Raw genomic sequence first — 57,671 nt, forward strand, 5'->3', positions numbered from 1 at the left:
AACAACCGTCCACAACTCATCTGGAATCACATCCGAACGAACCATCCATCCAGCTTCCAACATCACAAGCCGGATATTTAGCAGACACGCCCTAGCCCGCCCTGGCTGCTTCGAAGCGCTCCGAGAACAGCGGCACGAGGGAACGGATATAGCTGCGGGCCACGTGGTCGGTATCGAAGAACACATGAAGTCCCCCGATTGCCGCATAGCACTTGTCGTCCGGGCAGAACCGGTCCGACAGGTCAATGACCTTTGCTCCCGGTTCATCCATGTCGTACACCGCCTCGGCAAGCGGGTCGAGGGGTAGCGCCTTGGTCTTGTCGTTTGCGCACGCCAGGGAATTGTTGCTGTTGAGCGAGAGGCACTCCGGGGTGGAGCGGTTCAGGGTCAGCGGCGTGTCCCGAATGACATAGACCTGTGTGCCGTTCGCGGTCCATTGACCAACCATTCCGCGGAAGGCTTCGCCGTACTGCTCGAGCTGCGAGCGGCCGCTGCCGTCGTCAATGGTCTCACCTGCTGCGAAGGTTGCGAGGAAGACGGTGTCCGGCCGTTCGGCAAGGATCCGGTCGGAGACCTCGGCGCTCCATTCAAGGCAGCGCTTCTGGAACGCGGCGTCGGTAGTCCGTACTCCCAGGAAAGCGACCCGCTTCACGTTGACAAGCGGGCATCCACCCATCAGGCTCGCGTTCACCTGCCACTTGTGCTGGCGGGCCAATTCGAAGACGCCGGCCTGCCATTGCTCCGCATGTGAATCTCCCACGAGCCAGACCGTCTCCGACACGTCCTCGCCCCCCGAGAAATCGCAGGCGCTGAGCAGTTCCTGCTCCTGGACCCGGATGGGGTCCTCGTGGGGCAGGCAGTCTCCGGAGGCGAACCAGGGCGCTTCGTCCTCTCCGACGTTCTCCACGTCGGGGGGGCCGAACGGATCAACGCAGTCATGTGCCGGATCAAGGCTTTTCGCACCGAAACAGTCCCCACCTGAAAGAGCGTCGAGCTTGCCCAGCTCGGCTTCCTGGGCAGCGGCTCCGCCTGCCATTATCGCCGCGCTGGCCACGCACACGGTGGCCATGGCGATCGCTGTCCAGCCGAGAACCCTTCGGGGAGTGCCTCCGACAAGAAGCCTTGTTCGGCCCGGATCCTCGATATATTTCTTGCTGAGCGCAGCGAGGAGGAGCGCGACGACGGCAACACCGACCTTGTCGACGTCGGTCAGGTTGCGGTTGATCACGCTCGGCAGAAGGATAATCAACGGCCAGTGCCAAAGGTAGAGGGAGTACGACACGTTACCGACGAACTGAATCGGTGACGTTGCGAGAAGATAGTTGGGTGACCACAGCGGGAACCGAGGGCCCGAGCAGATGACGAGCACCGTGCCGAGAACCGGAACAACGGCCGCGTAGCCGGGGAAGTACGTTTCCTCGTTGTAGGAGAAGGCACCCAGCATGATCAGGGCGAAGCCTGCCCACTGCATCAGGCCCGCCAGAATGCCGGCCCGTCCCAGTTTCGCCTGCAGCGACGCTGCGGCTGCTGCAACGAGGGCGCCGGCAGCGAATTCCCAGACACGCGCGGGCGTCACGAAATAGGCTTCGCTTCGGCTCGCGTAGGTGAAATAGGTCGAGAAGGCCAGCGACGCCGCGCCGACGGCGGCAAGGCCCAGGACGAGGACCCGACGCCGGCCGAGGGAAAAGCGCCGAGCAAGGAGGAAAAGTACCAGCAGGAAGACGGGCCACACGAGATAGAACTGTTCCTCGACAGAGAGTGACCAGTAGTGCTGGACCGTCGACGCAGCAGTGTTCTGTGCCGAGTAGTCGACCGACTGGGACGCCAGCCACCAGTTCTCGACGTACAGGGTTGCTGCGATCGTTTCGCTGGCGATGGTCGGCCAGCGGGAGAACGGCAAGAATACACAGGCGCCGATCAGGGAAATGACTGACACCACCAGGGCGGCCGGCAGGAGCCTCTTGGCACGGCGGGCATAGAACTTGCCGAGCTAGATACCCCCGGTCCTCTCGGATTCGCCCATCAGGTGCTTGGTAATGAGGTAGCCCGAGATGACGAAGAACACGTCGACGCCGACATAGCCCCCAGGCAGCATCTGGGGCCACAGGTGGTTGAGTACCACGAGGAGTACAGCTATCGCCCGCAGAGCCTGGATGTCCCGCCGCGGGGTCGTTCCGGTCGTTGCCCGCCGTCCACCGTCCTGGATGGACGGGAGTTGATCGATCACGCAGTCTCCTAGCGACTTCTGCTGCACCGCGAGGAAACGGAGCCGGGTCGGGGATCCCGCGGTATCAAGGATACCGCGGGATCCTGGGCAGGAGCGGCACTCGACACCGGTCCCTCGCCGGCTGCCAGCGCTCCTACCGCGCTCTTCCGGCTCTTATCGTCGAACGATCCGGACGCCGTTGGTGGGGGTCCAGGTGAGGGTTCCGTTTTGGAAGGGTTGGGTGCATTGGGTGTTGGTGGTGCAGGTTTGGGTTTTGGTGGGGTAGCCCAGGGCACCGTTTTCGGCTCCTTGGGCCCGGTAGGTGGTGCGGATAGGTCCGGTGATGGTGGAGTGGGCTTCGGTTCTGGGGGACCAGAGGATTTCGCCGTTCTGGAAGGACTGGTAGCAGCCGCCGTCCCTGATGCCGCAGATTTCGGTGTTGGTGGGGTAGCCCAGGGCACCGTTTTCGGCTCCGGCGGCCCGGTAGGCCAGGCGGATGCCGCCGTTGCGGCTGAGGTGCGCTCCGCTGGCGGCTGACCAGAAGATCTCACCGTTCTGGAAGGACTGGTAGCAGCCGCCGTCCCTGATGCCGCAGATCTCTCCGTGGGTGGGGTAGCCCAGGATCCCGTTTTCGGCTCCTTGGGCCCGGTAGGCCAGGCGGATGCCGCCGCCGCGGCTGAGGTGCGCTCCGCTGGCGGCTGACCAGAAGATCTCACCGTTCTGGAAGGACTGGTAGCAGCCGCCGTCCTTGATGCCGCAGATTTCGGTGTTGGTGGGGTAGCCCAGGATGCTGCTTTCGGCTCCTGCGGCCCGGTAGGCGGTGCGAATGGCTCCGTGATGGGTGATCTGGGTGCTGGTGGTGGGTGACCAGAGGATCTCGCCTCTTTGGTAGGCCTGGTAGCAGCCGCCGTTCTTGAGGCCGCAGGTCTCGGCGCCGGTGGGGTAGCCCAGGATGCTGTTTTCGGCTCCTGCTGCCCGGTAGGCCAGGCGGATGCCGCCTTGCCGGGTGAGATGCGCTCCGCTGGCGGCGGACCATAGGACCTCGCCGCCCTGGTATGCCTGGTAGCAGCCGCCGTCCCTGATGCCGCAGATTTCCCCGCTGATGGGGTAGCCCAGGATCCCGTTTTCGGCTCCTGCGGCCCGGTAGGCGGTTCGGATGGCGCTGTTGTAGGAGATCCTGGCTCCGCTGGCGGGGGACCAGAGGATCTCGCCGCGTTGGAAGGTCTGGTAGCAGCCGCCGTCCCTGATGCCGCAGATCTCTCCGTTGGTGGGGTAGCCCAGGATGCTGCTCTCAGCTCCCGCGGCCCGGTAGGCGGAGCGGATCTCGCCGCTGCGGCTGAGGTGCGCTCCGCTGGCAGCGGACCAGAGGATCTCCCCGCCCTGGAACGCCTGGTAGCAGCCACCGTCCCTGATGCCGCAGCCCTGGGCGCTCACGGGGTAACCCATGGGCCCGTTCTGCGCACCGGAGTCAAGCCAGGCCTTGCGCAGGGGACCGTTCAACGTGGCCGCCGCGCCGGAGCCGGCTGACCATAACACTGCACCATTGACATAGCCCCGGTAGCAGCCGTTGTCCTTCAAACCACAGATGACATCCGATACCGGCGCACCCAACGCCGGCACCGCCGCGGCAGCACCATCAATGAACGGCTCCGCCACCGCCTCCCTCGACGACTGGCTATTGATGGTCACGGTTGCGTTCGTGCCGAGGGAGTCGATGCGGACCGTGGTTCCCCTGGCGGTGCGGAAGGTCGATCCCTGCTGCCAGGCATGGTTCTGGTTGTAGTAGCCGCTGAACCGGTAGCTCGACGGGGTCAGGGCCAGGGACGCGGCCTCCGGCCAGTCTCCGCGAGCGTCCTTCTTGTGGATCATCACACCGCGGTTGTTGCCTGTTGCACCAGCGTCATTGGCACCGGCGGGGTTGCGGTAGGAAAGGTAGTAGGTCTCCCTGCTCGCGGGATCGACGAACTTCACGGCACGCCGCGCCGCGGTTCCGCCCCAGGGCTGGAGGGTGAAAGCTTTGCTTCCCTCGATCACTCCCGCGTCGAGGATCTCATCCCCGCGGCCGAATCCGCCGTACTCCCAGAGGTAGGCGTTGATAGGCGGCGTGGTGTACTGCGCCAGGCCCATCAGGTCCATGGTGTCTCCGTAGTCCCGGGAGTCACATGCGGAGTCGCCCCAGGTGTTGTTCGGAGAAGCGATATCGCTGCTTCCAGTGGAGCACTCCAGGCTGTTGGCGTGGTTCAGTCCGAGGACGTGCCCGAATTCGTGGGTGACCACGTTGTTGGTGAATCCGGACGGCACCGGCATGATGACCCTGCCGCTGTTGGAGCCGTCGGTGAATCCGCCACCGAGCACTCCGCCGGCGAACTGCGCCACCGGAACATAGACGACGAGCGCGTCATTCGGGCTGGCCGTCCATTGCAGCTTCGCGGTGATCTTGGCCATGAGGTCGTAGTACTGGTCGGTGCTGTTCGCCGTGATGACCACGTCCCGGTATTCGGGTCCGAACTGCATCCCGAGCCGGTTGGCCGAAGCGGCCCGCCAGTAGTCGTTCGAGGCGAGGATCGACTGCTTGGCCTGACTGAACTGGAAATCCGAGATTCGGTTGTTGGGTGAGCCCGAGAGCACTACCGTGACGAGTGTGACGGTGAAGGTGCCGCTTCGCTGGCCGAATGCGGCCCCCGATCCTGCAGGGGCGCCGGATGAACTTCCTGCGGAGTCCGACGGCGCCGCCAGGTGCTCTCCCAGGATCGGGTTGAAACCGGGCTGACTCATGGGATCCGCCAGGGGCTCCACGGTGACCGCGCTGTCCTTGGTGCCCGGCTCCGCGGAGGGCGAAGCCGTCGCAGGGATGCTCGGGGCTTCGCTCGAAACTGCTGCCGGCTCGCTCGGTGAGATGGCCGCGGGCTTGCTCGGTGGGACGGCCGCCGGCTCGCCTGGTGGAGCGGTTGGTGGAAGGAGCGGTTCGATCGCAGGGCCGGGTGCAGGTGCCGATGGAGATGCGGTCGGAGCCGGTGCCTCGAGGGATGCAGCGACTGCGGGCATTGCGCTACTCAGGAGTGCGAGGGATAAGACAGCCGAAAGAACAAGTCGTGACGGGGAAGCAAGGAACAAGAGTTTCTCCAGCGGGACATGGGCGTTGGCCCAGGCGAGTGAAATCCCGAGAAGACTACAGTCCTGTTACAGATGTGAAAGGGGTTCCTGGAGTGAATCAGCAATCCTAGGTCTTTCTTGCGGGTTTCTTTCGTATCCCCCCGGCGTGTCAGGCTTTGGAGCCGAGTTTGATTATGGGTATTGGTACTCCCTGATCTTTGGATACGGCCGTACAGTGCCGGCGGGAAGATCCGGAGTACTTATCTCCCAACAGGCCCGGGTGCGGTAATCGGCGCGGCTGACGTCCGGCGGATTCTCAACGTCTGCGCTGACCGCAACGCAGACGAAGACACCACTGCGGACGGTGGATCGGCTCAATTCTCGACGTCCCAACATCTTCTAGTGTTTATCCATCGGGTGTTCCGGTCCCGGTCAGCAGTTCGGCGTTGAAAAACAGGTAGTTCGCTTATCCACACGTGCTTACTTACTCTGTCCCGGTGCTCATCCCGCGCCTAGTGTGAGGGGGTCGGCTGGAGCCGGCGCGCAGGACCACCATGCAGGCCTGCGAGCTACCGGATGGGGGTGCGCCATGGACGGTGTCCGCATTGTCGAGGATGAAGTGCGCGAACTCATTCGACGGCGAGGTCTGGACCCCGCCCGCCAGGTGCAGGAAATCCTCTCCCTTGTCGATGCGGCCGTCAATGACTACGACGAACGGTCGATCCTCGGGGTGCTTCCGCCCCTGGGTCATCTGGAGCACGCACGAAAGTATGTATTCGATGCGGTGGCCGGGTTCGGGGCGTTGCAGCCGTACCTCGATGATCCGACGATCGAGGAGATTTGGATCAACGCCCCTTCGGAGATATACGTGGCGCATGCGGGAGAATCCGAGTTGGCGGCGTTGACGTTGACTGAGCAACAGGTGCGCGACCTCGTGGAGCGGATGCTGAAGTCGTCCGGAAGGAGACTTGACCTCTCGTCGCCCTTCGTGGATGCCTCGTTGCCCGACGGTTCGCGACTCCACGTGGTCATTCCGGATGTCACCCGTCGGCATTGGGCCGTGAACATCCGGAAGTTCATTGCCAAGGCCACCAGGCTGGAACACCTCGTGGATCTCGGGACGCTTTCTCCCCAGGCTGCGCTCTTCCTGAAGGCAGCGGTGGCCAGCGGCCTCAATATCCTTGTTTCGGGAGCTACCCAGGCCGGGAAAACGACGCTCCTTAATTGCCTGGGCTCGGCAATCGGTCCGCGGGAGCGAGTGGTCACGGTCGAGGAAATCTTCGAGCTCCAACTGCCGCTGCGCGACGTCGTGGGACTGCAGTGCAGGCAACCGAACCTTGAGGGCCATGGCGAGATCCCGTTGCGGAGACTCGTCAAGGAGGCTCTGCGGATGCGGCCCGACCGGCTGATCGTCGGGGAAGTCCGGGAAGCGGAGAGTCTTGACATGCTGATCGCGCTCAACAGCGGTCTGCCCGGAATGTGCAGCGTCCATGCAAATAGCGCGCACGACGCCATCACGAAAATCTGCACCCTCCCGCTGCTCGCCGGCCAGAACATCTCAAGCGCCTTCGTGGTCCCCACTGTCGCTTCCTGCATCGACCTTGTAGTGCATTGCGCCAGGGTGAGCGGCGGCGCACGCCAGGTCATGGAAATAATGGCCCTCGGCAGACGTGTGGAGAACGGGATCATCGAGTCATCTCCGGTCTTCCGGCGTGTCAACGGCCGATTAATGGTCAGCGCAACGTCGATGCCCGCCGAGGAGAAGTTCGCCGAGGCGGGAGTAGACGTCGCAGCCCTCCTCGGGGACCGCTCGTGAGAGCCGCCCTCGGACTTTCCCTTGGGACAGGACTGTTTCTCATCTGGTGGTCCTGCTGGGTCACTGGTGCCGGCCCTGCAGGAAGAGGGAAACGAAGGCGCCGCTTCGATGAGCTCCTGGTCCGCGCGGGAGTGGAACGGGTTTCATCCGGAGGCCTCCTGGCAAGTTGTGCCGCGCTCGGGGTATTCGTTCTCCTGCTGATCCTCGTTCTGACGCGATCCCTGCCCATTGCCCTGTGTTTCGCGATTTTCGGCGGGTTCATCCCTCTCGCTATCGTGCGGTGGAGAGCTGCCAGGAGGACTGCTTCGCTGCGGGAACTCTGGCCGGATGTGGTGGATCACCTACGGTCGGCTATCCGGGCAGGTCTGTCCCTGCCTGAGGCACTCATCCAGTTAGGGGACAAGGGTCCGGTGGAGCTGCGGCTGGCGTTCCTGGCGTTCGGGTCGGACTACCGTGCGGGCGGCCGGTTCGATGACTCGCTGAGCCGCCTCAAGGACCGACTGGCCGATCCCGTCGCGGACCGCATCATCGAGGCACTCCGGATGACGCGGGAAGTAGGCGGCTCGGACCTGGGAAGGCTGCTGGGCACTCTTTCGGAGTTCTTGCGGGACAGCGCCCGGACTCGAAGCGAACTCGAGGCACGGCAATCCTGGACCGTCAACGCAGCACGCCTTGCGGTCGCAGCGCCTTGGTTCGTCCTGATGCTCCTTGCTACCCGGCCCGAAGCAGTGCGGGCCTACAACACTGCCACCGGTTCGCTGGTGCTCCTCGGAGGGCTGGTGGTCTCGGTGGTGTGCTACCGGGTCATGTTGAAAATCGGCGCACTGCCTCGGGACGAGCGAGTCCTCCGGTGAGCACTCCGCTGGCGCTTTCGCTGCTGCTCGGTGGAGCGCTGGGAGCCGGCTTATGGCTGATTATGGTGAGGGTACCGATGATGCGCCGCGTGCGTTTCGAGGACCGCATTGCTCCTTCATTGAGGGCGGTGGAGGTCCAGTCCCGTCTGCTTTTGCCTCAGGCCGGTCCACTTACGCCGTTCGTGCCGCTCGAGCGGATCATTCGCCCCCTCCTTGCGGATGCTGTCGGTTGGCTCAACAAGTTCAACCCGGCATCAACTGTCCTTGCCAAACGCCTGGTGCAGGCCGGGAGCGGGCAGTCGGTCCTGGATTTTCGGGCACAGCAGATTCTCTGGTCCGCTGCCGGACTGGCCGGCGCCACGATCGTCATGGTGTTGTCTTCGGCAGCGGGGCGGGCAAGCGTCCTGTTCGGCGTCGTCGTTATCCTTTCGTGCGGTGCGGGCGGATTCCTGTTGCGGGATTTCCTGCTGTCCAGCCAGATTCGGAAGCGTGAAGCGCGGATGGTCGCGGAATTTCCCAGCCTTGCGGAGCTGATGGCGTTGGCCGTCAGCGCGGGGGAAAGCGCCACCGGGGCGCTGGAAAGGATATGTCGCACTGCCAACGGTGATCTTGCCGGCGAGTTCTCCCGGGTGCTGGCGGAAACGAGGGCCGGAATGCCGCTCATCGAGGCCCTACAGGAATTCTCCAGGCGCACGCAGTTGGCGCCCCTGGCCCGATTCGTTGATGGGCTCAGCGTCGCAGTGCAGCGCGGAACCCCGCTTGCCGATGTGCTGCGTGCGCAGGCCCAGGACGTCCGGGACATGGCCAAACGGGAGCTGATGGAGTCGGCCGGCAGGAAGGAAATCGCCATGATGGTTCCCCTGGTTTTCGGCGTGCTCCCGTTGACCGTCCTCTTCGCCGTCTACCCCGGCCTCGCACTCATCAACCTAGGTTTCTAGCATCGACCCGAATTCCCGACCGATCGGCAAAGGATGAAAATGCGCAGGTTCAGCAGCTCCTTCCACAGACTCTTTCTCCTGCTCTTGGGCACCCTGCTCCATGGAAGACCCAGAGGTGACAGCGAGCGAGGGGACGTCCCCGGCTGGGTCATGATCACGCTGATGTCGGCGGTGCTTGTGGCCGGTCTACTGGCGCTCGCCGGGCCGGCCCTCCAGGGACTCTTCGAATCGGCAATCAGCCAGGTGTCGCCCTAGGTGCTTCTTCAACCCGGAATCGAGCGAAGGCGTGCCGAAGACGGGACAGCCGTGGTGGACTTCGCTTTGATCGGAGGTCTGCTGACCGTCATCTTCATCGCGATCGTGCAATTGGCACTTGTGCTTCACGTGCGCAATACCCTGATCGATGCGGCGTCCTCGGGTGCGCGGTTCGGAACACTCGCAGACCGTACAGCCGGAGACGCGGAGCAGCGAACGGCGTCGCTCATTTCACTCGCCCTCGGCGATCGCTTCAGCGAGGAGATCGCCGTGGAACAGTCCGACGTCGGCGGCGTGCAGACCCTGGAGGTCGTTGTCCGTGCGCCGCTCCCGGTCATCGGATTGATCGGGCCCACTGATGTCCTGGAGGTGAGGGGCCGTGCGGCCTTCCCGCCCTGAGTCATCTTGCCGCTTCACCCGGGTCCGCCTCCTCAAGGGAGTGGCAGCACGGGAGACCGGCAGTGCAGTTGTCGAATTCACCTTCCTCGGTCTTCTCCTTCTCGTTCCCGTTGTCTACCTGGTATTGACGGTCGGGCAGCTCCAGGGCGGGTCCTTCGCCGTCGTGGGCGCAGCCGACCAGGCGGCGAAGGTGTACGCCGACGCCGGAACCGCAGAGCAAGCGGACGTGCGGGCACGCCAGGCGGTGATGCTGGCCGTATCTGATTTCGGCTTCTCCGGCGAGCAGGTCCTGATCGATATCACCTGCGAGGGTGTATGCCTGTCTCCTGCCTCGAGTGTCACGGTCGTCGTCGAACTGCAGGTGCCACTGCCCCTCATCCCCACCATGCCCGGCATCAACACGTCGGTTGCGAGCCTCACGTCCACCGCTACCCAGATCGTCGAGCGGTACGGATGACGCCTTCGGGGAAACTGCTGCGGATCCGGGGTGACGAGGCCGGCCAGGTGAGCGTTCTGATCATCGGCTATCTCCTGGTCTCACTGCTGGTGGTCACTGTGGTGATGGCGGTATCCGCCGTGTACATAGAACATAAGAAGCTGTTGTCCGTAGCTGACGGAGCAGCCCTGGCGGCGGCAGACTCGTTCGGTATCGACGAAACCTCCGGCAGGTCCGCCGTGCCCCTGCCTTCCTTGAGCGGATCGGCAGTGCAGGCGGCAACGGGGGCGTACGTGGAGCGCACGGGCGCGGGTGGACGGTTCAGCGCGCTGGCGATCGACGCCGCGACGGGTGCACCGGACGGCAGGACGGCGCGCGTAGTTCTGACCGCCGTCGTCCATCCTCCGATGGTCAGTATCCTGGTGCCCGCGGGAATTCCCATCACTGCGGTGGCGGACGCGCGTTCTGAGCTGACACGCTGAGCCGGCGCGCCCCCAAGTCCCATGACGTAGGCTGGAAGCACCATGGCAGCCACTGATTTCCCAGCAGAAATACGCGCCCTGCGCGCCAAATACATATCCATCGAGCAGGTATCCGATGTTGAGGGCATCCGCAAGGACATCGCCGAACTCAGCGAGGAAGCCGGTGCTCCGGATCTCTGGGACGACCCCTCCGCCGGGCAGAAGGTCACCTCGAAGCTTTCCCACCGACAGTCCGCACTCGAACGTCTCGAAACCCTCGAATCGCGCATCGAGGACCTCGAGGTCCTTGTGGAGCTTGCCCAGGATGAAGCCGATGCGGACTCTTTGGCCGAGGCGGAACGGGAACTGGTTTCCCTCAGCAAGGCGCTGGACGACCTTGAGATCGTCACGTTGCTCGCAGGGGAGTGGGACGAGCGGGAAGCAGTGGTGAGCATCCGATCAGGCGCCGGAGGAGTGGACGCGGCGGACTTCGCCGAAATGCTGCTGCGGATGTATCTCCGCTGGGCGGAACGCCACGGGTACCCTACCCAGGTCCTCGACACCTCCTATGCGGAGGAAGCCGGGCTCAAGTCGGCAACCTTCGAGGTGAAGGCTCCCTACGCCTTCGGCACCCTGTCGGTCGAAGCGGGCACCCACCGCCTGGTCCGCATCAGCCCCTTCGACAACCAGGGCCGACGACAGACCTCGTTCGCCGCCGTCGAAGTCATCCCGCTGATCGAACAGACCGACGTGATTGAAGTGCCGGACAACGACATCCGCGTGGATGTGTTCCGGTCCTCCGGGCCGGGCGGGCAGTCGGTCAACACCACCGATTCCGCTGTGCGGTTGACGCACCTTCCCACCGGGCTGGTGGTGTCGATGCAGAACGAGAAGTCCCAGATCCAGAACCGTGCCGCCGCCATGCGGGTGCTGCAGTCGCGTCTTCTCCTGCTCAAGAAGGAACAGGAGGATGCCGAGAAGAAGGCATTCGCCGGTGACGTCAAAGCCTCCTGGGGAGACCAGATGCGTTCCTACGTCCTCAACCCCTATCAGATGGTCAAGGACCTGCGGACCGAGCACGAGGTGGGCAACACTTCGGCGGTCTTCGACGGTGAGATTGACGACTTCATCGATGCCGGTATCCGGTGGCGCACCAATAACCGGAATGCCGAGCAGTAAAGACGCACCGGCGTAGGCCACCCAACCTCAGAGAAACACCTGCCCCAGCGGTCACAATAGTAACTTCGCGGTTATAGTCGAATAGCTGGTGGACCTTTCCTCGCCACATGCCCGGGCCCTTTCGCGCAGTTCCGGGCAAAGCCGCCACTCCTCAGGCGCAAAGCAGCCATGATCAGATTCGACAACTTCACCAAGATCTACGACCAGAAGTCGCGCCCTGCGCTGCAGTCGGTCTCCCTCGAGGTCAACCGCAGCGAATTCGTGTTCCTGGTCGGCGCCTCCGGATCAGGCAAGTCCACCTTCATCCGACTTGTCCTGAAGGAGGAAAGTGCCTCGCTCGGCGCCGTCCACGTGGCAGGCCGTAATGTGGCCGATATCGCCGGCTGGCGCGTGCCGCGCCTCCGGCGGGGCATCGGCGTCGTCTTCCAGGATTTCCGCCTGCTTCCCAACAAGACCGCCTTCGCGAATGTGGCCTTCGCCATGCAGGTCACAGGAAAGAGCCGCGCCGTGATCCGGGAGACCGTGCCGGATGTGCTTCGGATCGTGGGCCTCGAAGGAAAGGGCAACCGCATGCCCCATGAACTGTCCGGCGGAGAGCAGCAGCGCGTGGGCATTGCCCGTGCCATCGTCAACAAACCGGCGATCCTCCTCGCAGACGAACCGACCGGAAACCTTGATCCCACCACGTCCATGGGAATCATGAATATCCTTGAGCACATCAATCGGAACGGCACCACGGTAGTGATGGCCACCCACGACAACACCATCGTCAACTCACTCCGCAAGCGTGTGGTGGAGCTGCGGCACGGCCGGGTGGTACGCGATGAAGCGCAGGGCATCTATGGAGGCGACATCCGGGCAGCGGCCGGATGAAGGTCGCTTTCATCCTCTCCGAAGTTGCCTCGGGGCTGCGGCGGAACCTTTCGATGGTGATCTCCGTGGTGCTCGTCACCTTCATTTCCCTGACCTTCGTAGGTGCCGCCGGGCTCCTCCAGCTCCAGATCAGCCAGATGAAGGGGTACTGGTACGACCGCGTGCAGGTTGCTGTTTTTCTGTGCGTGGAGAATTCGACGTCGCCGACCTGCGCGGCTGGACCTGTCACCGCGGAGCAGCGGGACGCCATTCGAACCCTCCTCGGAGGTGAGAATCTCAGCCAGTACGTCGCTTCGGTCGAGTACGAATCACAGGACGACGCCCTCGGACACTTCCAGAATCAGTTTGCAAACTCACCCATCGTCGAATCCGTGACGGCGAATCAGCTGCCGGAATCGTTCCGGGTGAGCCTCGTGGACGCGGAGAAGTACGAAATCATCGATGAGGCCTTCTCCTCGCTGCCAGGAGTCGACGTCGTCAGCGACCAGCGCGAACTGCTGGAAAAAGTCTTTTCCGTCATGAACCGGGCGTCACTCGGTGCCTTGCTCATCGCCGGTGTCATGACCCTGTGCGCGGTACTGCTGATCGCCACCACCATCCGTCTCTCGGCGTTCAGCCGCCGCAGGGAAACGGGAATCATGGCCCTTGTTGGGGCGTCGAGAACGATCATCCAGCTTCCTTTCGTCCTGGAGGGCGTGATCGCCGCCGTGGCCGGTGCCCTTCTGGCCTCCGGCACCCTGTGGCTTTCAAGCGACTTCCTGATTGCGTGGCTCGCCCGCCTATATCCGGAGACCGCTTTCATCTCGGCCCAGCAGGTCCTTCTGCTCTTGCCGGTGCTCATCCTCCTGGCTGCTTTCCTGGCGGGGGCATCCTCCCTGCTGGCTCTCCGGCGTTACGTGAAGGTCTAGGTCATGAATCGGCGTCCGTTCCCCGTTCGAAGCACGGCGGCACTTCTCGTCGCGCTTACCCTGGCCGTCAGTACGCCGGCGTCCGCCGACGATCTCGAGGACCGCAAAGGCGTCCTGGAAAGCGAGATTGCCGAAGTCCAGCAATCGATCGAGTACCTGGACTCGGACATCTCGGCGAGCATTGCTCAGTTGCAGGTGTACCAGAGTGAACTACCTGCCGCCCAGGAGGCCCTCGCGTCCGCGCAGGGACGGGTTGAAGCCTCGACGAACGAGGTCACCGTACTCGCTGGACGAGTGGAGCTGGCTCAGGAAACAAAGGACAAGCTCATCGGCGAGTTGTCCAGGGACAAAGCCGAGATGGAGAAGACGCGCGAGGTGATAGGCCAGATCGCCACCCAGGCCTACAAGAACGGCGGCGTACCCTCCAATGTGTCCCTGATGTTCGGATCGGAAGGCACCGGGAGCCTGACCTCCTCCATGGACCTGGTAAGCCTCGCGCTCCGCTCGCAGAACGCGGCGATGGACCGCTTGTCGCAGCAGGACGCCACCAATGCCAACAGCAAGGCGCGGCTTGTGGCGGTCGAGGATGAAATCAGGAGCCTGAAGGCCAAGGCTGACGCCGCGCTGCAGGCCGAGCAGGCCGAGCAGGCCGAGCGCGACGCCGCCGCATCGGAGAAAGCCAAGGTCGACAAGCTCGTTGAGGACACCGCGGCGCTATCCGCACGGCTGCAGGAGCAGAAACCCGCGATCGAGGCGAAGCTCGCCAGCGTGGAGTAAGCCCACGAGCAGGTCAATGCCGATATCGCGGAACGCCAGCGGCGCTTGCTCGAAGAAGCGCGGCTTGCCGAGGAAGCACGCCTTCGGGCTGAAGCCGAGGCTCGGGCCGTCGCCGAGGCAACGGCCGTCGCCGCCGAAACGGCGAGACTCCAGGCTGAAGCAAGTGCGCGCCGGGAAACCGGAGCCGCGGCGCAGCAGTCCGTTCCGGCTCCCGTTGCGCCGCAGGCAGCGATTCCCGCGCCGCCGGCGGATGGGGGTGCCTTCGGGCTCAGAATGCCGGTCAACGCGCCGATCTCCTCCGGCTTCGGCTGGCGTGCCACGCCGCCGGACACCTTCGACTTCAACGGCACCGGCGGTTACCTGCACACCGGCGTTGATTTCGCCGCGGCGTGCGGAACCCCACTACATGCACCAGCAGCCGGTGAGGTCTGGTATGCGGACTCGGATGCATTGCTGGGGGCAGGAAAGCGAATTGTCCTGAACCACGGGGTAGTGGGAGGGAACGTGCTTGCGACCAACTTCTACCACCTGTCCCGGTTCAACGTGGCCCCTGGCCAGCGGGTCACCGCGGGCCAGGTGATCGGCTACGTCGGGGATACCGGCAACTCGGCCGGCTGCCACCTGCACTTCGAGACCATGCTCAATGGAAACCTGGTGGACCCCAGGGGGCTGCTGTAGCAGTAGAATGGAACGCACTGTTCCGGGTCCGCCGGTTCCGCGTCGCCAGAGTGGTGAAAGGAGTTCCCCAGTGCCCAAGGAAAGCGGCCGCAAGATCGTGGCCACCAATCGGAAGGCCCACCACGACTATGCCGTCCTGGATACCTACGAAGCAGGCATCGCCCTCATGGGTACCGAGGTCAAGTCGCTGCGTGCCGGGCGGGCCTCGCTTGTCGACGGCTACGCCGTCTTCTACAACGACGAACTGTGGCTCGAGGGCATTCACATTTCCGAGTATTCGCAGGGCAGTTGGACCAATCACGCGGCACGACGACGGCGCAAACTCCTCCTCCACCGTGAGGAACTGACGAAGATCTCCCAGAAGGTGCGCGAGTCCGGCTTCACCCTCGTGCCGCTCCAGCTCTATTTCCTGGATGGGCGCGCCAAGGTGGAGATCGCCGTCGCCCGTGGTAAGCGGGACTACGACAAGCGGCAGACCCTGCGTGAGAAGCAGGACAACCGGGAAGCACTTCGTGCAATGCGCGAGAAGAACCTGGGAGCCTGATACAGGAATAATACGGCGGGTCGCGTGGGTTACACTGAACACCTGGAAAGCGGCGGATGTGCGCGCCAGGTTCGAGAAGGAACAGTTTGACAAGTACATATGGGGATGACAGGTTTCGACGATGTTAGTCGCGACAGGGGAAGCGGGCCGAGGATACAGGGTTATCTCGTAAACGCTCCTTGTAAAACAATAAGTGCCGAACAAAAGCGCACTGACTTCGCTCTCGCTGCCTAGGCAGCCTAGCTAGTCCGTCAGCCCGGGTTTGCTCTCGCCCCGGATACTGGCGTCATTTAGAGGGCCACTGCTCCCGGTTCTCGTTGTAGGAACCGGGGGGACTCTTATACAACTGGGCTTGGCAGCCACTTGTTCGCACGATGGCTGGAGCCGAGAAAAACCGACGCGAACTGCGCCCGGAGAAGCCCTGACTACACTGCATCGGACGCGGGTTCAATTCCCGCCATCTCCACAGATCGAAAAAGCCGGCGGAAGGAACTCCGTCGGCTTTTTCGTGCCCTGCCCGCGCTGCGGGCGAGTGCATGCTCCCCACTACACTTGACGCATGAGCTGGACTGACAGGCCGCCGTCGTGGCTCCCGCCACTGCCGCCGCCGAATCGGGGCCGCGCTCTCCTCATACTCGGCTGGCTTCTGGTCGGCAGCACGTTTATCTACATCATCGTCATGAGCTACATCGGCGGTACCCACTCGCTCCTGACCCTGGTTCCCCTCCTGATCGGCCTCCTCTGCCTCAGCTTCGGAGTGATCCGGCGGAACGGGAGCCGGTGAAACTGGTTGAACGCTTATATCCGCGATAAGAATAACGAACGACCGAAAACAGGACTCCTTGTGCCGCCCGAGCTTCTGGGCATGCACCTCGGCGGCCCGGTCTCGCACGCCACGGGACTGGCACGGGCTCGAACTCCGCGCGTCCACCGCGATCTTCGGTCACTACGGAATTGAATGGGACATTTCGGGACCCGCTCCGGAGGAGCTGTCACAGCTCGGCAAGTGGGTCGCGCTGCACAAGGCCTGGCGGGGTCGGATCCACCGTGGACGCATGGTCCGTGCGGACCTGCCCGATCTCGCCGCGGACCTCCGTGGCGTCGTCTCCGGCGACCGCTCATCAGCCCTGTTCGGGTACTCCCTGACCGCGTCCGGTGCAAGCTATCCGCCCGGAATGCCCCGGTTTCCGGGGTCGATCCGCAGAAGCTGTACCGCATCGTGCCGACCCGGACCTACCTCGTGCAGCCGGGCAACGGTCAGTCACCGCGGGGCCGGCTGCAGGCCGCCCTCGAAGGGGAACCCCTGTGCACGACGGGCCGATTGCTCGAGGCGGCCGGGATCCAGGCACCGGCCGCCTTCCCGAACATTTCCTGCTGGTCGAACTGCACGCCGTCTAGCAAGTCTTTCTCCGAGAGGATCATCAGTATGAGCATCGAACAACCGGCCTGGTGGACCAGCGCCGTCGTCTATCAGATCTACCCGCGCAGCTTCGCCGACTCGAACGGCGACGGCATGGGTGACCTCGGCGGCATTCTCGGCAAGCTCGACTACCTCGCCGAGCTCGGTGTCGACGTGCTTTGGCTCTCACCCATCTACGAATCGCCGCAGCACGACAACGGCTACGACATCAGCAACTACCAGGACATCGACCCCGTCTTCGGGACGCTCGAGGAATTCGACACCCTCCTGGCCGGTGTCCACGAGCACGGCATGAAGCTGGTCATGGACCTCGTGGTGAACCACACGTCCAACAGGCACCCGTGGTTCATCGAGTCGGCGTCGTCGCCGGAAAACCCCAAACGCGACTGGTACTGGTGGCGCGACGCCCGCGAAGGGTTCGCCCCGGGGGAGCGCGGTGCCGAACCGGCCAACTGGGGATCCGCCTTCAGCGGCCCAGCGTGGACCCTCGATCCGGCCAGCGGCCAGTACTACCTGCACTTGTTCGCACCGGAACAGCCGGACCTCAACTGGGAAAATCCGGAGGTCCGCGGAGCCGTTCATTCGATGATGAACTGGTGGCTCGACCGCGGCGTCGACGGCTTCCGCATGGACGTCGTCAATTTCCTCTCGAAGAATCCTGCGCTGCCCGACGGACGGGTGCCGGCCGGCCAGCTGTGGGGCGACGGGAGCCCGCACTTTATGTCCGGCCCACGCATCCACGAGTTCCTCCACGAGATGGCGCTCGCCGTCTTCGACGGGCGGGACGCCGACCTGATCACGGTCGGCGAGATGCCAGGGGTGACGATCGACGATGCGAAACTGTTCACCGACCCCGCGCGTCGCGAACTGGACATGGTGTTCCAGTTCGAACACGTGAGCCTCGATCAGGGCCCCGGCGGGAAATGGGACTACCGCGGCCTGGACCTGCTGGACCTCAAGACGTCCTGGAACCGCTGGCAGAAGGGCCTGGCCGAGACCGGCTGGAACAGCCTTTACCTCAACAACCACGACCAGCCGCGGCTCGTTTCACGATTCGGCGACGACGCCGACTTCCGCTACGAATCGGCCACCCTGTGGGCGGCGCTGCTGCACCTGCACCGCGGAACGCCGTACATCTACCAGGGTGAGGAACTGGGCATGACCAACGTGCCCTTCACCTCGGTTGATGATTTCCAGGACCTCGAGTCGGTGAACTGGTTCCGCGAAGCCACCACCGAACTAGGTGTGACCGAATCCGCCGCCCTCGCCGCCCTGCGCATCATGAGCAGGGACAACGCCCGAACCCCAGTGCAGTGGTCCGACGCGCCGCACGCCGGGTTCACTTCCGGAACACCCTGGCTCACCGTGAACCCCAACTACACCACGGTCAACGCCGACGCCGACCGCGCTTCGGAGAAGTCCGTGTACCGGTTCTACCAGCAGCTCATCGCGCTCCGCCACGACAACGAGGTGGTCCGCCTCGGGCGCTTCGAGATGCAGCAGGAGGACCATCCGACCCTCTACGCCTTCACGCGGACGCTCGGCGCACGGGTGATCCGGGTTCTGGGCAACGTCTCAGGCAACGAATTGGCACTGCCGGACCTGCAGGAAACCGGGGGATCGTCCGGGCTGCTGCTGGGACATTACGACGCCGGATCGCCGGATCGGCTGCGGCCGTGGGAAGTGTGCATTCTCGAGTCGAACTGACGCGCCCCTGCCGTCCGACAGTCCGAGGGCGGCAGCGTGCTCAGTTCTCGTGAATCAGGCTCTCCCGGTAGAGCGCCAGCAGGCCCGGCATCCCGGCGTCGTGCATGGCCTTGCGCTGGCGCTCGGCCCCGGTTCCCCGTGCCTCGAGGTGGAGAAGCGCCGCTTCCACCCAGTCGGTGTCACCCTCGGCGTCGAGAGCCGGGCCGATGAATTCGACCAGTTCGCTGAGGCGCTGGCGGGCAGGCATGCGGACCCCCGTCTCAGGGTCGACGGCGTGGGCGGTCATGCCGTCGCGCGCTGACTGCCAGAGGGCGGCGTCGAGCAGTTCGGGATCCGGGTCGGGGAGGCGCGTGCCCGCGCGGGCCGCGGAGACCGCCGTCGTGACGAGTCCGCGGATGAGGGCGGCGAGCAGCACCGAATCCTGGGCTTCGAGCTGGGCATCACCCGTGCGCACTTCGAGGGTGGGGTAAGCATCCGACAGCCGGGCGACCCACGTCAGCACCCCGCGGTCGATGATGGCTCCTGTCTCCTCGAGCTGTTCGATGCGCCGCTCGTAGTCGGCGGCGTCGGCAAACAGGGGAGGGATGCCCTGCACCGCCCAGCGCCGGTAGTGGATGACACGCCAGCTTCCGAAACCGCTGTCGCGGTCCAGCCAGTAGGGCGAATTGGTGCTGAGCGCGGTGATGATCGGCAGCCAGGGTCGAATCCGGTTGAGGGCCTGGATGCCGGTCTCCTGATCCGGGATTCCTACGTGCACGTGCAGGCCGTTGACGAACTGGTCACCCACAATGCCCGGGGCGCTGGCCCGAAGGTCGCGGTAGCGCTGCTTGTCCGTCAGCTCGGGGTAGTGCTGGCCGATCCGCGGTGCGGTGGCGGTGGGCGCAGCAAGTGCTCCGCTCTGGACCGCGGCTGCCGCCAGTTGCCGGCGGAAATTGAGGAGGGATTCCTCGGCCTGGGTGAGCGTATCGCATACCGGGGTCGCGGTCTCGATCTGGCAACTCAACAGCTCGCGCTGGATGTCGTCGTCATTCAGGCCGGGCGCGTTCACCAGCAGTTGCTGCACGTCAGCGGCGCAATGCATGGGGAGCGCCGAGATTGGATCCAGGAGCAGGTATTCCTCTTCGATGCCGAGGGTCGTCACGCGGGCCTCCAGGTCGGCGGGCAGGGTCCTTCCCAGTGTAGGGAGCCAGCAGCGCGTACCCGGCACTGTGTCGCGGCTGCAGCTTCCGGCCGGTGCTCCATCCGCGGTCCCGTGACGTCCTTCAGTTATAGTGCCACCATGACCCAGTACGGCCCGGGCGATCCGGTGCACCCTCCAGGCGCGCCGGTACCGCCGCACTCCAAGCTGCTTCTGGTGGCACTCGTGCTGGCAGGGGGCGTCCTCGGTACGCTTGCCCGGTATGGTATCTCTCTCGGAGTGCCGGAGGCGGGTGGCTGGCCGCTGCCGACGCTGCTCGTCAACCTCGGAGGATCCTTCCTCCTCGGCGTCCTGTTGGAGTCGCTGGCCTTTCCCCGGAACGCCGGCCGGGCCCAGCTGCTGCGGCTCGGAGCGGGCACCGGCTTCCTTGGCGCTTTCACCACCTACAGTGCGTTCGCCTTCGACGCGGTGAGCATGCTCGACGCCGGGCGGATCGGCACGGCAGCGACCTACGTGTCGCTGAGTGTGCTCGGCGGCATCGCCTGCGCAGCGGTGGGAGTGGTCACGGCGTCCCGTTGGCGTGGCGACCGGCCAGAGGCCGTTACAGACGCAGCCGGTACGACTCCGTCCGGTGCGACCGCAGCCGGCACCACCGCAACTGGCACCAACGCAACCGGCATCACCGCAACTGGCACCACTCCGATCGACAACACTCCAACCGACCGACGGCAGGCACCGTGAGCGCGCTCGTCGTACTGCTGGCCGCGCTGGCCGGGGGAGTCGGCGCGGCCGCGCGCTTCACGGTCGACAACGCGGTGCGGGCGCGGGTCGGAGGATCCTTCCCCCTCGGGATCCTGCTGATCAACGTCACGGGCTCCCTTGCGCTTGGAGTCGTCGCCGGGCTGGTGCTTCGCGGAGGGCTCGCACCTGCTGCCGAGGTGGTGGTCGGCACCGGTTTCCTCGGGGGCTTCACCACCTTCAGTACGGCGAGTGTGGACACCGTGCGGCTGATCGGCGCCGGGCGCTACCTCGCCGCCTCCGGCTATGCGCTGGGAACGGCGGGGGCGTCGTTGGCCGCGGCCGCCGTCGGGCTCGGGGTAGTTCTCGCGCTGTAGGCCGCCAGCGTGCAGCCCTCGTGCGTGCCGAGGGTCTCCACCCAGATTGCGGCCACTAGTTCCTCTCCCAGCTGCAGCAGAGGCGCGCGGGGACTCTCGCCGACAGCGACGGCCAGCAGCCCGCCGAACGGGGCGCGCCCCGAAACCAGCAGGGGAGTATCAAGGCCCACGCCGTGGTCGGTGAGGAACTTGAGCAGCGCCGGATTGTCATCACTGATCCGCGCCACGCGGGCGCGGTGGCCGTCGTCGAGACGAGCAAGGGGCACGGCGTCGGGCCGCGGCACGACGCCGTCCGGTGCCGGGATCGGATCGCCGTGGGGATCACGCGCGGGGTGGCCGAGTTTTCGGTCCAGCCGTTCGATGAAGGTGTCGGACACCGAGTGCTCCAGCAGCTCCGCCTCGTCGTGGACCTCGTCCCAGCTGTACCCGAGCTGGTCCACCAGGAAGGTTTCGATCAGCCGATGCCGGCGCACCATCGCCAGTGCGAGCGCCAGGCCGGCGGGGGTGAGGCTGATTGGCCCGTACTTCTCATGACGTGCGAGCCCCAGCTCGACGAGTTTGGCCACCATCCCCGTCACGGAGGAATTGGCGACGGACATGCGCCCGGCAAGCTGCGACGCCGTAATGGGAGTCTCCTGCCACTCCGTGAACCCGTAGATGGCCTTGACGTAATCCTGCACGCTCGAGGAGTCGATGCTGTGCACCGTCCCCTTCCTGCCGGCCACGTCAGCCCTTCCCCGGTGCTACGGTTGCCGTCGCGGTCGACGGCGGTGCTGCCGTTGCGCGGCGGCGATGTGCTCGGCGCCGCTGCTGCTGCTGGCGGCGCTGCCACACCAGTCCGTTCGGCCGGGAGAAAAGGTAGACCGCGGTGAAGACCAGCGATTGCGACAGGACCACGGCGGCACCGGTGGAGATGTCGAGGTAGTAGCTCGCATAGATGCCGGCGACGGCGGCTCCCGCAGTGAGAACGACGGCGACCACCAGCATCCGGTCGAAGCTCCGGGTGAGGAGGAAGGCTGTGGCGCCGGGGGTGATCAGCATGGCGACCACCAGGATGATGCCCACGGCCTGGAGCCCCACGACCACGCTGAGGGCCAGCAGCCCGAGCAGCAGTGCCGAGAGGAATCGCGTGTTGAGCCCGATCACGTGGGCGTGGGTGCTGTCGAAGGCCAGCAGCGTGAGGTCCCGCCGTTTGAACAGCACGACGGCGAGGGTCACTGCTCCGAGAATGAGCACCTGCCACAGCTCGCCGTCCGTGACGCCCAGGACATTGCCGAAGAGGATATGCATCAGGTCGATCTGCGAGGGAGTGCTCGACACGATTGCCAGGCCCGCCGCGAAGAGGGCGGTGAACACCACGCCGATCACGGTATCCGGCTTGAGTTTGGTGGTGGACCGTACCGCACCGATCAGGGCCACGGCACCAGCTCCGAACAGAAACGCTCCGATGGAGAATGGAATGCCCACGATGTATGCCAAGGCAACTCCGGGGAGCACTGCGTGGGAGACGGCGTCACCCATCAGGGACCAGCCCATGAGGATCAGCCAGCAGGACAGCACTGCGGAGACAACGGCGGCAGCAAGAGTCACCAGCAGGGCCCGGGTCAGGAAGCCGTACTGCAGCGGTTCGGTCAGCCAGGAGAGGATGTCCATGTCAGTTGTCCGTTCCAGGAGTGCCGAAGGCCATGGCGAGATTGCCGGAGGTCAGTACTTCCTCAGGGGTGCCGTGCGCCAGGACGCGCTGATGGAGCAGTACTGCCGTGTCGCAGAACTCCGGGATGCCCGCGAGGTTGTGCGTGGAGACCAGTACGGAGCGGCCCTCGTCGCGCAGTTCCCGAAGGAGGACGGTCATGGTTGCCTCACTCGATCGGTCCACGCCGGCGAAGGGTTCGTCGAGCAGCAGGAGTTGCGCCTCCTGGGCGATGCTCCGGGCCACGAAGACACGTTTGCGCTGGCCACCCGAGAGTTCCCCGATCTGCCGTTTGCGGAGGTGCTCGAGGCCCACCCTTTCGAGGGCTGCGCCCACCGCGGAGTGGTCCGCCGGACGAAGGCGCCGCATGGATTCCAGATGCCCGTACCGGCCCATTCCGACGACGTCGTTCACCGACACCGGGAAGTTCCAGTCGACGTCCTCGGCCTGGGGCATGTAGGCCACAAGGCCGCTGCGCCGTGCCTCCCGGTGCGCCATGCCGAAGAGCTCCACCGTGCCGGCCTGTGGTTCGAGAAGCCCCAGAAGTGCCTTGAAGAGTGTCGACTTGCCGGATCCATTGACGCCGATGAGGCCGCAGATGAGCCCGGTGTCCAGCGTCAGGTTCACGGCGTCGAGGGCAAGTACCTCGTTGTAGGCGACGGTCAGGCCAGAGACTCGCAACGCGGAATCCCGTGCAGACCCTTGTACAGGTGCATGCTGGTTCACTGGTTCAACCCCTCGGAGATAGTGCGGATGTCGTAGCGCAGCAGGTCGACGAAGGTGGGGACGGGGCCATCCGGTCCTGATAGTGAATCGACGTACAGGGGACCTTCCAGACGCGCTCCCGTCGCGAGCGACACCTGCTGCTGGGCTCCCGGGTTGACCGTGGATTCGCAGAATACTGCCGGGACGTCGTTGTCCTCCACGAATCGGATGACCTCGCGGATCTGGCGCGGGGTGCCCTCGGTGTCCGAGTTGACCGGCCAGATGAACCCCTCCTTGAGTCCGGCGTCGCGGGCCAGGTAGGAGAACGCACCCTCGCAGGTCACGAGTGCTGCGGCCGGGTCCGCCGCGACACTGGCGCGGAGCTCGGTCAGAAGGGCATCGAGCTCGACCTTGATGCCTGCTCCATTGGTGTGGAAGTCGGCCGCGTGGGCGGGCTCGAGCTCCGATAGCGCGAGAACGATGTTGTCGACGTAGGTCTGTGCGGCCAACGGCGACATCCAGGCGTGGGGGTTCGCCAGGCCCTCGTAGTCTCCGGAGCGGATGTCCATCGGATCCACGCCGTCGGAGAGGACCACATGGGGAGCTTCGACCGAGAGAAGGAAGCGCTCGAACCAACGCTCGAGGCCCAGCCCGTTGTCGAGGATCAGGTCGGCGTCCTGGGCCGCAACGAGGTCCGACGGCGTCGGCTCGTAACCATGGATCTCCGCGCCCACCTTTGTGATGGACTCCACACGGACATGCCCGCCGCCCACTTCGTCGGCCAGGTCGGCGAGCACCGTGAAAGTGGTGAGGACTACCGGGCGGTCATCCCGATGCCCAGCGACGGCGGGTGCCGCCTCCGAACGGGGAGCGCAGGCGGAGAGCAGCAGTACAAGTGCAAGGACTACTACCGCGAGCGGCACCCCGGAATATTTCGGCATACCTAATTCTATACCTTAGGCACACCGAATTGCACATGACCTACGTCCTGGAAGTCGCCCGCCACGCCGAGGTGAAGTAGGGCAGGGCCAATCCGGCGCCTGCAGGAAAGGCAAGGTAATCGTGGAGATACCAGGAGAGATTGCGCTCCACTTTCGAGCGGGTCGCAGCGTCGGCCCGCTGGTAGTAGGCCCGTGAGCGGGCGAGGTCGATGACATCGTAGGTGGAGAGGGCCTGGCTCCATTTCATATGGTTCCCCTCCGGCTCGGCGAAAAGGGGGCCGAAGTCCGGCCGGTAGCCCGGCGAGTAGACGTCGCCGGCATGCATGATCCTCGACAACCGGTGAACCCAGGAGATGTTCACGTCCAGCTGGTTCCACAACACGGCCAGGGTGCCCCCTGGAACGAGGACGCGGGCGGCCTCCATCGCAGCTTTCCCGGGATCACACCAGTGCCACGCCTGTGCGATGGCCACGACGTCGACCGACCCCGAGACAAGACCGCTCTCCTCGGCAGTACCCGGCAGGATGCGGACCGCTGGAAGGCGTCCCCGGAGTACCGCGAGCATGTCCTCCGAGGGATCGATCGCCGTGACCTCGAGTTCGCGCTGGACCAGGAGCCGGGTGAACAGTCCGGTCCCGGCTCCGACGTCGGCCGCGGTCCGGGCACCGGGTGGCAGCAGCCAATCAGCGCTCGCCTCCGGATACCCCGGCCGCACCCGATCGTAGCGGCTACCGCCGGTGCGGTAGCCCCGGGCGAGGTCGCTCCGGCGTTCGCTGCTGATCCGCGGTCCGCTGCGGGGCGTCGACGGTGTGACAGGCATCAGTGGCACTCTCCGGCCGGTCGGCTACAGGAGGTCGTCGACGTCCGGGTTCAGGGTGCGCAGCACCTCGCTGTGCAGGGTGCCGTTGGTGGCGAGGGCGTTGCCGCCGAAGGGTCCGTCGACGCCTTCGAGCGAGGTGAAGCGCCCTCCGGCCTCGGTGACGATGGGGACCAGCGCCGCCATATCGTGCAGGTTCAGTTCGGGCTCGCACGCGATGTCCACGGCACCCTCGGCCACCAGGCAGTAGGACCAGAAGTCGCCGTAGGCGCGCGTCCGCCACACCTGGTCCGTCAGATTGACGAACTCCGCGAGCGAACCGCGGGCCCGCCATCCCGAAAGGCTCGAATAGGACAGCGAGGCGTCCTGCAGCTTCGACACGTTGGAGACCCGCAGGCGGGTTGCGGCAGCCAGGGACTTTCCGGTAAAGGCTCCGGTTCCCGTTGCCGCCCACCAGCGCTTGCCGAGGGCAGGTGCACTGACGAGCCCGACAACGGGGCGGCCCTCGTCCACGAGGGCGATGAGGGTGGCCCAGACCGGCACGCCGCGGACGAAGTTCTTGGTCCCGTCGATGGGGTCGATGATCCAGCGGCGGGATCCTCCGCCGGTGCTGCCGAACTCCTCGCCCAGTACGGCGTCACGGGGACGCGCGCGGGAGAGCTGCCCCCGGATGGCCTCCTCGGCGGACTTGTCGGCGTCGGTGACCGGGGTGAGGTCGGGTTTCGTCTCTATTCTCAGATCCAGGGCCTTGAAGCGCGACATGGTCTGGTCGTCCACGGAGTCAGCCATGATGTGGGCGAGGCGAAGATCGTCGTTGTAGCTCTGGACAAAAGTCATTCCTTCAACCTATCGTCTGCCGGGCTTAAACAACCAAGGGCCACCGACGGCGAATGCCGTGTTGGTGACCCTTGGTGGACCGCTTTCGCGGTCGGAGGTTTTGAACCTTAGAGAACGGTGATGTTCTCGGCCTGGGGACCCTTGGGACCCTGGGTGGTCTCGAAGTTGACCTTCTGGTTCTCTTCGAGTGAACGGAAGCCGTTCGAGTTGATGGCGGAGAAGTGTGCGAACACGTCGGCGCCGCCGTCTTCGGGAGCGATGAAACCAAAGCCCTTTTCAGCGTTGAACCATTTGACTGTACCTGTAGCCATTTTGTCTTCCTTACCTTGTGAGAGCAGCTCCCGTACTTCGGGGCGCTCGTCGCGGTGTTCGTCTTCGCTTGTCAAAAAAGCTTTCGAACTCCAGGTGGAGGATCAAGGCTTGAAATAAATGCGCAACACAACAACTGGGTACCAGCCTAACAGAATCTATTGGGTGCCCAGTTCCTTCGGGTCCATCGCCTGGGCCCGTGCGTCGGACATGCCGGCGCTGAGCAGGCGCCTCAGGGAGGCAAGGCGCACCGGTCCGGATTCTCCCGCGGACCCTTCCGCGACCCAGCCGTCGAGGCCGCAGTCCACGGCCTGGTCGTCATGCCTGCAGCCGCGTTCACACCGCTCAGTGCCCGGTTCGAGGTCCGGGAAAGCCGAGAGGATGCGGTCGGGCTGCACATGGGCAAGGCCGAAGGAACGGATTCCCGGTGTATCGATGATCCAGGTCCCGGGCGCGGAGTCCGCAGCCTTCAGGGCGATGGCCGACGACGACGTGTGCCGCCCGCGTCCGGTCACCGCGTTGACTCCTCCCGTGGCACGGGTGGAACCGGTCAGCGCGTTGACCATCGTGGACTTGCCCACTCCGGAGTGCCCGAGGAGCACGCTGACCTCGCCGTCGAGTTCATTCCGGAGCGCATCGACGGCCGCGTGGGACAGCCGGGCCGAGGCACCGTCGTCGGACGTGGCGTGGATCCCTGCGTTGTCCGTCGCCGTTCCGCTGATGATCACGCGGAGGTCAAGGTGCTCGTAGTTGGCGAGCAGCTCCGCGGGATCCCGGATGTCCGCCTTGGTGATGCAGAGCAACGGCGCGATGCCGGCGTCGTAGGCGGCCACGAGCGCGCGGTCGATGAAACCCGTGCGCGGCTCCGGATTGGCTGCCGCAACGACGATGACGAGCTGGTCCGCGTTGGCGACGACCACGCGTTCGATCGGATCCGAGTCGTCGGCGCTGCGCCGCAGCACGGTGCGGCGTTCTTCGACGCGGACCAGCCGCGCGAGGGAGTCGGGCCCTCCGGACAGATCGCCGACCAACGCCACGAGATCACCCGCGACCACGGCGCTGCGCCGCAGTTCGCGCGCGCGGGCGGCCACGATGAGCCGCTCGTCGGCGGTGTCCTCGTCGACGACGGCGGTGTACCGCCCGCGGTCGACGGTGACGATGCGGCCGGTCACGGCGTCGTCGTAGGCCGGCCGGTTCTTGGTGCGGGGACGCGTCCCCTTCTTGTTCGGGCGGATCCGCACGTCCGATTCGTCCCAGGCCCGGGAGCCGCGGCGGTTCCCTGTTTCACACACGTTCGGTGGCTCCAGCCGTTGTCGCGGGAGCCTCAGCAGTACCGGCGGTGCCGGTCGCCGCCAGCCTGAGCCACAGGTCGGGGAATTCCGGCATCGTCTTGGCGGTGGTGCCGATATTCTCGACGTCGACGCCGTTCACCGCGAGGCCGAGAATCGCGCCCGCCGTCGCCATGCGATGGTCGTCGTACGTGGCGAACGCTCCGCCATGGAGGGCAGCGGGTGTGATGATGAGCCCGTCCGCCGTTTCCTGGGCATCGCCGCCGAGGGCATTGATCTCGGTGACGAGCGCAGCAAGCCGATCGGTTTCATGGCCCCGCAGATGGGCAATCCCGGTCAGCGTGGAGGGTGAATCGGCGAGGGCGCACAAGGCGGCGACGGTGGGGGCCAGTTCGCTGGTGTCGGCGAAATGCCCGCCGCGGATCACGGGGCCGCCGGTGACGCTCAGGGTTCCGTCGACAAGTTCCACGATGGCGCCCATCCGGGCGAGGATGTCCCGCCACTGGTCCCCGACCTGCGTCGTCCTGGAGGGCCAATTGGCGATGCTGACCGTTCCCCGGGTCACGAGTGCTGCGGCGAGGAACGGCCCTGCATTCGAGAGGTCGGGTTCCACCCGGACGTCGAATGCGGCGATCGGTCCCGGCGGAACGAACCAGTGATTGGGAACGGAGTCGTCCACTGCGACGCCCACGGACCGGAGCACCTGCACGGTCATGGCGACGTGGTCGAGGCTGGGAACAGGTTTGCCGACGTGTTCAAGATGAAGTCCATGGGTGAAGCGGGCCCCGACCAAGAGCAGGGCCGACACGAACTGGGAGGAGGCCGCAGCATCGATGATCAGGTGCCCGCCCGCCACGTCACGTGTGCCCTGCACGGTGAAGGGGAGGGAACCGCCACCGTCGTCGTCGACGCGAATACCAAGCGCCCTCAGCGCCTCGATGATGGCGCCCATGGGCCGCCGACGGGCGTGCGGGTCACCGTCGAAGGAGGTGGGGCCTGCGAGGAGGGCGGCCAGTGGGGGGACGAAACGCATCACTGTGCCGGCGAGCCCGCAGTCGACGTGCCGGGGCGGCGACGGCAGAGTCGGCGACGGTGATGAGGACGTAGTAGGGAGCGGTTCGATGCGCAGGTCCGGCCCGTACCCGTCCGTACCGGGAAGCTCAGTGACGGTCGCACCCAGTGACCGAAGGGCCGCTCCCATGAGGGCCGAGTCCCTGGAATGCAGGGGACTGCGGAGCACGCTCGGGCCGTCGGCCAGCGCCGCGAGGATGAGGTAGCGGTTGGTCAGCGACTTGGAGCCCGGCACCTCGAGTCGGGCATCGACCGGCGCCACTGCGTGCGGCGCCGGCCAAAGGTCTCGGGTGGTACCTGCTGTATTCGATGCCGGTCCAGTGGCGCCACCCGATGAGTTGGTCATGCCGCTTATGAGCCCACGACGTCGGCGGCGGTCTTGCGGACTGCGGAGTCGGCCTTCTTCAACTGCTTGCGCGCGTCCTTGCTGATGCCGACGGCGTTCTTCTTGGCACCGGTGGCGAAGTGCTCCGCCCGCCAGACGAGGCCGGGGCGGCCGTTGGTGTCGACCGCGGCGAGGAGTACGGCTCCGATGAGCGAGAGGTTCTTGAGCAGCTGGCTGCGCCTGGCCTTGCGGGCCTCGGGTGTTGACGAGTCGGCGGCGTTGAAGTCGGCCAGCGCGTTCACTGCCGCCGTCACCGTGAGCAGGGCAGCGGCGAGCCGGGAGAACCTGCCGATGCCGAGCAGGATACCGGCGCCGACCTGGGTAGCCCCGAGGATCTGGGCCACAAGTTTCTCGTTGCCCGTGATCGATGCCGCGGACGGTACCGCCTTGGTGACCTTCTTCAGGACGGGTGCCAACTGCGTTGCGGTGGCGCTGGTGTTCCGCAAACGCTCGACGCCCGAGAAAACGAAGCTGCTGGCGATAAGTGGTCGGGCTATAACGCGGACAAGGGTCACAATTGCCTCCTGGTTGCCGACGCTTCAACGCCGGTTTTCGAGATTGTCTGGGAACATACAGGGCACGCTGAGTCTAGTTTTACATGCTCCCGGCGGGTGCGGCGATCCTCTTCTTCCGGTGTCCGCGGCTACTTGCACGGTAAAGAGGACCAATAAGCAGCGCTTCGGGGAACACCTGGATGGAATAAGTGCACCTTCGCCCGGGTTGGAGAAAGGGTAGGAGCAATCCTGAACGGAAGGTGAACCATTGGCGTCAATGACAGCCGACACAGCCGTGTCTCCTGATTTCCAGCTCGAGGTGATGGCGGGTCCTCCAGTGGACGGCGGCTCTGCCCGCCGGCCTGCGGCCGGCCGCAGGCGCGTAGACTTTGCCTCGATGAATACAACAGCCCCGGCGGGCAGCAGCCAGGCCGAAGATGACCAGTTGGACGTGTCCACGGAATCCGTCGCCGACCGCAAGGCGCGATTCGAGCGGGACGCTATGCAGTACGTGGACCAGCTCTACTCCGCCGCGATGCGCATGGCCCGCAATCCCAGCGACGCCGAGGACCTGGTCCAGGAGGCCTACGCCAAGGCGTTCTCCGCCTTTCATCAGTACAAGCCGGGCACGAACCTGAAGGCGTGGTTGTACCGCATCCTGACGAACACCTACATCAACCTCTACCGGAAGCGGCAGCGCGAACCGCTGCAGTCGCACTCGGACACCATCGAGGACTGGCAGCTCGCCAAAGCGGCCGAGCACACCTCCCTCGGACTGCGCTCGGCCGAGGCAGAAGCGCTCGACCACCTGCCGGATTCCGACGTCAAAAGCGCGCTGCAGGCCATCCCGGAGGAGTTCCGGCTGGCAGTGTACTTCTCGGATGTCGAGGGATTCGCCTACAAGGAAATTTCAGAAATCATGAACACGCCTATCGGGACGGTCATGTCCCGACTGCATCGCGGACGCAAGCTCCTGCGGGAGCTTCTCTCGGAGTATGCGCACGAGCGGGGCCTCGGGACGACGGCGAAAGTCGCCTCACCCGGCACGGGCAAGTCCAGCACCGGTACGGAACAGGAGAGTGGAAGATGAGCGATTGCGAGAGCATGGGTGACTGTGCCGATTCTCGGATCGAACGACTGTATGAGTACCTCGACGGTGCGCTGTCGCATTCGGACCTCGTGGAGATCAAGGACCACCTCGAGGGTTGTCCTGAGTGCGCCGAGGAACACAACCTGGAGTGCCTCATCCGGTCCGTCGTGAAGCGTTCGTGCACGGAGGTTGCTCCGTCAACGCTGAAGGCGAGCATCCTTGACCGTATCAACGTGCTGAAAGCGGTCGACCACTAGGTTTCGAAGTAGGTATATCCAGAAGCACCTCCGGTCCCGTGCGGGACCGGAGGTGCTTTTACGCGTACGTACTTCCTGTCACCTGCTGATCAGGTGTTGGGACGCTTACCGTGGTTAGCGCCTCCGCGCTTACGGTCGCGGCGCTTGCGTGCTCGCTTGCTCATGGGTGCCTCCTTCTCTATGCCTGCAGAACTGCACTCCAGTCTCCCACAGTGCAGCACCCCTGCCTAAACCGCGGCGGTCCCAGGGCCGGCCCTAGGATGGAAGGACAGCCCCTACGCTAAGGAGTTCCTGCATGCGAGCCGCCTACGTTGATGCAATGTCGAAGGACAATCCCCTTGCGGGACTGAAGATCGGAGATATCGCGGAGCCGGAGGTGCCCGACGGTTTCCGCCGGGTTCGGGTTGCCGCATCCTCGCTCAACCACCACGACCTGTGGTCGCTCCGCGGAGTGGGCCTCCCCGAGGAGCGGCTGCCCATGGTGCTGGGGTGCGATGCCGCGGGAACCGACGACGACGGCAATGAGGTGATCGTTCACGGTGTCGTGTCCTCGCCGGGCTGGCGCGGCGACGAAACCCTCGACCCGAAGCGCTCCCTGCTGTCCGAGCGTTATCCGGGGACCATGGCTGATTACGTGTGGGTGCCGGAGCGGAACCTCCTTCCGAAGCCGGCGGAACTGAGCTTCGAGGAGGCAGCCTGCCTCCCGACGTCGTGGCTGACCGCCTACCGCATGCTCTTCACGGTCTCACCGGCTGCGCCGGGGTCCACCATCCTGGTGCAGGGAGCCGGAGGGGGAGTGGCGACGGCGCTCATTGCCCTGGCGTCCGCCGCAGGTTTCCGGGTCTGGGCCACGAGCAGGAGCGAGGAGAAGCGACAACGCGCGCTCGACCTCGGGGCAGCGGCCGCGTTCGACGCCGGTGCCCGGCTCCCCGAACGGGTCGACGCCGTCTTCGACTCGGTGGGGGAGGCCACGTGGGCACACTCGCTCAAGGCGCTCGTCCCGGGCGGTGCCGTCATCACCTGCGGAGCGACCAGCGGCCCCGCGCCGTCGGCCGACCTCAACCGCGTGTTCTTCCTGCAGCTCCGCGTCCTCGGCTCCACCATGGGAACGCGGGACGAACTCGTCCGACTCACGCGGTTCCTCGTCGGGACCGGGGTCCGGCCGGTCATCGACTCGGTGATCGACCTCGACGACGCTGCCCGTGGATTCTCCCGCATGCTCGACGGCGACGTTTTCGGGAAGATCGTCTTCCGGCACTAGGACGTCGGCGGCTGCCCCCGAAGAGAACGACGGGTGCACCGGATTCATCCGGTGCACCCGTCGTTTCCGGTGGCGGTCATCGATCGGGGAATACGGGGTCGGAAGTCCAGCCTGCCTACTCCGCCGAGGCACCAGCTGCCAGGATCGCATTCCGCTGCTCGCGCCGCAGCGTCTGCTCGGCCGGGTCCGGAACCGGTGCCGCCGCGAGCAGGCGGCGGGTATAGGAATCCTTCGGGTACTTCAGGATCTGCGTGGCAGTTCCCTGTTCCACCAGCCTCCCCTTGTTGAGTACCGCGATGTGGCTCGCGAGAAGCTCGACGACGGCGAGGTCGTGGCTGACGAACAGGCAGGCGAAGCCCCGTTCACGCTGGAGTTCCTGGAGGAGTTCGAGCACCTTGGCCTGGACCGAGACGTCGAGGGCCGACGTCGGCTCATCCGCCACGAGCAGGTCGGGCCGCAGGGACAGCGCCCGGGCGATGCCCACGCGCTGACGCTGCCCGCCCGACAGTTCGTGCGGGTACCGGTTCCGGAAGGAGACGGGCAACTGGACGTCGTCGAGCAGCTCCTCGACGCGCTTGTCCAGGGCTGTCCGCGACAGTTTCTCGTGCAGGAACATCGGTTCGCCGATGCTCTCTCCGATGGAGAGCCGCGGGTTCAGCGACGCAGCGGGGTCCTGGAACACGATCGCGAACTTCTTGCGCAGCGGTAGAAGTTTCCGTGCGGAGAGCGTGGTGATGTCCGTGCCGGCGATCGTGACGCTTCCGGCGCTGGTCCTGATCAGGCCGGTCACGGCGCGGGCGATCGTCGATTTGCCGGAGCCTGATTCGCCCACGAGGCCGAGGACCTCACCCGGGTTGATGGTGAAGGAAACATCGTTGACCGCTTTGAAGGGCGCCTGCCTGAACCGTCCGGGGTATTCGATATCGACGTTCACCAGTTCGAGCGCCGGAATCGTACCGGGGTCCCGGTGGGTCTGCTGGTCCGCGACCGCTGCGCGCGCATCCTCCTCATGTACACGGAGGCTACCGTCCACCACCTCGAGGTCGGACAGAACCCCGCCGACCTTGGACCCGAGGTGCGGAACGGCATCGAGCAACTGACGCGTGTACGGTTCGCGCGGGTTCGTGAACAGCTCCGCGGTGGGCGCCGTCTCGACGACACGGCCGCGTTCCATCACCACCACGTTGTCCGCCAGGTCCGCCACTACGCCCATGTCGTGGGTGATGAGGAGGATTGCACTGTTGAGACGCTTGTTGAGCCGTCTCAGCAACTCGAGCACCTCGGCCTGGACCGTCACGTCGAGGGCGGTGGTCGGTTCGTCGGCCACCAGCAGCATCGGGTCGTTGGCCAGGGCGATCGCGATCATGGCGCGCTGGCGCTGTCCGCCGGAGAACTGGTGCGGATAGGATCCGTACCGCTTCTCCGGTTCGGGGATCTCGACCATCGTCAGGAGCTCGATGGCACGCTGCTTGGCCTGGGCGGGGGACGCCTCCGTGTGCTGTTCAACAGCTTCGCGGATCTGCTCCCCGACCGTCAGGACGGGATTGAGGGCCGTCATCGGCTCCTGGAAGATCATCGCGATGTCATTGCCGCGGATGCGCCGCAGGGCACCCTGCGGCGCGCCGATCAGTTCCTTGCCGAGCATTTTCGCGCTGCCGCTCGAGCGCCCGTTCCGGGGGAGGAGGCCGAGCAGGGCCATGGACGACATGCTCTTGCCCGATCCCGATTCCCCGACGATTGCGAGGATCTCGCCCGGATGGATCTCGTAGGACACGTCCTCGGCGGCCATGACCCATTCGCCGTCCACGCTGAAGTCGACGCAGAGGCCGGACACGGAGAGGATGGCGCCCTCCCTTGCTGGTGCGGAGTCGTCGATGACGAGGCTGGCCTCGGAAGCACTCATTGCTTGATCCTTGTCTGCTTGGGATCGAAGGCGTCGCGAAGCCCGTCCCCGATGAAGTTCACTGCCAGTGCGATGGCGACGATGAACGCGCCCGGCCACAGGAACAGCCAGGGACGCACCGTCAGTGCCGAGCGGTTGTCATTGATCGCCTTGCCGAGCGAGGTGTCGGGCGCCACCACTCCCAGGCCAAGGTAACTGAGGGCGGTCTCGAGCAGGATCGCCCCGGAAATCGCGAGCGTGGTGGAAACGATGATGACGCCGACCGTGTTCGGCAGGATGTGGCGGAAGATGATTCGGGCCGAACTTGCACCCACCGATTTGGCGGATTCCACGAATTCCTTCTCCCGGAGGGAAAGGAACTCGCCACGCACCAGTCGGGCGAGGCCCGTCCAGGTGACGAGTCCGAGGAAGATCGCGAACGGGACGATGCCCTGTTTGGCGACGATTCCGGCCACCACGGCCGCGATGACGACGGTGGGAATGGTGATGACGACGTCGGTGATCCGCATCAGGATCGCCTCGGTCCAGCCCCGGAAGTAGCCCGCCACCGCGCCGACCGTGGTGCCGATGACCATGGCCACCAGGCCCACGATGAACGCGATGATCAGGGAGGTCTGAATGCCGCGCATGGTCAGGGCGAAATAGTCGCGCCCAAGGACGTCCTGCCCGAACGGATGTTCCCCTAGGCTGAACGGCCACAGGGTGAATGTCGGCCTGCCCTCGTTGAAGCGCGGGGCAAGCACGTCGTAGTCCTTGTTCCACCACCCCGGAATCCCCGCGAAACCGATGGAGCTGAAGGAAAGCAGGACGATCAGCATCAGCAGCGCCATGCCTGCAAGGGCACCCTTGTGCCGGAAGAAACGCTCGCGGACGAGCTTCCCCTGGCTTTTCGCTTCGGTGGTCTGGATCCTGCTGGTCTGGATGCGGTCCGTCTGCGCCCGGGTAGGGGTGCTGGTGGAGATGTCGGTGTCCTGGGTCAGAAGAGTCGTCTCGGACAGTTCGACCTGTGCCCGCGAATCGCCGGACCGGTCTGCATGTTTACTCATGATTCTTTCCTAGCTCAGCGTGATGCGGGGATCGAGGAAGGCGTAGGCGATGTCGGCGAGCATGTTGAACAGCACCGCCGCCGTGCCCACCACCAGGAAGAACGCCATGACGGGCGCGGGATCCACGTTGTTGATCCCGTCGATGAACATCTTGCCCATGCCGTTCCAGCCGAAGACCTGCTCGGTGATCACCGCGCCGCCCAGCACTCCGGCGAAGTCGAAGGCCATCAGCGTGGTGATGGGAATCATCGCGTTCCGGAACGCGTGCTTGACAAGAACCGTCCGCTCGCTCAGGCCCTTGGCCCGCGCGGTGCGGATGTAGTCCTGGTTCATCACATCGAGCTGGCTGGCGCGGGTGTAACGGGTGTAGGTGGCGAAGGAGATCAGGGTCAGTGCGATCGTAGGGAGGACCAGATGCAGCGCGTAGTCGAGGTTGACTTCCCAGAAGGTGCCCGTGAGGTTCGCCGACTGGGACCCGGTGGTCGGGATCGGTCGGCCGCCCGCCTTCGACGACAGTGTCGGGTAGGCCTGCAGCAGCCGGTCCAGGAAGATCAGCAGGGCGATGTTGACGGCAATCACCGCTGAGATCCTCGCTGCCTGCTGGCGGTACTGCCTGCCGACCAGACCACCGACTCCGTAGGCCGCCAGCACGGTTCCGGCGATCAGCAGCAGCACGGTGAGCCAGGTCGGATCGGTGAGGAGGGGAATCGAGACGAGGTATGCCGCATAGCTGACCGCCGCGGCGGCGAGGGCGGCGTAGAGAATCTGGCGACGCCGGAATCCGGCGAGCAGGGCCGTCCAGAGGAACGCGACTGCAGCTGCCGAAACGAGCATACCCACGGGGCCGAGGCCCGGGGTGACGAACCAGCCGGTGACCAGGAGCAGCCAGAGGGTGAAGGCGGTGGCGAACGCGGCAATCGCGAAGACGGTTGCGCGCCGTCGGCGGTCGCCGCCCACCACCAGCGCCCAGATGAGGCCCGCAACCACCCCGATGGCGATGATTGCTGCGTAGGAGAACTGCGGATTCGCAAGCCACGTGTTGAGGTCGATCGCCAGGTACTGCTTGAGGAGCGTCGACAGCCAGAACAGTGGAAGCGAGAAGAGTACGAAGGAGAGGAACGTGATCGAGTAGTCGAAGGTGGTGTACTGGCGGATTGCCGTGACGATGCCGACGATCACGCCGACCACCAGTGCGATGACCGTGGCGACGACCACCAGGCGGAGCGTCGATCCGATCGCATTCTCCAGTTGTGGCAGCACGGAGTTTCCGGAACGGTCCAGCCCGAGCGTGCACGAAACCCCGCCGGGTACGAGGCAGTAGCCGACCTCCTGCAACCACAGGAAGTAGCGCATCAGGGGAGGCTGGTCGAGGTTCATCGCCGCGGTGCGCGCTGCGATCGTTGCGGCCTTCTGCGGTCCGCTCGTCTCGCCGAGGTCCTCGAAGGGGTCGCCCGAGGAAATGGTGAGGAAGTACATCAGCGTGGTCGCTGCGATCATGATGAAGAACGAGATAATCGATCGTTTGGCGATGAAGTAGAACACTTCGGGCTCCTAGGAAGACAGGACGGTTCGAACTGGCCCGGGCATACGGACGGGCAGACCAGAGGGTCTGCCCGTCCGCTACCCGGCTCTCGTGATGAGCGGGTCAGCCGTTCTTCTTCGTCCATTCGTAGGCATTCCAGGTCAGGCCCGTCTGGGTCGGGTTGAGGACCACGCCTTCAACATTGGAGTTGTAGGCGGCGATGCCCGGGTTCGCGTACAACACCACGTTGTACTGCGTCTCGGCAAGCCTCTGCTCGAGTTCGGTCTTCAGCGGGACAACCTGCTCGGGATCGGTGTTGGTGACGATCTCGCCCCAGATGCGGTCGACTTCCTCATCGGAGTAGCCGCCGAAGTTCTGCGCTCCGTCCGAGACATAGATCGACTCGCCGGATGCGACGAGCCCGGATCCGGCCCAGCCGAAGACCACTGCGTCCCATGCTCCGGGCTGGGAGAGCTTGGCGCTCCACTCGGCGTCGGGCTGGGCGGTGATCTCGAAGCCTGCCTGGTCACAGGAGGCCTTGACGAGCGCGACCTGGTCAGCGCGGAGCTGGCTCGTGGAGGCGTGCATCATGGAGACCTTGACGGGCTCGGTCTTGCCCGCTTCCTCGAGCAGTGCCTTGGCGCCCTCGATGTCGGCGACGCCGTCATTCTGGGCGGCCGGTGCTCCATCGAGCACGGTCTGGTAGTCCTCCTGCGCGGGCTGGTACTCGTGCAGGTTGAGGACCGAGCCGTTCGGTTCGATCGGTGTCACGAACTTGTCCACCATGTCGGCACGCGGGATGCACTTGGCGAAGGCCTGGCGGACCCTGAGGTCCTCGAAGACCGCGCCGGGACGCTGGTCCAGATCGACGTGGGAGAAGGTGAGCTGCTCGCCGGTTTCGACAGTGACCGATTCGCCGATCGCCTCGAGGGCCGCCTTGGTGTCGACCGTGGGGCTGGAAGGGTCGATGACGTCGACGTCGCCGTTCTGCAGGGCCTGCACGACTTCCTCGTCCACGATGGTCTTGTAGACGATCGTCTCGGTCTGCCCGGCTTTCGCCTCGCCCCAGTAGTTCTCGTTCTTCACCATGGTGAGCGTGCCGTTGGTGGCGTTGTCCAGCATGTACGGGCCGGACGAGGGGATGAGAGCCGCATCGGGCAGGCTCGGGAGATCTGCCTCGTAGTTCCAGCCGGTGTTCCAGAAGTCCGCAACGGGCGTGAGTGCCGCGATGTCGCCGGCCTGGATGGTTTCGATCAGCTCCGCGCCGTCCCCCTCGGCCGATAGCCCGGCCTGCTCCGCCGCCACGTGTGCCGGCATGAAGTTGTCGACCAGCGCTTCCCAGTCCGCGTAGGGCTCGGAGTAGACGAGTTCGATCTCCTTGCCGCCCGGTTCGCCCTCCGGCATTTCAGTCTGGCCCCAGCCGTTGTTGGAGGCGGCCTGGAAGATGTCGACGTCGGCTCCGCTATCCGGGTCCTTCTCGCCGCTCGGGTGCTTGCCCGACGCCGCGGCCCACTGCAGCAGGAAGTCGTCGTAGTCGATGGCGGTGCCGTCGGACCACACAGCATCGTCGCTGATGGTGTACTTGACGGTCAGTGGATCGTCGCTCGTCTTCTCGTAGGTTCCGAAATCCTCATCGCGCTCGAGGTTTCCCTCAGCGTTGAAAGCCACGAACCCGCTGTGCACCAGATTGTCGACATAGGTGTTGTAGACGCTGTTGGCATTGGCGGTGTCGCCGTTGTAGGCGTCAGGTGTCTGGCTGATGGCCACGTTGATGGTGGACGCAAGGCTTTCCTCGGCGCCGCCCTCGGTGGGGGTCTCCGCGGTTCCGCCCGCAGACCCACAGGCGCTCAGCATGAGCGCTCCGATGGAGAGAGCCGTGAGCGACATTGTGCGCTTATTACGCATTCGATTTCCTTACTGTGCTAGGGGCGCAGGAGCCGGTGATCAGTCCCGCTGAAGCAGATTGCAACCGTGACGGCAATCACACTTCCCACAGCATAACCAGAGATCGTTGCCTTCGGACACCCAGTGAACGAGATATAACCCATTCGTTACCAGCCGGTAATGTTGTCACCGTTCGGTAACGAAGGGGCCGGAGTGGTCGAGCCGTTCCTCCTATTCGGAGGCGGGGATCTCCAGCCACTGGTACCAACCGCGGTGCAGCACGAGCCACGCCATAAGCCCGTAGCCTGCCTGGCCGGGGCCGCCGCCATTGGAGGCGAGGTCGTTGCGCCACTGCTCGTGGGCAAGGAGCGGCGTAAAGGTATCCACGTACACGTGCTTGCGCCGGGTGGTCACATCGGCGAAGGCGGTCGAGAGATCCGCGAGGCGGCGGTTGCGCTCTGGATCAAGGCCGGGGGGAGGGCCGACGACAAGGGCCTTGACGCTCATGTGGGCGGCGCCGTCGAGGATGTTCGCGAGGTTCAGCCGGCTGCGGGCCGTCGACAGCTCCAGGTCCAGATCGCGGTCGGAGAGACCGATGACGAGACGGTTCTCGAAGCCGTCGTCGAAGCGGCGTCCCACCTCCTGGAGCCAGCGGTTGGCAAGGGACTCCGTCCCCTCCTGCGGAGCTGCGAGGATATAGGACTCGACCAGCACGTTCTCCGGCGCGGTCCGTGCCATGACGCGTCCGAACCAGCCGAGCGCGCGCGGGTCGCCCAGGCCCGCCAGGAGTTCGTCGCCCACTGCTGCTAGCCGGATTCTGCGTTGTTCCACTGGTCCCTCGGTTTACTGATCGTTGGAATGGTGCATGAGTGATGATGCGTGACTATCAGCGGAAGACATGGCATACCCTGCCTTGAACCTGCCTTAAACGCGTGGGGTGGGGCCGAAGCCCCACCCAACATCATACGTATGGGCTGATTACTTTCGGCCGAACGCCTTGCGGAGCAGAAGCTCCTGCTCCACTGCGTGATGCTTTGCCGAACCGGTGGCGGTGGCCGCCGACGCCGGACGCGAGGCGAGCCGCACCTTCCGATCCAGCTCCTGCGGGAGGTTCAGTCCGATGAACGGCCACGGGCCCTGGTTGGCCGGTTCATCCTGGGCCCAGACCACTTCTGCGTTGGGGTAGGTATCCAGGGCCGCGGTGATCTCAGCGACGGGAAGCGGGTACAGCTGCTCCACGCGCACAATCGCCGTCTTCTGGTCGTCCGTCTTCTGGCGCGACGACAGCAGATCGTAGTACAGGCGGCCCGACACCAGAATGACGCGCTCGACGTCGTTTGCCGGCGTCTCGAGGGTGTCGAGGATGACCGGCTGGAAGCTGCCCTGCGTGAAGTCCTCCACCGAACTCGCCGCTGCCTTCAGCCGCAGCAGCTGCTTGGGAGTGAAGATGATCAACGGCTTGCGCGGCCGGCTGTAGGCGTGGCGCCGGAGGAGGTGGAAGTGCGACGCCGCGCTGCTCGGGTTGGCGACCACCATGTTCTCCTCGGCACACATCTGCAGGAAGCGTTCGATCCGTGCTGAGGAGTGGTCGGGGCCCTGGCCTTCGTAGCCGTGTGGAAGCATCAGCACCAGCGATGAGCGCTGGCCCCACTTCTGCTCCGCCGAGCTGAGGAACTCGTCGATGATGGTCTGGGCGCCGTTGACGAAATCACCGAACTGCGCTTCCCAGATCACGAGTGCATCGGGGCGCTCCACCGAGTAGCCGTACTCGAAGCCCATGGCTGCGTATTCGGACAGCAGGGAATCGTAGATCCAGAACTTCGCCTGGCCCGTGCTCAGATCACCGAGCGGCAGCCATTCCTCACCCGTTGCGCGGTCGTGGAACACTGCGTGGCGCTGGACGAAGGTACCGCGCCGTGTGTCCTGACCGGCGAGACGCACCGGCACCCCCTCCATGAGGAGTGAACCGAAGGCGGCGATCTCGCCGAAGCCCCAGTCGATGGCACCCTCGCGTGACATCTGCTCGCGCTTGTCGAGCAGCGCCTTGAGCTTCGGGTGCACGGTGAAGCCCTCGGGAATGCTCGTGTGGGCCTTGCCGATGTGTGCGAGCGTCTCGGGGGAGATCGCGGTGGTCGCCGGAGCCCCGGTGCCCGTGTCGGACTGCTGGGCGAAGGGCCGCTCGATATTGGAGACCGCCGCGGGATCCTTGGTGACCACCGGGATCGGTGAGGTCTGCGCGGCGTGGGTCTCCGCGAAGACCCGCTCGAGCCGCTCCTGGTAGTCACGCAGCGCCTGCTCGGCTTCCTCCTGCGTGATGTCCCCGCGGCCGATCAGCGCCTCGGTGTAGAGCTTGCGGACCGAGCGCTTCGCCTCGATCAGGTTGTACATCATCGGCTGGGTCATCGAGGGGTCATCGCCCTCGTTGTGTCCACGGCGGCGGTAGCACACCATGTCGATCACGACGTCCTTGTTGAAGCGCTGGCGGAACTGGTATGCCAGCTGCGCCACGCGGACCACGGCCTCGGGATCGTCACCGTTGACGTGGAAGATCGGCGCCTGCACCATCTTTGCGACGTCGGTCGAGTACACCGACGAGCGCGACGACGTCGGCGAGGTCGTGAATCCCACCTGGTTGTTGACGATGACGTGGATGGTGCCACCCGTGCGGTAGCCGCGCAGCTGGGAGAGGTTGAGCGTCTCGGCGACGACTCCCTGGCCGGCGAAGGCGGCATCGCCGTGGATCAGGATCGGAAGGACCGGGAAGGAGTCCCCCTGGTCGAGGAGATCCTGCTTGGCTCGGACGATGCCCTCGAGCACCGGATCCACCGCTTCGAGGTGCGAGGGGTTGGCCGCGAGGTAGACCCGCGTCTCGTTCCCGGCGTCGGAGGTGAAGGTGCCCTCGGTTCCGAGGTGGTACTTCACATCGCCCGAGCCCTGCACGGAGCGGGGATCCTGGGTGCCCTCGAACTCGCGGAAGACCTGCGCGTAGGTCTTGCCGGCGATGTTCGTCAGCACGTTCAGGCGCCCGCGGTGCGCCATGCCGACGGCCACCTCGTCGAGGCCGTCGTCGGCTGCTCCGGAGATGATGGCGTCGAGCAGCGGAATCAGCGATTCGCCGCCTTCGAGGGAGAAACGCTTCTGACCCACGAACTTCGTCTGCAGGAATGTCTCGAACGCCTCGGCGGAGTTCAGCTTGTGCAGGATGCGCAGTTGTTCTTCGCGGCTCGGCTTGGAATAGGGGTGCTCGAGCTCATCCTGGAACCACTGGCGCTCCACCGGGTCCTGGATGTGCATGTATTCGATACCGGTGGTGCGGCAGTAGGCGTCACGGAGCACGCCGAGCATGTCGCGGAACTTCAGCAGCGGCTTGCCGCCGAAGCCGCCGGTGGGCCATTCGCGGTCCAGGTCCCAGAGGGTGAGGCCGTGCGTACGGACATCGAGGTCGGCGTGCTTGCGCTGCACGTATTCCAGCGGGTTGGTGTCCGCCATCAGGTGGCCGCGCACCCGGTAGGCATGGATGAGCTGCTGGATCCGGGCCACCTTGTTGATCTCGTCCATCGGATCGACCTGGATGTCGGCGCTCCAGCGCACCGGTTCGTACGGGATCCTCAGCGACTCGAAGATCTCGTCGTAGAAGCCCTGCTCACCCAGGAGGAGCTGGTGGATGATCCGCAGGAACTCACCACTGCCGGCTCCCTGGATCACCCGGTGGTCATAGGTGGAGGTCAGGGTGATGGTCTTGCTGATGGCGTGGCGGGCGAGCGTCTTGTCGCTGGAGCCCTGGAACGCGGCCGGATATTCGAGGGCTCCGGCTCCGATGATGCAGGCCTGGCCCTTGGAAAGACGGGGGACGGAGTGCACCGTGCCGATTCCGCCCGGGTTGGTGAGGGAGACAGTGGTGCCCGCGTAGTCGTCCGCGCCGAGCTTGCCGCCGCGTGCCTTCTTCACGAGTTCCTCGTAGGCGTGCCAGAACTCCGAGAAGTTCATGTTCTCGGCCTTCTTGATGTTCGGCACCACGAGCGAACGTGTTCCGTCCGGCTTCGGCATGTCGATGGCCAGGCCGAAGTTGACGTGCGCCGGCTGCACCGACGAGGGCTTGCCGTCCACGACGTCGTAGTACACGTTCTGCGACGGGAACTGGGCCAGTGCGCGGATGATGGCGTAGCCGATCAGGTGGGTGAAGGACACCTTGCCGCCACGGGCACGGGCGAGGTGGTTGTTGATGACCACGCGGTTGTCGATCAGCAGCTTCGCCGGAATGGCGCGCACGCTCGTCGCGGTGGGAACCGTGAGGCTCGCCTCCATGTTGGTGGCGATGGCCTTCGCCGGGCCGCGCAGCGGTTTCACTGCGTCTTCGTCCATGTCGGTATTACGTGCCGACTTGGGGAGTTGGGCGGGGATGGGAGGAGTGGAGGGCTTCTGCTCTGCCGCTGCGGGCTCCTTCGCCACCGGCGGTTTGCCGGATTCCTGCTCAGAGGCGGGGGATTCCCCGGAGGCTTTCGGCGCAGCGGCCTCGGTGCGGACGACCGGCAGCTCGCGGGTCACAGGCCGGGAATCGGCAGGTGCCTGCGGGGGAGCCGCCGGGGCTTCCGCTTGTGGAGTTCCGTTCTGCGGGGCTGCGCGACCGCCTGTCTCGGCCGGCCGGTTATCCGAGCCGAACGAGTCGAACAGTTTCCACCACTTCTTGTCCACCGAGTGGCGGTCCTTCTGGAACTGCTCGTAGAGCTCATCAACAAGCCACTCGTTTCCGCCGAATTCTTCAGGTAGACGGTGGCTGGTCTGGTCTGGCACTTGTTATACGCCTCTTCCGTAAGTTGCCTGAGCGCGGTGTGGTCAGCAATCCCGGCCGAAGCGACCGGCGGTGGACCCTGTTCCAGTCTAGTGACAGGAGTTCACAACAAGCCAATTATGCGGGCTGCCGGTGCGGCGCGCGGGTGTACCGGATTCGGCGGCACGGCCCACTACAACTAGACTCTTTGCGGTACTTCGACCGCCGGGAGAGAAAAAATGCGCTTCATCAACCAGCCGACCACTGACCTGACCTATTCGGATGTGTTCCTCGTGCCGTCCGCATCTGAGGTCCTCTCCCGCTTCGACGTCGACCTTTCGTCCGATGACGGCACCGGGACCACCATCCCGCTGGTCGTCGCGAACATGACGGCGGTGACCGGCCGCCGCATGGTGGAGACCGTGGCGCGGCGCGGCGGCCTCGCCGTCCTGCCCCAGGACATCCCGTCCGAGGTCATTGCCGAAGTGACGGAATGGGTCAAGGGCAGGCACACCGTCTTCGAGACGCCCCTGAAGCTCCAGCAAGGGAATACGGTGATCGATGCGCTGCACCTGATCCAGAAGCGCGCCCACGGCGCGGTGGTGGTGGTGGACGACGCCGGGCGCTGCGTGGGTATCGTGCGCGCTTCCGATTGCGAGGGGGTGGACCGATTCGCATCCCTCGGCGCGGTCATGCGCGATGCTCCAGCCGGGATCGATGCGGGGCGCTTCGACGCCGATCCGGCGCGCGCGCTCCAGGAGGCCTTCGAGGAGCTGGACGGCGCAGGCGTACCACTAGCCCCGGTCACCGACGCGGACGGCGTGCTGCAGGGCGTCATCACCCGGACCGGCGCACTGCGGTCGACGATCTACGATCCCGCGGTGGATGCTCGCGGACGCCTCCGGGTGGCTGCTGCCGTCGGCATCAACGGCGATGTCGAGGGCAAGGCGTCCGCACTGCTGGCAGCCGGCGTCGACGTCCTCGTCGTGGACACGGCCCACGGTCACCAGCGCAAGATGCTCGACGCACTGAAGGCGGTTCGAAGCCTCGATCCGGACGTGCCGATCGTTGCCGGAAACGTGGTGAGCGCCGACGGCGTCCGCGACCTCGTGCAGGCCGGGGCCAGTATCGTCAAGGTCGGTGTAGGACCAGGGGCGATGTGCACCACCCGGATGATGACCGCCGTCGGGCGACCGCAGTTCTCCGCGGTGTACGAGTGCGCGGAGGCCGCGCGCGCCCTCGGGGCCCACGTCTGGGCCGACGGCGGGGTCCGTTACCCGCGGGACGTCGCCCTGGCGCTTGCGGCGGGCGCGAGCCAGGTCATGATCGGCTCCTGGTTCGCAGGGACCTATGAGAGCCCCGGCGATCTGCAGACCGACAGCAACGGGCGCAAGTACAAGGAAAGCTTCGGGATGGCCTCCGCCCGGGCGGTGCAGAACCGTACGCGCCGCGAGGACGTTTTCGCGCGAGCCAGGAAGGGCCTGTTCGAGGAGGGCATTTCGACCTCGAAGATGTACCTCGATCCGGCGCGGCCGGGGGTCGAGGATCTGCTGGATTCGATCACGGCCGGCGTCCGCAGTTCGATGACCTACGCAGGGGCACGGTCGCTGCGGGAATTCAACGAGCGCGCCGTCGTCGGAGTGCAGTCCGCCGCCGGCTACGAAGAGGGACGCCCGCTCCAGCAGAGCTGGTGACTCCCTGACAGCCGTGGCAAGCAATGCCATCGGTTCACTATGGGCGCAAAGGTGAGCAGCGCGGGGAAGCTCGGGTAAACTGGAGCCCTTATGGACAGCTCCTCTAGGGGCCGGCCAGCGGGGCACCCGGTGACGACGAACTTCCGTTCGTCCAGCCCGATGCCCGCGCCTCGAGCCGGCAGACCCCGACTACATGCCCATCTTCTCCTTTGCAGCGCTCCGGCAAGCGGTGGGGATTTTTCCCCGGCCGACGCCGACGACGCCGGTGCGGAGCCGCTCGCGGAGCCCTCCAGGCCCGGGGTTCCCTTCGCTGAACACCGGATCTGCCGGACGGCTCCCCCCCCTGCTGCAATCCCGCTCCAGGCGGTGGCAGCGTAATGGAATGGATCTACCTGGCCGCGGGAATCCTGCTGGTTCTCGGAACCGGCTTTTTCGTGGCCGTCGAATTCTCGCTCGTGGCACTCGACCAGACCTATGTGCAGCGCGCGGTCGACGCCGGCGACAAGAAGGCCGAACCGCTCCTGAGGTGCCTGAAATCGCTTTCGACGCAGCTCTCGAGCTGCCAGTTGGGCATCACGATGACGACGCTGCTGACGGGCTACGTCATGGAGCCGTCGGTCGCGAGCCTGCTCGAGCGGCCGCTGGGCGGGCTGGGGCTTTCCGGGCCGGCCGTCGCCACGGTGTCCATCGTCATCGCGATGACCCTCGCAACACTGCTGTCGATGCTGATCGGCGAGCTGGTGCCGAAGAACCTCTCGATTTCCCTCCCGTTCCAGGTGGGCCGCACCCTCGCCCGGCCGCAACTGCTGTTCACGGCAGTGTTCAAGCCCGCGATCGTCGTGCTCAACGGGTTCTCGAACCGGGTGCTGAACATTTTCGGGCTCGAGGCGAAGGAAGAGATTTCGGGTGCGCGCACCCCTTCCGAGCTGTCCTCGCTGGTGCGTCGCTCAGCGGAGATGGGAACCCTCGATGCCGGGACGGCGAACTTCCTGGCCCGGACCTTCGCGTTCTCGGAACGGACCGCGGCCGACGTCATGACGCCCCGCATCCGGATGGAGACGATCGATTCGGAGCAGACCGTTGCCGACGTCGTCGAACTGGCCCGCCGCACCGGCTACTCGCGCTTTCCGCTGATCGGCGAGTCCGCCGACGACATCCGCGGCGTGGTGCACGTGAAGAAGGCAGTGGCGGTGCCGCGGGACCGCCGCGCAAAGCTTCCTGCGGGCACCATCATGACGGAGGTGCTGCGGGTACCTGAAACGGTGCACCTCGACTCACTGCTCCGCGAACTGCGTGACGCGAACCTGCAGCTCGCGGTGGTCCTCGATGAGTACGGCGGCACGGCCGGTGTTGCGACGCTCGAGGACCTCGTCGAGGAGATTGTCGGCGAGGTCGCCGACGAGCACGACAAGCTGAAGCCCGGTGTGCTGCAGAGCGCCACCGGAGACTGGTATTTCCCGGCGCTCCTCCGACCCGATGAGGTCAGCGAGCAGATTCCCCTGCTCGTGGTGCCTGACGAGGCGGGCTATGAGACGGTGGGTGGTTTCGTCATGGCCGAACTGGGGCGTCTGGGAACAGTGGGCGACCGCGTGGAAGTCGAGAACGGCATGCTCGAGATCGAGCGCATGGACGGCCGCAGGATAGACCGAGTCCGTTTTGTACCGTCGGTGCCTGCCGCCACGGACGAAGCCGATGAGATCGGCCGGGTTGACCGGACCGGTCCGGGGCCCGACGGCGCAGCACAGGCGAGGAGTGCCGCAACCGGCGCCGGACGTTCCGGCAGCACCGCGGTCAAGGAAGGGAAGCGATGAGCGACTGGGCCGGAATTCTTTGGCTGATCGTGCTCCTGATGGGCAACGCGTTCTTCGTCGGTGCGGAATTCGCCGTCATGTCGGCCCGCCGCAGCCAGATCGAACCCCTGGCCGACGCAGGGTCGAAGCGCGCCAAGACCACACTCTGGGCCATGGAGCATGTCTCGCTCATGCTCGCCTGTGCGCAACTGGGGATCACCGTCTGTTCCCTGCTGATCCTCCAGGTGGCCGAGCCCGCCATCCACCACCTGCTGGTGGTGCCGCTCGAGGCCGTCGGAACCCCGGCTGGTTTCGCTGATGGAATCGCCTTCGGCATCGCGCTGCTGCTCGTGACGTTCCTGCATGTGACGTTCGGGGAAATGGTGCCGAAGAACATCTCGGTGTCGGTGGCGGACAAGGCCGCGCTCCTGCTGGCACCGCCGCTGGTGATGGTTGCGCGGGTGGTCAATCCCGTCATCTCGACACTCAACTGGTCGGCGAACCATATCCTGAAGGCCCTGCGCGTGGATCCGAAGGACGAGGTCTCCTCGACGTTCACCCTCGAGGAAGTGCAGTCGATCGTCGAGGAATCGACGAGGAGCGGCCTGGTCGACGACGAATCGGGCCTTATCTCGGGTGCGCTCGAATTCTCCGGGCAGACGGCGGAGACCTCGATGGTTTCCCTCGCCGAGCTGGTGACGATGAGGACGGATTCCACCCCTGAGGACTTCGAGAGGACCGTGGGGCGCACTGGATTCTCACGCTTCGTCCTGGTGGACGAGAGCAGCAACCTCACGGGCTACATCCACCTGAAGGACATCATGTCCCTGCCCCAGGCCATGTACTCGAAACCCATCACCGAGAACAAGGTCCGCACCCTCGCCAACCTCAACCTGCACGACGGCATCGAGGATGCGCTCACGGTCATGCAGAAGACCGGGTCCCACCTGGCGCGCGTGCTCGGTCCGGACGGCGGCACGCAGGGAGTGCTGTTCCTCGAGGACGTCATCGAGCAGCTGATCGGTGAGATCCGCGACGTCACACAGAACCAGGGTGCCCGGAGGTCCGGTGAGGGCGTGACCGAACCCGAGACGCGACTGTCCCGCTAGGTTCAGCCGGCCGGCTCAATGAACACCGCAGGAAACGATGGGCGTTCCGGTTCTGTCCGGGGCGCCCGTCGTCGTCGCGGATCGTGCGTCGATTCCGCCGAGGGGCATGGAACACCCGTTTGCGAATCATTCGCGTTAGGTTAGACTAGCTACTAACGTAAACAATTCTCATTACTGTGATCGAGGCACCCATGCACCGCGGATTCACGCGACGACCCACCCAGTTCCTCACCGGCATCGCACTGGTTGCCCTGTCGGTCTCGGCATGCGGAACCGGGTCCGGTACCGCATCCGACGCTCCGTCGGGAAGCTCCGCCGAAAAGCTGCAGGTGGTGACGAGTACAAACGTCTACGGAAGCATCGCGGAGGCGATCGGCGGGGACGACGTCGAGGTCACGGCCATCGTCACGAGCCTGAGCCAGGACCCGCACTCCTATGAAGCCACGGTCCAGGACAAACTCGCGGTGTCGAAAGCCGATCTCGTCGTCGAGAACGGCGGCGGCTATGACCCCTTCCTGCACCGGCTCGCCGACGAGACGGAGATCGACCACGACGCGATCGTCAGCGCCGTCGAAGTCTCAGGACTCGAGGGAGCACCGGACGAGCATGCCGAGGAAGAGGACCATGCCGAGGACGGGCACGCCGAAGAAGAGGGACATGCCGAGGAGGAAGGCCACGCCCACGGTTCGTTCAACGAGCACGTCTGGTACGACCTTCCAGCGATGTCCGGCCTCGCCGACACGATCGCAGGCAAGCTCGCAGGCCTGGACGAAGCCAATGCCGGCGACTACGAGGAGCGCGCAGCCGCCTTCAAGGAGGGCCTCGGCGGTGTCGAGGATTCCCTGGCCGATATCCGGGCAACGGGCGGCGGGGGAGACATGGCAGTAACCGAGCCGGTGCCGGTGTACCTGCTGGAGGCCGCTGGCTTCGTCAATGTCACGCCGGCCGGCTACAGCGAGGCGATCGAGGAAGAAACGGATGTGCCGGTGGCGGTGCTCAACGAGATGCAGACGCTCGTCGCCTCCGGGTCGGTGAGATTCCTCGCCAACAACAACCAGACGGAGGGTCCGCAGACGCAGTCCGTGAAGGCTGCGGCCGAGGAGGCCGGAGTGCCGGTGGTCAACTTCACCGAAACCCTGCCCGACGGCGAGGACTTCCTCTCCTGGATGACGGCGAATACCGCGAATGTCGCGGCGGTAGCGGGAACCTGACCTTGGGCGGAATCTTCATCGGTGAACCCACCCAGCATTCTCTCCGTGCCGCCGCGCTGTGATTGACTGAGAAGTCCCAGCGCGGCGGCCGACGGCTTTCAACCCGGAAGTAGTACCGCGTGATCCCCCTGCCGACTCTGCAGTACGTACAACCTGGAGAAACCGTGACCACACCTGTGGTGAGCCTGAGGAACGCGTCGCTCTCCTTCGGCACCCGCACCCTGTGGAGTGGACTCGATCTCGACATAATGCCGGGTGAATTCCTTGCGGTGCTCGGTCCGAACGGCTCAGGAAAGACGAGTCTGCTGAAGGTGCTGCTGGGCCTCCAGGACCTTGACACCGGAACCGCCCGGATCGAGGGCAGGCGGATCCGGCGGGGCAGCCGGCAGATCGGTTACATCCCCCAGCAGAAGTCCTTCCCGCCGGAAACTCCGCTGCGTGCCCGGGATCTGGTGGGACTCGGGCTGGACGGCCACCGCTGGGGGGTGAGGCTTCGGAACGGCGCCCACAACGCGCGGGTCGATGCCCTCCTGGCAGAGGTGGGATCGTTTTCCTACGCCGATGCTCCTGTAGGCAGGCTCTCCGGGGGCGAGCAGCAGAGGTTGCGTGCGGCGCAGGCGCTGGCGACCGAGCCAAGCGTCCTGCTGTGCGACGAACCGCTGTTGTCCCTCGACCTGCACCACCAGCAGGCGGTGAGTTCGCTGATCAACCGGCAGTGCCACGAGAAGAACAGTGTCGTGGTTTTCGTCACCCACGAGATCAATCCGGTCATCGACTACGTGGACCGAGTCCTGTACCTCGCGAACGGTCAGTTCCGGGTGGGCGCACCGAAGGACGTCATGACCAGCGAGGTTCTTTCGGGGCTCTACAACAGCCCGGTCGAGGTGCTCCATCACGACGGACGGATCATCGTGGTGGGATTGCCCGATGCCACCACCCACCACCACCACGGCGCGGAGGACTGAAATGGACCTGCAGGAATTCCTCACTGCCGTGTTCAACTTCGACAATTACGCAGAACTCCTGCCGCTGGTGAAGAACTCGCTGATAGCCGGGGCGGTGCTGGGCCTGCTGGGCGGCCTCATCGGGACGTTCGTCATGATGCGCGACCTCGCCTTCGCCGTGCACGGAATAGCCGAACTCTCCTTCGCCGGCGCCGCCTTCGCGCTGCTGGTGGGAACCAACGCGGTGTTCGGCTCACTGGTCGGCTCGGTGCTCGCGGCACTGGTGCTCGGGGTCATGGGAATTCGGGCGCGGGATCGGAATTCGATCATCGGCGTCGTGATGCCGTTCGGTCTGGGACTCGGCATCCTGTTCCTCGCGCTGTATGAGGGGCGGGCCGCCAACAAATTCGGCCTGCTGACCGGGCAGATCGTCTCGGTGGACGCTGTCCAGTTGAACCTGCTGGTCGGCTGCGCCGTCGTCGTGATGGGTGCCCTGGTCGCCATCTGGCGACCGCTCACCTTTGCCAGCGCCGACGCGGACCTTGCTGAGGCTCGCGGTGTGCCGGTGCGGGGACTGTCGATCGTCTTCATGGTGCTTCTCGGCGTGGCGGTCGCACTGTCCATCCAGGTGGTGGGCGCCCTGCTGGTCCTTGCCCTGCTCATCACCCCGGCTGCCGCTGCCCTGAAAGTGTCCTCGCATCCCGGCGTGGTGGTGCTGTTGAGCATCATCTTCGCCTGCACCTCAGTGGTGGGCGGCATCCTCCTGGCACTCGGGGGCCGCATACCCATCAGTCCCTATGTCACCACTATCTCGTTCGCGCTGTACCTGGCCTGCAGGGGAATCGCCAGCCGCCGCGGACGGGCGCGTCCAACCGCGCACAGCGCCGCCGTACCTGCCTGACGACGCTCGGCACCTGCCTGACGACGCTCGGCGGAAGGGTTCAGGAGGAGCCGGCGGCCTTCTGCGCCGAGCATTCGGGACACAGGCCGTAGATCTCCACGGTGTGCGCCACCTCGGTGAAGCCGAACTCGGCGGCGGTGCGAGCGGCCCACTGCTCCACTGCCGGTGCCTCGATCTCGACGGCGCGCCCGCAGTTGCGGCACAGCAGGTGGTGATGGTGGTGGGGAGCAGCGCAGCGCCGGTAGACAGCTTCGCCGTCGCCGTTACGCAGGACGTCGACGAGGCCGTCGTCCGCCATCGACTGGAGGATCCGGTAGGCCGTGGCCAGGGACACGGATTCGCCCCTGCCGTGCAGGACCCGGTGCAGCTCCTGGGTACTTACGAAATCAGGGAGACTGTCCAGCGCGGCGCTCACGGCACGGCGCTGTTTGGTGACTCGCTGTTCGGAACCCCGGCGGGTGGGCTGCTCCGCTTCGGGCGGCATGGAGATGTCCTTTTCAGCGGAGGTGCCGGCACGTTGATCGGGCCGGCTTTTCTCCTCCAGATTATCAGCGGCACGGCGGTAGTCTGTCGGGTATGAAGCTGACGAAGTTCACGCACGCCTGTGTCCGCCTCGAGCGCGAGGGTTCGGTGCTGGTGTTCGATCCGGGTTCCTTCTCCGAGGTGGACGAAGCCCTGGACGGCGCCCAGGCGGTGCTCATCACCCACGAGCACGCCGACCATCTTGACGAGGACGCCGTCGTTGCCGCCCTGCGCACAAAAGAGGACCTTGAGTTGTGGGCACCGCCGGGGGTTGCGCAGTCGCTGCAGGCACGGCTCGACGAGGACGCCGCCGGCCGCGTGCATCCCGTGGAAAGGAACTCCGAGTTCACGGCGGCGGGGTTTGCCGTTCGTACCTTCGGCGGCCAGCACGCGCTGATCCATCCGCTGATCCCGATGGTGGCGAACGTCGGCTACCTCGTCGAGGGCAACGTGTACCACCCGGGGGATTCCTTCGTGGTTCCCTCCGGGATTTCCGTGCAGAACCTGCTGGTGCCCCTCCACGCCCCCTGGTCGAAAGTCGGCGAGGTGATCGACTTCGTGGTCGCCGTCCGCGCTCCGCAGGCGTTTCCCATCCATGACGCCCTGCTCAATGACGCGGGGCTGGGCCTCGTGGAAAACCACGTGAAGTGCATCGGCTCGGAATACGGCTCCACCTACCGGCACCTTTCCCCTGGTGAGAGCGTCGAGGTCTAGCAGCGGATTTCCCGCAGGAAAGGGGAAGAGCCGTCGATTCGACGCGTGCAACCACGCGCCGGTTGGTGATCCGGATGCGGCTGTGGTGAACTGACGGGCATCAGGACCGGCCGTGGTGCCGGTCACATTCCAGAAGGAGATCTTGATGGAGACTCTGATGAACGTGCAGACGCTGCGGGACCGGATGACCTCCGGCGCGCAGACGGTTCTGCTGGATGTCCGGTGGGTGTTGGGCGACCCCCACGGCCACCGGAACTACCGCGAAGCACACATCCCGGGAGCGGTGTATGTGGATCTTGAAACCCAGTTGTGTGCAGCGCCGTTTCCCGGTTCGGGACGGCATCCGCTTCCCGAACCCGAGGCGCTGCAGGAGGCAGCCCGCCAGTGGGGCATCAACGACGGTGATGTCGTGGTGGCCTATGACGACAACGGCACCCTGGCCGCGGCCCGCCTGTGGTGGCTCCTCCGCGATGCGGGCTTCGCATCGGTAGCACTGCTCGACGGCGGCCTGTCCGCCTGGCGTGCTTCAGGTTTCGAACTCGAGAGTGGCGAGGAGCAGCACTGCCTCGGTTCGGTGGCACTGGGCTCCGGTGCAATGCCGGTCGTCGAGCTTCTTGACCTGAGCGGCCTCCAGTGGCAGGGAGTGCTGCTCGATGCCCGCGCTGCTGAACGGTTCCGCGGTGAGGTGGAGCCGGTCGATCCGAAGGCCGGCCATATCCCCGGCGCACGGAGCGCGCCCACTACCGAGAACCTCCAGCCGGACAAGAGGTTCCGGCCCGCTCCCGAGCTGGCGGCGAGGTTCGCCGCGCTCGGCGCTGACGGCAATGCGCCCATCGCCGTCTACTGCGGCTCCGGGGTCACTGCCGCCCACGAGATCGCAGCACTCGAAATAGCAGGGTACCCGGCGGCGCTGTACCCGGGCTCCTGGTCGCAGTGGTCCTCGCGGGCCGAGCTTCCGGTGGCAACCGGCGCCTGAGACCCAACCCTCCGTGCCGCCGGGGCTTACCTGCCCGTGCCTCCAGGTGGCCAACACCGGTGGGGCACGGGTAGCGTCGGAACATGTTTCCCGGTCGCCCCGCACCGCCGCCCCTGCGAACCTCCGTGCCCGAACGCAAGTCACCGGCGACCCCGACTCCAGGAGGACGAGTGAGCACCCTTTTCACGAAGATCATCAACGGCGAGATTCCCGGCCGTTTTCTCTGGGAGGACGACGAGGTGGTGGCGATCCTCACGATCGCGCCCATCACGCCCGGCCATGCGCTGGTTCTCCCGCGCCGGGAGATCGAGCACTGGCTCGACGCCGATACACAGACGCTGACCCGCCTCATGGCGGTGGCGCAGCGTATCGGCACTGCACAGCAGGAGCTGTTCGCCGCAAAACGCGTGGGCGTGCTGCTGGAGGGATTCGAGGTGCCGCACCTCCACGTGCATGTCTGGCCCGCGCAGGGTCCGGAGGACTTCGATGTCCACCGCGTCGACCATTCACCGGACCCGCAGGACCTGGACCGGATCGCGCAGGCGCTTCGGGAAGCACTCCGAGCGGCGGGCTACGGGAATCACGTCCCTGCCGGGTAGGAGCTCGAAGGGACATGCCGGGATCCGGTGCGGGTCGGAGTGCGGGAATCCCCGCGAACCCGAATCGTACGGCTAGGCCGCCTTCGCGCTCAGGGCGTCGTTCACGGCGGTGCGGATGCGCTTCTCCGAAACCGAGTAGGCAGTGCCCAGCTCCTGCGCGAACAGGCTGATCCGTAGTTCCTCGAGCATCCAGCGCACCTTCAGCAGCCCCGGGGGCGTCCGGCGGGTTGAAGCGGCAAGTGCCGATGCGGCGTCGTCGTACTCATCCTCAAGGCGCTGGACCAGTGTGGTGTTCAGGCCGTCGCGCTGGACATTGGAGGTCAGCTTGTCGAGCCGGACCTCGATCCCGCGCAGGTAGCGGGGGAGGTGGGCCAGCTGGGCATAGCCGGTCTTCGCGACGAACCCCGGGTACACGAGTTGCTCGAGCTGGCTGCGGACGTCGCCCAGCGCAGTAATCAGAGCAAGACTCGTGGTGCCTTTGAGCTGCTTCTGGATGCGGCGGTTGCTCGACAGAATGGTTTCCACGGTCGCCGTGACGGTGAAGACCGTGTCGATCAGTTCGGCCCTCACCTGCTCGTACAGGCTGGAAAAGTCCTGTTCGGTCCACGGCAGCTGTTCCGGGACCAGCTTGTCGATGGCGGCCAGTGAACAGTCCCGGATCAGTTCCGCAACGCTGCCGTGCGGGTTCTGGCTGAAGGTGAGTTTCTCGGTGTTGCTGAGGTGTTCAAGGACGTACTTGGCGGGACTCGGGACGCGGAGGGAGAGCAACCGGATGACGCCGGCCCGCATGGCCTCCGCCTGCTCCCCCGCGGAGGGAAAGACCCGCAGCCCTACTGAGGAGCCTTCATCCACGAGGGCAGGGTAACCGGTGACCAGATGCCCGGCCACGGTGCGGGACACGTCGCGAGGGAGTGTGCCGAAGGTCCAGGACACCTGTCCCGTTACCTCTGCGATGGCCGGCTGCACGCCCCGGACACCGTCGGTGGGGCCGGACCCGTTGGTTCCCGCAGGGAAGCCCGGAGCGCGGGAGGCTACGTGGTTCCGCTCTCCGGGACCTGCCGCCTGCAGCCGGGCGCCGTTCCGGCCGGGCCCGGCGGTGCCCGGTGTGGCTCCGAGGGACTCGGCGATGGCACGGCTGACCGCCGGTGCGAGCGATTCCTTGAGGACGTCGAGGTCGGGCCCCTCATCGAGGATTCGGCCCTTCGCGTCGACAATCCGGAACGTCATCAGCAGGTGCGGGGGCAACACCGACCAGTTCCATGATCCCGGCGGAATGATGTGCCCCTTGAGGCGGCGCAGCGCCAGCTCGAGCGATTGTTCGAGGTCATCAGTAGCAGGGTCGAAATCGGTGGTCAGGGCCTCGACCGCCGAACGCGCGACATCCGGCGCGGGGATGAAATTCTTGCGGACCTGCTTGGGCAGCGATTTGATGAGTGCACTCACGAGCTCCACGCGCAGCCCGGGGATCTGCCAACGGAAAGGCTTCGCCTCGAGCTGGTTGAGGAAGAGGACCGGAATGGTCACCGTCACGCCGTCGGCGGCTCCCGTCGTCAGCGGGGAGAACTCATAGTGCAGGGGCAGCTCGAAACCGGACTGGTGCCAACTGGTGGGAAATGCCGCCTCGTCGAGGCTGTCGGCGTCGTCGCTCAACAGCTCCTCGGGCTTGAAATCGAGCAGGTCCGGGTTGTCCTGCCGTGCCTGCTTCCACCACGCGTCGAAGTGCCGCTCCGAGACCACCTCGGGGCCGAGCCGCGCGTCGTAGAATTCGAACAGCGTCTCGTCATCCACCCGGAGGTCCCTGCGGCGCAGCCGGTTCTCGAGTTCCTCGATCTCGGCAAGGCGTGCGGTGTTGCGGGCGAAGAACTTGTGGTGCGTCTTCCAGTCGCCCTCGACGAGTGCATGGCGGATGAACAATTCGCGGGCAACCTCCGGGTCGACGCGCCCATAGTTGATCCGGCGCTGCGGCACGATCGGGACGCCGTAAAGCGTGACCTTCTCATATGCCATCACCGAGCCGGACTTCCGGGACCAGTGGGGTTCGCTGAAGCTGCGCTTGACGAGGTTCGGGGCTACCTCCTCCGCCCAGAGCGGGTCGAACCGCGCAGCCACCCTCGCCCAGAGCCGTGAGGTCTCGACGAGTTCGGCGGCCATGACCCAGTCGGGGGATTTCTTGAACAGGGCTGAACCGGGGAACACGGCGAACCTGGTACCGCGGGCTCCTGCGTATTCACGCTTGCGCTGGTCATACAGGCCGATATGGCTCAGCAGTCCGGAGAGAAGGCTGATATGGACCGCGTCGCTCAGCCCCACGGGGTCCACTTCCCCGGCGGAGAGCGTAATGCCGAGGGGCTTTGCGAGCTGCCGGAGCTGGGCGAAAAGATCCTGCCACTCACGGACGCGGAGGTAGTTGATGTATTCGTTGCGGCACAGTTTGCGGAACTGCGTCGACGACAGTTCCTTCTGCTGCTTCTGAAGGTAGCGCCACAGGTTGAGGTAGGCCGTGAAGTCCGAATTCTCGTCGAGGAAGCGCTTGTGCTTCTCGGTCGCCGTCTGCAGCTTCGCAGCCTGGTCGGCCTGTGGACGTTCACGAGGGTCCTGGATGGTCAGGGCCGCGGCGAGCACCATCACCTCACGGACACAGCCGCGCTTTCCGGCCTCCACGATCATGCGCCCCAGCCGGGGGTCCACCGGGAGCTGGGCGAGCTTTCGTCCCACGCCGGAGAGACCGCCGTCGTCCTTCAGGGCGCCCAGCTCCTTGAGGAGGGTCACGCCGTCGTTGATCGCTTTCGAGTTCGGCGGCTCGACGAAGGGAAATTCGGCGATGTCCCGCGGACCCCGCGTCACGCCCATCGCCGTCATCTGCAGGATGACGGCGGCGAGGCTGGTGCGCAGGATCTCCGGATCGGTGAAGGGCCTCCGCGAGCCGTAGTCCTCCTCCGAGTACAGGCGGATGGCGATGCCGTCGGAGACCCGCCCGCACCTGCCGGACCGCTGGTTGGCGGAGGCCTGGGACACCCGCTCGATCGGGAGGCGCTGCACCTTGGTGCGGTGCGAATAGCGCGAGATGCGGGCCGTGCCGGTGTCGATCACGTACTTGATCCCGGGAACCGTCAGGGAGGTTTCAGCGACGTTCGTGGCCAGGACGATCCGGCGGCCCGCGCTGCCCGTGCTGAAGACCCGGTGCTGTTCCTGGAGGGACAGCCGGGCGAAGAGGGGGAGGATCTCGGTGCCGCGGAGCCGGGGATTCGTCTGGACGCGTGCCCTCAGGGCGTCGGCGGCATCGCGGATTTCCCGTTCGCCGGAGAAGAACACCAGGATGTCCCCCGGCGCTTCGAACGCGAGTTCGTCGACGGCGTCACACACGGCGTCGAGCGGATCGCGTTCCTCCTCGAGTTCACTGTCCGGTCCGTCGCCGTCGTCGGAAGCACCGCCGGCGGGCTGGTCGAGCGGCCGGTAACGGATCTCCACGGGATAGGTGCGGCCCGAGACCTCGATGATCGGCGCGGGCGTGGTCTCCGCCAGGGCGGCGTCGGCGGCGAAGTGCTGCGCGAAGCGTTCCGGATCGATGGTGGCCGAGGTGATGATCACCTTCAGGTCCGGACGCTGCGGCAGGACACGCTTGAGGTAACCGAGGATGAAGTCTATGTTCAGGCTGCGCTCGTGGGCCTCGTCGATGATGATGGTGCTGTACTTGCGCAGCATGCGGTCGTGCTGGATCTCGGCGAGGAGGATGCCGTCGGTCATCAGCTTGATCTTGGTGCTGCGGCTCACCTCTCCGGTGAACCGCACCTGGTAGCCCACTTCCGCGCCCAGTTTCACGTCGAGCTCTTCGGCGATGCGCTCGGCAACAGTGCGAGCAGCAAGGCGCCTCGGCTGGGTATGGCCGATGAGGCCGCGTTCGGCAAGGCCGAGTTCGAGGCACATCTTCGGGATCTGGGTGGTCTTTCCCGAGCCGGTCTCACCGGCGATGATGGTGACCTGGTTCGCGGCGATCGCCGCCAGGATGTCCGCGCGGCGTTCCGAGACCGGAAGTTCGGCGGGGTAGGAAATAGTCAGTGCCATAGTTACCCCAATTCTAGGGTGTGGCCGGTGGTTCCCCGTCACCCGGACCGAGAGGTAGGCCTGCCGCGCGCTGGAGCCTCGAC

At 65.4% G+C, this 57,671-nt stretch carries 53 protein-coding genes, 1 other RNA gene and 1 pseudogene (1 of these 55 running past the window's edge); 30 read left to right on the forward strand and 25 right to left on the reverse strand.

The features are described from left to right. Positions 1-91: 91 nt before the first annotated feature. The 4 genes and pseudogenes from IWX65_RS17825 to IWX65_RS12190 form a co-directional block, all read right to left on the reverse strand. Positions 92-1,069 (reverse strand): SGNH hydrolase domain-containing protein, encoded by a 978-nt coding sequence (locus IWX65_RS17825; protein WP_334683844.1) that lies wholly within the window; start codon positions 1,067-1,069, stop codon positions 92-94. 108 nt (positions 1,070-1,177) lie between these two features. After that, positions 1,178-1,975: pseudogene (locus IWX65_RS17830) on the reverse strand (acyltransferase family protein); the annotation flags it as partial. A 15-nt stretch (positions 1,976-1,990) separates the two neighbouring features. Further along, positions 1,991-2,227, reverse strand: coding sequence for an acyltransferase family protein (locus IWX65_RS12185; RefSeq protein WP_196883178.1), 237 nt, complete (start codon positions 2,225-2,227; stop codon positions 1,991-1,993). 153 nt (positions 2,228-2,380) lie between these two features. Then, positions 2,381-5,251, reverse strand: a complete 2,871-nt coding sequence (locus IWX65_RS12190) for a M43 family zinc metalloprotease (RefSeq protein ID WP_196883180.1) — start codon at positions 5,249-5,251, stop codon at positions 2,381-2,383. 637 nt (positions 5,252-5,888) lie between these two features. Here IWX65_RS12190 and IWX65_RS12195 point away from each other — a divergent pair. From IWX65_RS12195 to IWX65_RS12270, 16 genes are all read left to right on the forward strand, one after another. Next, positions 5,889-7,115 carry a CpaF family protein gene (locus IWX65_RS12195; protein ID WP_196883182.1) on the forward strand — a complete coding sequence of 409 codons (1,227 nt, stop codon included), beginning with the start codon at positions 5,889-5,891 and terminating at the stop codon, positions 7,113-7,115. Continuing rightward, complete coding sequence (locus IWX65_RS12200) at positions 7,112-7,969, forward strand: type II secretion system F family protein (RefSeq protein ID WP_196883187.1); 858 nt, start codon at positions 7,112-7,114, stop codon at positions 7,967-7,969. The genes IWX65_RS12195 and IWX65_RS12200 overlap by 4 nt, the downstream gene beginning before the upstream one ends. Beyond that, on the forward strand, positions 7,966-8,907 hold the full coding sequence (locus IWX65_RS12205; protein ID WP_334683836.1) for a type II secretion system F family protein: 942 nt from the start codon (positions 7,966-7,968) through the stop codon (positions 8,905-8,907). The genes IWX65_RS12200 and IWX65_RS12205 overlap by 4 nt, the downstream gene beginning before the upstream one ends. A gap of 39 nt (positions 8,908-8,946) precedes the next feature. Continuing rightward, positions 8,947-9,162 (forward strand): hypothetical protein, encoded by a 216-nt coding sequence (locus IWX65_RS12210; protein WP_196883188.1) that lies wholly within the window; start codon positions 8,947-8,949, stop codon positions 9,160-9,162. After that, positions 9,163-9,561, forward strand: a complete 399-nt coding sequence (locus IWX65_RS12215) for a TadE family protein (RefSeq protein WP_334683837.1) — start codon at positions 9,163-9,165, stop codon at positions 9,559-9,561. Next, positions 9,542-10,018, forward strand: a complete 477-nt coding sequence (locus tag IWX65_RS12220) for a hypothetical protein (protein WP_334683838.1) — start codon at positions 9,542-9,544, stop codon at positions 10,016-10,018. The genes IWX65_RS12215 and IWX65_RS12220 overlap by 20 nt, the downstream gene beginning before the upstream one ends. Then, on the forward strand, positions 10,015-10,479 hold the full coding sequence (locus IWX65_RS12225; RefSeq protein ID WP_196883189.1) for a pilus assembly protein TadG-related protein: 465 nt from the start codon (positions 10,015-10,017) through the stop codon (positions 10,477-10,479). Before IWX65_RS12220 ends, IWX65_RS12225 begins: the two co-directional genes overlap by 4 nt. A 42-nt stretch (positions 10,480-10,521) precedes the next feature. Then, entirely contained in the window at positions 10,522-11,637 is a 1,116-nt protein-coding gene (gene prfB / locus IWX65_RS12230; RefSeq protein ID WP_196883190.1) for a peptide chain release factor 2, read from the forward strand. Between the two features lie 168 nt (positions 11,638-11,805). Further along, entirely contained in the window at positions 11,806-12,510 is a 705-nt protein-coding gene (ftsE, locus tag IWX65_RS12235) for a cell division ATP-binding protein FtsE (RefSeq protein WP_196883191.1), read from the forward strand. Beyond that, a complete protein-coding gene (gene ftsX / locus IWX65_RS12240) occupies positions 12,507-13,418 on the forward strand; it encodes a permease-like cell division protein FtsX (RefSeq protein WP_196883193.1) in 912 nt (303 codons plus the stop codon). Before ftsE ends, ftsX begins: the two co-directional genes overlap by 4 nt. Positions 13,419-13,421: 3 nt before the next feature. Continuing rightward, positions 13,422-14,195 (forward strand): coiled-coil domain-containing protein, encoded by a 774-nt coding sequence (locus IWX65_RS12245; RefSeq protein WP_196883195.1) that lies wholly within the window; start codon positions 13,422-13,424, stop codon positions 14,193-14,195. A gap of 45 nt (positions 14,196-14,240) precedes the next feature. After that, positions 14,241-14,873, forward strand: a complete 633-nt coding sequence (locus IWX65_RS12250) for a M23 family metallopeptidase (protein ID WP_196883197.1) — start codon at positions 14,241-14,243, stop codon at positions 14,871-14,873. 70 nt (positions 14,874-14,943) lie between these two features. Continuing rightward, on the forward strand, positions 14,944-15,417 hold the full coding sequence (gene smpB / locus IWX65_RS12255; protein ID WP_196883198.1) for an SsrA-binding protein SmpB: 474 nt from the start codon (positions 14,944-14,946) through the stop codon (positions 15,415-15,417). Between the two features lie 101 nt (positions 15,418-15,518). Beyond that, positions 15,519-15,886, forward strand: a transfer-messenger RNA (tmRNA) gene (gene ssrA, locus IWX65_RS12260). Between the two features lie 90 nt (positions 15,887-15,976). After that, the gene (locus IWX65_RS12265; protein WP_196883199.1) at positions 15,977-16,201 is read left to right on the forward strand and encodes a hypothetical protein; all 225 of its coding nucleotides are present in this window, start codon (positions 15,977-15,979) and stop codon (positions 16,199-16,201) included. Positions 16,202-16,843: 642 nt separating this feature from the next. Beyond that, entirely contained in the window at positions 16,844-18,544 is a 1,701-nt protein-coding gene (locus IWX65_RS12270) for an alpha-glucosidase (protein ID WP_196883200.1), read from the forward strand. A 40-nt stretch (positions 18,545-18,584) separates the two neighbouring features. Here IWX65_RS12270 and IWX65_RS12275 read toward each other — a convergent pair whose 3' ends face one another. Beyond that, a complete protein-coding gene (locus tag IWX65_RS12275) occupies positions 18,585-19,685 on the reverse strand; it encodes a carboxylate-amine ligase (protein ID WP_196883201.1) in 1,101 nt (366 codons plus the stop codon). 138 nt (positions 19,686-19,823) lie between these two features. Here IWX65_RS12275 and IWX65_RS12280 point away from each other — a divergent pair, with 138 nt between their 5' ends. Both IWX65_RS12280 and IWX65_RS12285 read left to right on the forward strand, forming a co-directional pair. Further along, positions 19,824-20,423: a fluoride efflux transporter FluC gene (locus IWX65_RS12280; RefSeq protein ID WP_196883202.1), complete on the forward strand. Its 600-nt coding sequence runs from the start codon at positions 19,824-19,826 to the stop codon at positions 20,421-20,423. After that, positions 20,420-20,797: a fluoride efflux transporter FluC gene (locus IWX65_RS12285; RefSeq protein WP_196883203.1), complete on the forward strand. Its 378-nt coding sequence runs from the start codon at positions 20,420-20,422 to the stop codon at positions 20,795-20,797. The genes IWX65_RS12280 and IWX65_RS12285 overlap by 4 nt, the downstream gene beginning before the upstream one ends. On the opposite strand, the gene IWX65_RS12290 is transcribed toward IWX65_RS12285, so the two are convergent. The 10 genes from IWX65_RS12290 to IWX65_RS12335 all read right to left on the reverse strand — a co-directional run bounded on the left by IWX65_RS12290 (position 20,725) and on the right by IWX65_RS12335 (position 29,356). After that, positions 20,725-21,501, reverse strand: coding sequence for a metal-dependent transcriptional regulator (locus IWX65_RS12290; protein ID WP_196883205.1), 777 nt, complete (start codon positions 21,499-21,501; stop codon positions 20,725-20,727). The two genes, IWX65_RS12285 and IWX65_RS12290, sit on opposite strands and share 73 nt — an antisense overlap. Before the next feature lie 22 nt (positions 21,502-21,523). After that, complete coding sequence (locus IWX65_RS12295; RefSeq protein WP_196883206.1) at positions 21,524-22,450, reverse strand: metal ABC transporter permease; 927 nt, start codon at positions 22,448-22,450, stop codon at positions 21,524-21,526. Between the two features lies 1 nt (position 22,451). Further along, complete coding sequence (locus tag IWX65_RS12300) at positions 22,452-23,168, reverse strand: metal ABC transporter ATP-binding protein (RefSeq protein WP_334683839.1); 717 nt, start codon at positions 23,166-23,168, stop codon at positions 22,452-22,454. Positions 23,169-23,209: 41 nt separating this feature from the next. After that, positions 23,210-24,133 (reverse strand): metal ABC transporter substrate-binding protein, encoded by a 924-nt coding sequence (locus IWX65_RS12305; protein ID WP_196883210.1) that lies wholly within the window; start codon positions 24,131-24,133, stop codon positions 23,210-23,212. Positions 24,134-24,173: 40 nt separating this feature from the next. Next, the gene (locus IWX65_RS12310) at positions 24,174-24,953 is read right to left on the reverse strand and encodes a class I SAM-dependent methyltransferase (RefSeq protein WP_196883212.1); all 780 of its coding nucleotides are present in this window, start codon (positions 24,951-24,953) and stop codon (positions 24,174-24,176) included. A 24-nt stretch (positions 24,954-24,977) separates the two neighbouring features. Next, on the reverse strand, positions 24,978-25,787 hold the full coding sequence (gene hisN / locus IWX65_RS12315) for a histidinol-phosphatase (RefSeq protein WP_196883214.1): 810 nt from the start codon (positions 25,785-25,787) through the stop codon (positions 24,978-24,980). A gap of 107 nt (positions 25,788-25,894) precedes the next feature. Beyond that, a complete protein-coding gene (locus tag IWX65_RS12320; protein ID WP_026532371.1) occupies positions 25,895-26,098 on the reverse strand; it encodes a cold-shock protein in 204 nt (67 codons plus the stop codon). Positions 26,099-26,254: 156 nt separating this feature from the next. Then, on the reverse strand, positions 26,255-27,388 hold the full coding sequence (rsgA, locus tag IWX65_RS12325; protein WP_196883216.1) for a ribosome small subunit-dependent GTPase A: 1,134 nt from the start codon (positions 27,386-27,388) through the stop codon (positions 26,255-26,257). Further along, entirely contained in the window at positions 27,381-28,802 is a 1,422-nt protein-coding gene (aroA, locus tag IWX65_RS12330) for a 3-phosphoshikimate 1-carboxyvinyltransferase (protein ID WP_196883218.1), read from the reverse strand. The genes rsgA and aroA overlap by 8 nt, the downstream gene beginning before the upstream one ends. 5 nt (positions 28,803-28,807) lie before the next feature. Next, on the reverse strand, positions 28,808-29,356 hold the full coding sequence (locus IWX65_RS12335) for a DoxX family membrane protein (protein ID WP_196883220.1): 549 nt from the start codon (positions 29,354-29,356) through the stop codon (positions 28,808-28,810). Between the two features lie 376 nt (positions 29,357-29,732). Here IWX65_RS12335 and IWX65_RS12340 point away from each other — a divergent pair, with 376 nt between their 5' ends. Beyond that, positions 29,733-30,425 carry a sigma-70 family RNA polymerase sigma factor gene (locus tag IWX65_RS12340; protein WP_196883222.1) on the forward strand — a complete coding sequence of 231 codons (693 nt, stop codon included), beginning with the start codon at positions 29,733-29,735 and terminating at the stop codon, positions 30,423-30,425. After that, positions 30,422-30,682 carry a mycothiol system anti-sigma-R factor gene (gene rsrA / locus IWX65_RS12345; RefSeq protein WP_196821194.1) on the forward strand — a complete coding sequence of 87 codons (261 nt, stop codon included), beginning with the start codon at positions 30,422-30,424 and terminating at the stop codon, positions 30,680-30,682. The genes IWX65_RS12340 and rsrA overlap by 4 nt, the downstream gene beginning before the upstream one ends. Before the next feature lie 89 nt (positions 30,683-30,771). Here the strand turns inward: rsrA and IWX65_RS18070 are convergent, their stop codons facing one another. After that, positions 30,772-30,846 (reverse strand): 50S ribosomal protein bL37, encoded by a 75-nt coding sequence (locus IWX65_RS18070; protein WP_369299106.1) that lies wholly within the window; start codon positions 30,844-30,846, stop codon positions 30,772-30,774. 131 nt (positions 30,847-30,977) lie between these two features. Here IWX65_RS18070 and IWX65_RS12350 point away from each other — a divergent pair, with 131 nt between their 5' ends. Further along, positions 30,978-31,943, forward strand: coding sequence for a zinc-binding dehydrogenase (locus IWX65_RS12350; protein ID WP_196883225.1), 966 nt, complete (start codon positions 30,978-30,980; stop codon positions 31,941-31,943). 115 nt (positions 31,944-32,058) lie between these two features. Here the strand turns inward: IWX65_RS12350 and IWX65_RS12355 are convergent, their stop codons facing one another. The 6 genes from IWX65_RS12355 to IWX65_RS12380 all read right to left on the reverse strand — a co-directional run bounded on the left by IWX65_RS12355 (position 32,059) and on the right by IWX65_RS12380 (position 43,089). Continuing rightward, the gene (locus tag IWX65_RS12355; protein ID WP_196883227.1) at positions 32,059-33,846 is read right to left on the reverse strand and encodes an ABC transporter ATP-binding protein; all 1,788 of its coding nucleotides are present in this window, start codon (positions 33,844-33,846) and stop codon (positions 32,059-32,061) included. Further along, the gene (locus IWX65_RS12360; RefSeq protein ID WP_196883230.1) at positions 33,843-34,892 is read right to left on the reverse strand and encodes an ABC transporter permease; all 1,050 of its coding nucleotides are present in this window, start codon (positions 34,890-34,892) and stop codon (positions 33,843-33,845) included. The genes IWX65_RS12355 and IWX65_RS12360 overlap by 4 nt, the downstream gene beginning before the upstream one ends. 9 nt (positions 34,893-34,901) lie before the next feature. After that, the gene (locus IWX65_RS12365; protein WP_196883232.1) at positions 34,902-36,434 is read right to left on the reverse strand and encodes an ABC transporter permease; all 1,533 of its coding nucleotides are present in this window, start codon (positions 36,432-36,434) and stop codon (positions 34,902-34,904) included. Between the two features lie 103 nt (positions 36,435-36,537). Further along, complete coding sequence (locus IWX65_RS12370; protein WP_196883234.1) at positions 36,538-38,319, reverse strand: ABC transporter family substrate-binding protein; 1,782 nt, start codon at positions 38,317-38,319, stop codon at positions 36,538-36,540. Between the two features lie 210 nt (positions 38,320-38,529). Then, the gene (locus IWX65_RS12375) at positions 38,530-39,129 is read right to left on the reverse strand and encodes a GDSL-type esterase/lipase family protein (protein ID WP_196883236.1); all 600 of its coding nucleotides are present in this window, start codon (positions 39,127-39,129) and stop codon (positions 38,530-38,532) included. A gap of 147 nt (positions 39,130-39,276) precedes the next feature. Then, the gene (locus IWX65_RS12380; protein ID WP_196883238.1) at positions 39,277-43,089 is read right to left on the reverse strand and encodes a multifunctional oxoglutarate decarboxylase/oxoglutarate dehydrogenase thiamine pyrophosphate-binding subunit/dihydrolipoyllysine-residue succinyltransferase subunit; all 3,813 of its coding nucleotides are present in this window, start codon (positions 43,087-43,089) and stop codon (positions 39,277-39,279) included. Positions 43,090-43,305: 216 nt separating this feature from the next. Here IWX65_RS12380 and IWX65_RS12385 point away from each other — a divergent pair, with 216 nt between their 5' ends. The 6 genes from IWX65_RS12385 to IWX65_RS12410 all read left to right on the forward strand — a co-directional run bounded on the left by IWX65_RS12385 (position 43,306) and on the right by IWX65_RS12410 (position 50,715). Beyond that, complete coding sequence (locus IWX65_RS12385) at positions 43,306-44,760, forward strand: GuaB1 family IMP dehydrogenase-related protein (protein WP_196883239.1); 1,455 nt, start codon at positions 43,306-43,308, stop codon at positions 44,758-44,760. A gap of 377 nt (positions 44,761-45,137) precedes the next feature. Beyond that, entirely contained in the window at positions 45,138-46,571 is a 1,434-nt protein-coding gene (locus IWX65_RS12390; RefSeq protein WP_196883241.1) for a hemolysin family protein, read from the forward strand. Continuing rightward, on the forward strand, positions 46,568-47,659 hold the full coding sequence (locus IWX65_RS12395; RefSeq protein WP_196883243.1) for a hemolysin family protein: 1,092 nt from the start codon (positions 46,568-46,570) through the stop codon (positions 47,657-47,659). The genes IWX65_RS12390 and IWX65_RS12395 overlap by 4 nt, the downstream gene beginning before the upstream one ends. 191 nt (positions 47,660-47,850) lie before the next feature. Beyond that, positions 47,851-48,870, forward strand: coding sequence for a metal ABC transporter solute-binding protein, Zn/Mn family (locus IWX65_RS12400; protein WP_196883258.1), 1,020 nt, complete (start codon positions 47,851-47,853; stop codon positions 48,868-48,870). 179 nt (positions 48,871-49,049) lie between these two features. Beyond that, the gene (locus tag IWX65_RS12405; RefSeq protein WP_196883328.1) at positions 49,050-49,835 is read left to right on the forward strand and encodes a metal ABC transporter ATP-binding protein; all 786 of its coding nucleotides are present in this window, start codon (positions 49,050-49,052) and stop codon (positions 49,833-49,835) included. Between the two features lies 1 nt (position 49,836). Continuing rightward, positions 49,837-50,715, forward strand: coding sequence for a metal ABC transporter permease (locus tag IWX65_RS12410; protein ID WP_196883330.1), 879 nt, complete (start codon positions 49,837-49,839; stop codon positions 50,713-50,715). A 40-nt stretch (positions 50,716-50,755) separates the two neighbouring features. On the opposite strand, the gene IWX65_RS12415 is transcribed toward IWX65_RS12410, so the two are convergent. Beyond that, entirely contained in the window at positions 50,756-51,199 is a 444-nt protein-coding gene (locus IWX65_RS12415) for a Fur family transcriptional regulator (protein WP_196883259.1), read from the reverse strand. 92 nt (positions 51,200-51,291) lie between these two features. On the opposite strand from IWX65_RS12415, the gene IWX65_RS12420 reads away from it, so the two are divergent. The 3 genes from IWX65_RS12420 (at position 51,292) to IWX65_RS12430 (ending at position 53,526) form a co-directional block, all read left to right on the forward strand. Beyond that, positions 51,292-51,951: an MBL fold metallo-hydrolase gene (locus tag IWX65_RS12420; RefSeq protein WP_196883260.1), complete on the forward strand. Its 660-nt coding sequence runs from the start codon at positions 51,292-51,294 to the stop codon at positions 51,949-51,951. Between the two features lie 145 nt (positions 51,952-52,096). After that, positions 52,097-52,927, forward strand: coding sequence for a sulfurtransferase (locus tag IWX65_RS12425; RefSeq protein ID WP_196883261.1), 831 nt, complete (start codon positions 52,097-52,099; stop codon positions 52,925-52,927). A 170-nt stretch (positions 52,928-53,097) separates the two neighbouring features. Beyond that, positions 53,098-53,526 carry an HIT family protein gene (locus IWX65_RS12430; protein WP_196883262.1) on the forward strand — a complete coding sequence of 143 codons (429 nt, stop codon included), beginning with the start codon at positions 53,098-53,100 and terminating at the stop codon, positions 53,524-53,526. A gap of 72 nt (positions 53,527-53,598) precedes the next feature. Here IWX65_RS12430 and hrpA read toward each other — a convergent pair whose 3' ends face one another. Beyond that, positions 53,599-57,588: an ATP-dependent RNA helicase HrpA gene (gene hrpA / locus IWX65_RS12435; RefSeq protein ID WP_196883263.1), complete on the reverse strand. Its 3,990-nt coding sequence runs from the start codon at positions 57,586-57,588 to the stop codon at positions 53,599-53,601. 13 nt (positions 57,589-57,601) lie between these two features. Next, positions 57,602-57,671, reverse strand: the 3' end of a protein-coding gene (locus IWX65_RS12440) for a helix-turn-helix transcriptional regulator (protein WP_196883266.1). Its footprint extends 926 nt past the window's final position; the window shows 70 of its 996 coding nt (coding positions 927-996); the start codon falls outside the window, past its right edge; the stop codon is at positions 57,602-57,604.

Origin of the sequence: Arthrobacter sp. CAN_A214, from assembly GCF_015751955.1 — a bacterium.
Lineage (GTDB): Bacteria > Actinomycetota > Actinomycetes > Actinomycetales > Micrococcaceae > Arthrobacter_D.

Coding starts and splice junctions, on each gene's coding strand:
- IWX65_RS17825 (WP_334683844.1), bottom strand. CDS start 1,069: ATGGCCACCGTGTGCGTGGCCAGCGCGGCGATAATGGCAGGCGGAGCC.
- IWX65_RS12190 (WP_196883180.1), bottom strand. CDS start 5,251: ATGCCCGCAGTCGCTGCATCCCTCGAGGCACCGGCTCCGACCGCATCT.
- IWX65_RS12195 (WP_196883182.1), top strand. CDS start 5,889: ATGGACGGTGTCCGCATTGTCGAGGATGAAGTGCGCGAACTCATTCGA.
- IWX65_RS12210 (WP_196883188.1), top strand. CDS start 8,947: ATGCGCAGGTTCAGCAGCTCCTTCCACAGACTCTTTCTCCTGCTCTTG.
- IWX65_RS12225 (WP_196883189.1), top strand. CDS start 10,015: ATGACGCCTTCGGGGAAACTGCTGCGGATCCGGGGTGACGAGGCCGGC.
- prfB (WP_196883190.1), top strand. CDS start 10,522: ATGGCAGCCACTGATTTCCCAGCAGAAATACGCGCCCTGCGCGCCAAA.
- ftsE (WP_196883191.1), top strand. CDS start 11,806: ATGATCAGATTCGACAACTTCACCAAGATCTACGACCAGAAGTCGCGC.
- ftsX (WP_196883193.1), top strand. CDS start 12,507: ATGAAGGTCGCTTTCATCCTCTCCGAAGTTGCCTCGGGGCTGCGGCGG.
- IWX65_RS12245 (WP_196883195.1), top strand. CDS start 13,422: ATGAATCGGCGTCCGTTCCCCGTTCGAAGCACGGCGGCACTTCTCGTC.
- IWX65_RS12265 (WP_196883199.1), top strand. CDS start 15,977: ATGAGCTGGACTGACAGGCCGCCGTCGTGGCTCCCGCCACTGCCGCCG.
- IWX65_RS12270 (WP_196883200.1), top strand. CDS start 16,844: ATGAGCATCGAACAACCGGCCTGGTGGACCAGCGCCGTCGTCTATCAG.
- IWX65_RS12280 (WP_196883202.1), top strand. CDS start 19,824: ATGACCCAGTACGGCCCGGGCGATCCGGTGCACCCTCCAGGCGCGCCG.
- IWX65_RS12295 (WP_196883206.1), bottom strand. CDS start 22,450: ATGGACATCCTCTCCTGGCTGACCGAACCGCTGCAGTACGGCTTCCTG.
- IWX65_RS12305 (WP_196883210.1), bottom strand. CDS start 24,133: ATGCCGAAATATTCCGGGGTGCCGCTCGCGGTAGTAGTCCTTGCACTT.
- IWX65_RS12310 (WP_196883212.1), bottom strand. CDS start 24,953: ATGCCTGTCACACCGTCGACGCCCCGCAGCGGACCGCGGATCAGCAGC.
- hisN (WP_196883214.1), bottom strand. CDS start 25,787: ATGACTTTTGTCCAGAGCTACAACGACGATCTTCGCCTCGCCCACATC.
- IWX65_RS12320 (WP_026532371.1), bottom strand. CDS start 26,098: ATGGCTACAGGTACAGTCAAATGGTTCAACGCTGAAAAGGGCTTTGGT.
- aroA (WP_196883218.1), bottom strand. CDS start 28,802: ATGACCAACTCATCGGGTGGCGCCACTGGACCGGCATCGAATACAGCA.
- IWX65_RS12340 (WP_196883222.1), top strand. CDS start 29,733: ATGAATACAACAGCCCCGGCGGGCAGCAGCCAGGCCGAAGATGACCAG.
- rsrA (WP_196821194.1), top strand. CDS start 30,422: ATGAGCGATTGCGAGAGCATGGGTGACTGTGCCGATTCTCGGATCGAA.
- IWX65_RS12350 (WP_196883225.1), top strand. CDS start 30,978: ATGCGAGCCGCCTACGTTGATGCAATGTCGAAGGACAATCCCCTTGCG.
- IWX65_RS12355 (WP_196883227.1), bottom strand. CDS start 33,846: ATGAGTGCTTCCGAGGCCAGCCTCGTCATCGACGACTCCGCACCAGCA.
- IWX65_RS12360 (WP_196883230.1), bottom strand. CDS start 34,892: ATGAGTAAACATGCAGACCGGTCCGGCGATTCGCGGGCACAGGTCGAA.
- IWX65_RS12370 (WP_196883234.1), bottom strand. CDS start 38,319: ATGCGTAATAAGCGCACAATGTCGCTCACGGCTCTCTCCATCGGAGCG.
- IWX65_RS12385 (WP_196883239.1), top strand. CDS start 43,306: ATGCGCTTCATCAACCAGCCGACCACTGACCTGACCTATTCGGATGTG.
- IWX65_RS12390 (WP_196883241.1), top strand. CDS start 45,138: ATGGAATGGATCTACCTGGCCGCGGGAATCCTGCTGGTTCTCGGAACC.
- IWX65_RS12395 (WP_196883243.1), top strand. CDS start 46,568: ATGAGCGACTGGGCCGGAATTCTTTGGCTGATCGTGCTCCTGATGGGC.
- IWX65_RS12400 (WP_196883258.1), top strand. CDS start 47,851: ATGCACCGCGGATTCACGCGACGACCCACCCAGTTCCTCACCGGCATC.
- IWX65_RS12410 (WP_196883330.1), top strand. CDS start 49,837: ATGGACCTGCAGGAATTCCTCACTGCCGTGTTCAACTTCGACAATTAC.
- IWX65_RS12415 (WP_196883259.1), bottom strand. CDS start 51,199: ATGCCGCCCGAAGCGGAGCAGCCCACCCGCCGGGGTTCCGAACAGCGA.
- IWX65_RS12420 (WP_196883260.1), top strand. CDS start 51,292: ATGAAGCTGACGAAGTTCACGCACGCCTGTGTCCGCCTCGAGCGCGAG.
- IWX65_RS12425 (WP_196883261.1), top strand. CDS start 52,097: ATGGAGACTCTGATGAACGTGCAGACGCTGCGGGACCGGATGACCTCC.
- hrpA (WP_196883263.1), bottom strand. CDS start 57,588: ATGGCACTGACTATTTCCTACCCCGCCGAACTTCCGGTCTCGGAACGC.